At 53.7% G+C, this 56607-nt stretch carries 55 protein-coding genes, 1 tRNA gene and 2 riboswitches (2 of these 58 running past the window's edge); of the genes, 28 read left to right on the top strand and 28 right to left on the bottom strand.

Annotation, left to right across the window (positions count from 1 at the left end):
• The 3 genes in view from galE to V8I28_RS04285 are tightly spaced (at most 21 nt apart) and all read left to right on the top strand, a layout consistent with a single transcriptional unit that may run on beyond the window.
• A protein-coding gene (galE, locus tag V8I28_RS04275) for a UDP-glucose 4-epimerase GalE (RefSeq protein ID WP_341778884.1) crosses the window boundary here: on the top strand, positions 1 to 654 show its 3' portion. It extends 354 nt beyond the left edge of the window; only the last 654 of its 1008 coding nucleotides appear in the window; its start codon lies beyond the left edge, outside the window; its stop codon occupies positions 652 to 654.
• Entirely contained in the window at positions 654 to 2114 is a 1461-nt protein-coding gene (locus V8I28_RS04280; RefSeq protein WP_341778885.1) for a UDP-glucose--hexose-1-phosphate uridylyltransferase, read from the top strand. The genes galE and V8I28_RS04280 overlap by 1 nt, the downstream gene beginning before the upstream one ends.
• 21 nt (positions 2115 to 2135) lie before the next feature.
• Positions 2136 to 3143, top strand: a complete 1008-nt coding sequence (locus tag V8I28_RS04285) for a LacI family DNA-binding transcriptional regulator (RefSeq protein WP_341779011.1) — start codon at positions 2136 to 2138, stop codon at positions 3141 to 3143.
• Positions 3144 to 3469: 326 nt separating this feature from the next.
• Here V8I28_RS04285 and V8I28_RS04290 read toward each other — a convergent pair whose 3' ends face one another.
• From V8I28_RS04290 to V8I28_RS04300, 3 genes are all read right to left on the bottom strand, one after another.
• Positions 3470 to 5419 carry a M13 family metallopeptidase gene (locus V8I28_RS04290; RefSeq protein ID WP_341778886.1) on the bottom strand — a complete coding sequence of 650 codons (1950 nt, stop codon included), beginning with the start codon at positions 5417 to 5419 and terminating at the stop codon, positions 3470 to 3472.
• A 193-nt stretch (positions 5420 to 5612) separates the two neighbouring features.
• Positions 5613 to 6107 carry a MarR family transcriptional regulator gene (locus V8I28_RS04295; RefSeq protein ID WP_341778887.1) on the bottom strand — a complete coding sequence of 165 codons (495 nt, stop codon included), beginning with the start codon at positions 6105 to 6107 and terminating at the stop codon, positions 5613 to 5615.
• A gap of 418 nt (positions 6108 to 6525) precedes the next feature.
• Entirely contained in the window at positions 6526 to 7413 is an 888-nt protein-coding gene (locus V8I28_RS04300) for a hypothetical protein (RefSeq protein WP_341778888.1), read from the bottom strand.
• A 217-nt stretch (positions 7414 to 7630) separates the two neighbouring features.
• On the opposite strand from V8I28_RS04300, the gene V8I28_RS04305 reads away from it, so the two are divergent.
• From V8I28_RS04305 to V8I28_RS04315, 3 genes are all read left to right on the top strand, one after another.
• Positions 7631 to 8056: a universal stress protein gene (locus tag V8I28_RS04305; RefSeq protein ID WP_168900818.1), complete on the top strand. Its 426-nt coding sequence runs from the start codon at positions 7631 to 7633 to the stop codon at positions 8054 to 8056.
• 440 nt (positions 8057 to 8496) lie between these two features.
• Positions 8497 to 9612, top strand: a complete 1116-nt coding sequence (locus V8I28_RS04310; protein WP_341778889.1) for a YibE/F family protein — start codon at positions 8497 to 8499, stop codon at positions 9610 to 9612.
• Positions 9609 to 10397 (top strand): YibE/F family protein, encoded by a 789-nt coding sequence (locus V8I28_RS04315; protein WP_341778890.1) that lies wholly within the window; start codon positions 9609 to 9611, stop codon positions 10395 to 10397. Before V8I28_RS04310 ends, V8I28_RS04315 begins: the two co-directional genes overlap by 4 nt.
• 655 nt (positions 10398 to 11052) lie before the next feature.
• Here V8I28_RS04315 and V8I28_RS04320 read toward each other — a convergent pair.
• From V8I28_RS04320 to V8I28_RS04330, 3 genes are all read right to left on the bottom strand, one after another.
• The gene (locus V8I28_RS04320; protein ID WP_341778891.1) at positions 11053 to 12354 is read right to left on the bottom strand and encodes an SH3-like domain-containing protein; all 1302 of its coding nucleotides are present in this window, start codon (positions 12352 to 12354) and stop codon (positions 11053 to 11055) included.
• A 192-nt stretch (positions 12355 to 12546) separates the two neighbouring features.
• Positions 12547 to 13614: a peptidoglycan recognition protein family protein gene (locus tag V8I28_RS04325; RefSeq protein WP_341778892.1), complete on the bottom strand. Its 1068-nt coding sequence runs from the start codon at positions 13612 to 13614 to the stop codon at positions 12547 to 12549.
• Positions 13615 to 13842: 228 nt separating this feature from the next.
• On the bottom strand, positions 13843 to 14346 hold the full coding sequence (locus V8I28_RS04330) for a Fur family transcriptional regulator (protein ID WP_341778893.1): 504 nt from the start codon (positions 14344 to 14346) through the stop codon (positions 13843 to 13845).
• A gap of 444 nt (positions 14347 to 14790) precedes the next feature.
• Here V8I28_RS04330 and V8I28_RS04335 point away from each other — a divergent pair, with 444 nt between their 5' ends.
• From V8I28_RS04335 to V8I28_RS04345, 3 genes are all read left to right on the top strand, one after another.
• Positions 14791 to 15477 (top strand): VIT1/CCC1 transporter family protein, encoded by a 687-nt coding sequence (locus tag V8I28_RS04335; RefSeq protein WP_341778894.1) that lies wholly within the window; start codon positions 14791 to 14793, stop codon positions 15475 to 15477.
• Positions 15478 to 15492: 15 nt separating this feature from the next.
• On the top strand, positions 15493 to 16200 hold the full coding sequence (locus tag V8I28_RS04340) for a VIT1/CCC1 transporter family protein (protein WP_341778895.1): 708 nt from the start codon (positions 15493 to 15495) through the stop codon (positions 16198 to 16200).
• 96 nt (positions 16201 to 16296) lie between these two features.
• The gene (locus V8I28_RS04345; RefSeq protein ID WP_341778896.1) at positions 16297 to 17877 is read left to right on the top strand and encodes an APC family permease; all 1581 of its coding nucleotides are present in this window, start codon (positions 16297 to 16299) and stop codon (positions 17875 to 17877) included.
• A 127-nt stretch (positions 17878 to 18004) separates the two neighbouring features.
• Here V8I28_RS04345 and V8I28_RS04350 read toward each other — a convergent pair whose 3' ends face one another.
• On the bottom strand, positions 18005 to 18460 hold the full coding sequence (locus V8I28_RS04350; protein WP_341778897.1) for a GNAT family N-acetyltransferase: 456 nt from the start codon (positions 18458 to 18460) through the stop codon (positions 18005 to 18007).
• A gap of 141 nt (positions 18461 to 18601) precedes the next feature.
• On the opposite strand from V8I28_RS04350, the gene V8I28_RS04355 reads away from it, so the two are divergent.
• Positions 18602 to 19645: a lactonase family protein gene (locus tag V8I28_RS04355; RefSeq protein ID WP_341778898.1), complete on the top strand. Its 1044-nt coding sequence runs from the start codon at positions 18602 to 18604 to the stop codon at positions 19643 to 19645.
• Between the two features lie 470 nt (positions 19646 to 20115).
• Here V8I28_RS04355 and V8I28_RS04360 read toward each other — a convergent pair whose 3' ends face one another.
• Genes V8I28_RS04360 through V8I28_RS04370 form a run of 3 tightly spaced genes read right to left on the bottom strand, consistent with a single transcriptional unit; the run spans position 20116 to position 24088 of the window.
• Positions 20116 to 21039, bottom strand: a complete 924-nt coding sequence (locus V8I28_RS04360) for a sce7725 family protein (protein WP_341778899.1) — start codon at positions 21037 to 21039, stop codon at positions 20116 to 20118.
• A complete protein-coding gene (locus V8I28_RS04365; RefSeq protein ID WP_341778900.1) occupies positions 21036 to 21725 on the bottom strand; it encodes a hypothetical protein in 690 nt (229 codons plus the stop codon). Before V8I28_RS04365 ends, V8I28_RS04360 begins: the two co-directional genes overlap by 4 nt.
• Positions 21722 to 24088, bottom strand: coding sequence for an ATP-dependent DNA helicase (locus V8I28_RS04370; protein ID WP_341778901.1), 2367 nt, complete (start codon positions 24086 to 24088; stop codon positions 21722 to 21724). The genes V8I28_RS04365 and V8I28_RS04370 overlap by 4 nt, the downstream gene beginning before the upstream one ends.
• 153 nt (positions 24089 to 24241) lie before the next feature.
• Here V8I28_RS04370 and V8I28_RS04375 point away from each other — a divergent pair, with 153 nt between their 5' ends.
• Both V8I28_RS04375 and V8I28_RS04380 read left to right on the top strand, forming a co-directional pair.
• Positions 24242 to 24505, top strand: a complete 264-nt coding sequence (locus V8I28_RS04375; protein WP_341778902.1) for a PTS sugar transporter — start codon at positions 24242 to 24244, stop codon at positions 24503 to 24505.
• 65 nt (positions 24506 to 24570) lie between these two features.
• Complete coding sequence (locus V8I28_RS04380; protein ID WP_341778903.1) at positions 24571 to 24774, top strand: hypothetical protein; 204 nt, start codon at positions 24571 to 24573, stop codon at positions 24772 to 24774.
• A 371-nt stretch (positions 24775 to 25145) separates the two neighbouring features.
• Here the strand turns inward: V8I28_RS04380 and V8I28_RS04385 are convergent, their stop codons facing one another.
• Positions 25146 to 25496, bottom strand: a complete 351-nt coding sequence (locus tag V8I28_RS04385) for a hypothetical protein (protein ID WP_341778904.1) — start codon at positions 25494 to 25496, stop codon at positions 25146 to 25148.
• 280 nt (positions 25497 to 25776) lie between these two features.
• Here V8I28_RS04385 and V8I28_RS04390 point away from each other — a divergent pair, with 280 nt between their 5' ends.
• The 4 genes from V8I28_RS04390 to pstB all read left to right on the top strand — a co-directional run bounded on the left by V8I28_RS04390 (position 25777) and on the right by pstB (position 29394).
• A complete protein-coding gene (locus V8I28_RS04390) occupies positions 25777 to 26667 on the top strand; it encodes a phosphate ABC transporter substrate-binding protein PstS family protein (RefSeq protein WP_341778905.1) in 891 nt (296 codons plus the stop codon).
• A gap of 81 nt (positions 26668 to 26748) precedes the next feature.
• Positions 26749 to 27702 carry a phosphate ABC transporter permease subunit PstC gene (gene pstC, locus V8I28_RS04395; protein WP_341778906.1) on the top strand — a complete coding sequence of 318 codons (954 nt, stop codon included), beginning with the start codon at positions 26749 to 26751 and terminating at the stop codon, positions 27700 to 27702.
• Entirely contained in the window at positions 27692 to 28579 is an 888-nt protein-coding gene (pstA, locus tag V8I28_RS04400; RefSeq protein ID WP_341778907.1) for a phosphate ABC transporter permease PstA, read from the top strand. Before pstC ends, pstA begins: the two co-directional genes overlap by 11 nt.
• A gap of 11 nt (positions 28580 to 28590) precedes the next feature.
• Complete coding sequence (gene pstB, locus V8I28_RS04405; protein ID WP_341778908.1) at positions 28591 to 29394, top strand: phosphate ABC transporter ATP-binding protein PstB; 804 nt, start codon at positions 28591 to 28593, stop codon at positions 29392 to 29394.
• 493 nt (positions 29395 to 29887) lie between these two features.
• Here the strand turns inward: pstB and V8I28_RS04410 are convergent, their stop codons facing one another.
• From V8I28_RS04410 to V8I28_RS04435, 6 genes are all read right to left on the bottom strand, one after another.
• Entirely contained in the window at positions 29888 to 30958 is a 1071-nt protein-coding gene (locus V8I28_RS04410; protein ID WP_341778909.1) for an ABC transporter substrate-binding protein, read from the bottom strand.
• Entirely contained in the window at positions 30955 to 31758 is an 804-nt protein-coding gene (locus V8I28_RS04415; RefSeq protein ID WP_341778910.1) for an ABC transporter permease, read from the bottom strand. Before V8I28_RS04415 ends, V8I28_RS04410 begins: the two co-directional genes overlap by 4 nt.
• Positions 31755 to 32579, bottom strand: coding sequence for an ABC transporter permease (locus tag V8I28_RS04420; RefSeq protein WP_341778911.1), 825 nt, complete (start codon positions 32577 to 32579; stop codon positions 31755 to 31757). The genes V8I28_RS04415 and V8I28_RS04420 overlap by 4 nt, the downstream gene beginning before the upstream one ends.
• On the bottom strand, positions 32563 to 33669 hold the full coding sequence (locus V8I28_RS04425) for an ABC transporter ATP-binding protein (protein ID WP_341778912.1): 1107 nt from the start codon (positions 33667 to 33669) through the stop codon (positions 32563 to 32565). The genes V8I28_RS04420 and V8I28_RS04425 overlap by 17 nt, the downstream gene beginning before the upstream one ends.
• A gap of 232 nt (positions 33670 to 33901) precedes the next feature.
• Positions 33902 to 35302, bottom strand: a complete 1401-nt coding sequence (locus V8I28_RS04430) for a glutamate decarboxylase (protein ID WP_341779012.1) — start codon at positions 35300 to 35302, stop codon at positions 33902 to 33904.
• 165 nt (positions 35303 to 35467) lie between these two features.
• Positions 35468 to 35863, bottom strand: a complete 396-nt coding sequence (locus V8I28_RS04435; protein WP_341778913.1) for a hypothetical protein — start codon at positions 35861 to 35863, stop codon at positions 35468 to 35470.
• A gap of 461 nt (positions 35864 to 36324) precedes the next feature.
• On the opposite strand from V8I28_RS04435, the gene V8I28_RS04440 reads away from it, so the two are divergent.
• Together V8I28_RS04440 and V8I28_RS04445 are read left to right on the top strand one after the other, a co-directional pair.
• The gene (locus tag V8I28_RS04440; RefSeq protein ID WP_341778914.1) at positions 36325 to 36957 is read left to right on the top strand and encodes a hypothetical protein; all 633 of its coding nucleotides are present in this window, start codon (positions 36325 to 36327) and stop codon (positions 36955 to 36957) included.
• Between the two features lie 165 nt (positions 36958 to 37122).
• Positions 37123 to 37917: a hypothetical protein gene (locus tag V8I28_RS04445; RefSeq protein WP_341778915.1), complete on the top strand. Its 795-nt coding sequence runs from the start codon at positions 37123 to 37125 to the stop codon at positions 37915 to 37917.
• A gap of 275 nt (positions 37918 to 38192) precedes the next feature.
• On the opposite strand, the gene V8I28_RS04450 is transcribed toward V8I28_RS04445, so the two are convergent.
• The 5 genes from V8I28_RS04450 to V8I28_RS04470 form a co-directional block, all read right to left on the bottom strand.
• Positions 38193 to 38265, bottom strand: a tRNA-Ala gene (locus V8I28_RS04450).
• Between the two features lie 82 nt (positions 38266 to 38347).
• Positions 38348 to 39571, bottom strand: coding sequence for an ABC transporter permease (locus tag V8I28_RS04455; protein WP_341779013.1), 1224 nt, complete (start codon positions 39569 to 39571; stop codon positions 38348 to 38350).
• Positions 39564 to 40460: an ABC transporter ATP-binding protein gene (locus V8I28_RS04460; protein ID WP_341778916.1), complete on the bottom strand. Its 897-nt coding sequence runs from the start codon at positions 40458 to 40460 to the stop codon at positions 39564 to 39566. Before V8I28_RS04460 ends, V8I28_RS04455 begins: the two co-directional genes overlap by 8 nt.
• A 317-nt stretch (positions 40461 to 40777) precedes the next feature.
• The gene (locus tag V8I28_RS04465) at positions 40778 to 42091 is read right to left on the bottom strand and encodes a nucleobase:cation symporter-2 family protein (RefSeq protein ID WP_341779014.1); all 1314 of its coding nucleotides are present in this window, start codon (positions 42089 to 42091) and stop codon (positions 40778 to 40780) included.
• Positions 42092 to 42278: 187 nt separating this feature from the next.
• Positions 42279 to 42377: riboswitch (purine riboswitch) on the bottom strand.
• Positions 42378 to 42437: 60 nt separating this feature from the next.
• Complete coding sequence (locus V8I28_RS04470; protein ID WP_168900307.1) at positions 42438 to 42587, bottom strand: hypothetical protein; 150 nt, start codon at positions 42585 to 42587, stop codon at positions 42438 to 42440.
• Positions 42588 to 42680: 93 nt separating this feature from the next.
• Between V8I28_RS04470 and V8I28_RS04475 the strand changes: the two genes are divergently transcribed.
• The 5 genes from V8I28_RS04475 (at position 42681) to V8I28_RS04495 (ending at position 46135) form a co-directional block, all read left to right on the top strand.
• Positions 42681 to 43655 carry an asparaginase gene (locus V8I28_RS04475; protein WP_341778917.1) on the top strand — a complete coding sequence of 325 codons (975 nt, stop codon included), beginning with the start codon at positions 42681 to 42683 and terminating at the stop codon, positions 43653 to 43655.
• Between the two features lie 186 nt (positions 43656 to 43841).
• The gene (locus V8I28_RS04480) at positions 43842 to 45008 is read left to right on the top strand and encodes a hypothetical protein (protein ID WP_341778918.1); all 1167 of its coding nucleotides are present in this window, start codon (positions 43842 to 43844) and stop codon (positions 45006 to 45008) included.
• 12 nt (positions 45009 to 45020) lie between these two features.
• On the top strand, positions 45021 to 45347 hold the full coding sequence (locus V8I28_RS04485) for a hypothetical protein (protein WP_341778919.1): 327 nt from the start codon (positions 45021 to 45023) through the stop codon (positions 45345 to 45347).
• A gap of 12 nt (positions 45348 to 45359) precedes the next feature.
• The gene (locus V8I28_RS04490; protein WP_341778920.1) at positions 45360 to 45614 is read left to right on the top strand and encodes a zinc ribbon domain-containing protein; all 255 of its coding nucleotides are present in this window, start codon (positions 45360 to 45362) and stop codon (positions 45612 to 45614) included.
• Positions 45615 to 45619: 5 nt separating this feature from the next.
• On the top strand, positions 45620 to 46135 hold the full coding sequence (locus V8I28_RS04495) for an O-acetyl-ADP-ribose deacetylase (protein WP_341778921.1): 516 nt from the start codon (positions 45620 to 45622) through the stop codon (positions 46133 to 46135).
• Positions 46136 to 46223: 88 nt separating this feature from the next.
• Here V8I28_RS04495 and V8I28_RS04500 read toward each other — a convergent pair whose 3' ends face one another.
• Positions 46224 to 46418 (bottom strand): LBP_cg2779 family protein, encoded by a 195-nt coding sequence (locus V8I28_RS04500; protein ID WP_168898831.1) that lies wholly within the window; start codon positions 46416 to 46418, stop codon positions 46224 to 46226.
• A 263-nt stretch (positions 46419 to 46681) separates the two neighbouring features.
• On the opposite strand from V8I28_RS04500, the gene V8I28_RS04505 reads away from it, so the two are divergent.
• On the top strand, positions 46682 to 46852 hold the full coding sequence (locus V8I28_RS04505; protein ID WP_341778922.1) for a hypothetical protein: 171 nt from the start codon (positions 46682 to 46684) through the stop codon (positions 46850 to 46852).
• Between the two features lie 558 nt (positions 46853 to 47410).
• Here V8I28_RS04505 and V8I28_RS04510 read toward each other — a convergent pair.
• The 5 genes from V8I28_RS04510 to V8I28_RS04530 all read right to left on the bottom strand — a co-directional run bounded on the left by V8I28_RS04510 (position 47411) and on the right by V8I28_RS04530 (position 51331).
• Positions 47411 to 47773: a hypothetical protein gene (locus V8I28_RS04510; protein WP_341778923.1), complete on the bottom strand. Its 363-nt coding sequence runs from the start codon at positions 47771 to 47773 to the stop codon at positions 47411 to 47413.
• A gap of 45 nt (positions 47774 to 47818) precedes the next feature.
• Positions 47819 to 48508, bottom strand: coding sequence for a thiaminase II (tenA, locus tag V8I28_RS04515; protein ID WP_341778924.1), 690 nt, complete (start codon positions 48506 to 48508; stop codon positions 47819 to 47821).
• A gap of 26 nt (positions 48509 to 48534) precedes the next feature.
• Complete coding sequence (locus V8I28_RS04520) at positions 48535 to 49188, bottom strand: energy-coupling factor transporter transmembrane component T family protein (protein ID WP_341778925.1); 654 nt, start codon at positions 49186 to 49188, stop codon at positions 48535 to 48537.
• The gene (locus V8I28_RS04525) at positions 49185 to 50594 is read right to left on the bottom strand and encodes an ABC transporter ATP-binding protein (RefSeq protein ID WP_341778926.1); all 1410 of its coding nucleotides are present in this window, start codon (positions 50592 to 50594) and stop codon (positions 49185 to 49187) included. Before V8I28_RS04525 ends, V8I28_RS04520 begins: the two co-directional genes overlap by 4 nt.
• Before the next feature lie 182 nt (positions 50595 to 50776).
• Complete coding sequence (locus V8I28_RS04530) at positions 50777 to 51331, bottom strand: ECF transporter S component (protein WP_341778927.1); 555 nt, start codon at positions 51329 to 51331, stop codon at positions 50777 to 50779.
• Positions 51332 to 51418: 87 nt separating this feature from the next.
• Positions 51419 to 51510: riboswitch (TPP riboswitch) on the bottom strand.
• A 209-nt stretch (positions 51511 to 51719) separates the two neighbouring features.
• On the opposite strand from V8I28_RS04530, the gene V8I28_RS04535 reads away from it, so the two are divergent.
• From V8I28_RS04535 to V8I28_RS04550, 4 genes are all read left to right on the top strand, one after another.
• The gene (locus V8I28_RS04535) at positions 51720 to 52895 is read left to right on the top strand and encodes a D-alanyl-D-alanine carboxypeptidase family protein (RefSeq protein WP_445928177.1); all 1176 of its coding nucleotides are present in this window, start codon (positions 51720 to 51722) and stop codon (positions 52893 to 52895) included.
• 285 nt (positions 52896 to 53180) lie between these two features.
• Complete coding sequence (locus tag V8I28_RS04540) at positions 53181 to 54347, top strand: serine hydrolase (protein ID WP_341778928.1); 1167 nt, start codon at positions 53181 to 53183, stop codon at positions 54345 to 54347.
• A gap of 272 nt (positions 54348 to 54619) precedes the next feature.
• Entirely contained in the window at positions 54620 to 55435 is an 816-nt protein-coding gene (locus V8I28_RS04545) for an HAD-IIB family hydrolase (RefSeq protein ID WP_341778929.1), read from the top strand.
• An 83-nt stretch (positions 55436 to 55518) separates the two neighbouring features.
• Positions 55519 to 56607 carry the 5' portion of a PTS transporter subunit EIIC gene (locus tag V8I28_RS04550; protein WP_341778930.1) on the top strand. Its footprint extends 204 nt past the window's final position, so only the first 1089 of its 1293 coding nucleotides appear in the window; its start codon is at positions 55519 to 55521; its stop codon lies off the right edge, out of view.

Raw genomic sequence — 56607 nt, forward strand, 5'->3', positions numbered from 1 at the left:
GCCACTTACGGCGAACCCAAGCAGATTCCCATCAAGGAAACCGACCCGCAGATTCCCACGAACCCTTACGGCGAAAGCAAGTTGATGATGGAGAAGATCATGCGGTGGGCCGATGAAGCCTATGGGATTAAGTTCATTGCGCTGCGGTACTTCAACGTGGCCGGTGCCAAGGAAGACGGGAGTATCGGTGAGGACCACCATCCCGAAACCCACTTGATTCCAATCATCTTGCAGGTGGCTGCCGGCGAACGCAAGGAACTGTCCATCTTCGGCGGCGACTACCCAACGAAGGATGGCACCAACGTCCGCGACTACGTTCACGTGGTTGACTTGGTTGATGCCCACATCCTCGCGCTGGAATACCTGAAGGCCGGTCACGACAGCGATGCCTTTAATCTCGGGTCTTCCACCGGGTTCTCCAACAAGGAAATGCTGGAAGCCGCTCGGAAGGTGACGGGCAAAGAGATTCCAGCCAAGATGGCGCCACGCCGGGCCGGTGACCCGAGCACGTTGATTGCGGCGAGCGATAAGGCCCGGAAGGTCTTGAACTGGCAACCACAATTCGACAACGTTGAGGATATCATTCGGACGGCCTGGAACTGGAAGCAAAAGCACCCAGCTGGTTACGACGATCAAAACGAGGCGGTTAAGTAATGACGGATACTATTCAAACCTTTATTAACGCCGTCGTGGCTTCGCCGGCACCGTACACGGAGCTGGATCGGCAGTACGTGACTAATCGAATCTTCGCGTTGATTGGCGACGGGACGGCTCAGGAAGCAGTAAGTGCCGAACCGATTGACCTGGTCGCCGCCATGGTTGAGACGGCCGTGGCCAACGGTAAGATTGAAGACGCGCCGAGTCCCCGTGAGATCTTGGAATCTCAGTTGATGGATTTCATGACGCCGCTCCCATCGGCGGTTAACCGAGGCTTTTGGGATCGCTATCAGCAGAGTCCTAGCGCCGCGACCGACTGGTTTTACCAGTTAAGCAAGGCCAATAATTACATTAAAACGCGTAACATCGCCCGCAACGTGGTTTTTCCCGCCCAGACGCCGGCCGGTGAATTAGAAATCACGATTAACCTGTCCAAGCCGGAAAAGGACCCCAAAGCCATTGCCGCCGCCCAAACCCAAAAGCAGGTCAGCTATCCGTTGGACCAACTTTGTATGACCAACGAAGGGTACCTGGGCCGACTCGGCTATCCTGCCCGCAGCAATCATCGGATTATCCGCATGATGCTGGGAGGCGAGACCTGGGGCTTCCAGTATTCGCCCTACGCTTACTTTGCCGAGCACGCTATCTTCTTGGCCCAAGAACACCGGCCAATGGTGATTAACCAGCATACCTTTACCAATCTATTGGAAATCGTGCGGCAGTTCCCGACTTACTTTGTCGGGAGTAACGCCGATCTGCCGATTGTTGGTGGCTCGATGCTGACCCATGACCACTATCAGGGGGGCAAACACACCTTCCCCATGATGAAGGCGGCCATTGATCGGCCCGTCGACCTGGGTGTTGACGGCGTTTCCGCTGGTATCGTCCAGTGGCCAATGACCGATATTCGCCTGCGGGGTGCGCAACCGGAACCACTGATTACGGCGGCCACCAAGGTCCTGAATTCATGGATTGATTATTCCGATGAGAGCGTGGACGTGCGGGCCTATACGGACGGGACGCGCCACCATACGATTACGCCGATTGCTTACCGTGACGGCGATGACTACGTGTTGGACCTTGTTTTACGGGACAACCAGACGTCCAAGCAGTATCCGGACGGGATCTTTCATCCGCATCAGGACGTTCAGCACATCAAGCGTGAAAATATTGGCTTGATTGAAGTGATGGGGCGGGCCATTCTTCCGGCGCGATTGAAGCCCGAAATGGCTGAGGTCAGCAAGTACTTACTGGGCCAGCCCAATCAGATGGCCCCTATGCACCAAGCATGGGCCGATGAATTGAAGCGCGACCACGAGATTACGGCGGCCAACGTGACCGCTGTTGTCCACGCGGCGATTGGAAATACCTTTGCCCGCGTCCTGGCCGATGCCGGGGTCTTCAAGCGAGATGCCCGGGGCCAGGCCGCGCTGGATAAGTTTATCGCACAGCTCTAAAATTGTCGGGAGGTGATGGTGATCGCAGCCACCTTAAAAGATATTGCGACAACGGTGGGGGTCTCGCTAGCGACCGTATCACGAGTCTTAAACTACGACCGGACGTTGTCAGTCAGCGAATCCACCAGAAAACAAATATTCGAGGTCGCCGAGGACTTGAATTATACCAAATCCAAGCGGCGAGCCAACGCGCCGGTCAAGCAGTTGCGGGTTGCCATCGTCCAGTGGTATTCGAAGTCTAAGGAATTGGACGATCTGTACTACATGGCGATTCGGCTGGGATTGGAAAAGCGGTGTGAACAGCTCAATATGCTGGCCACGCGGACCTTTCAGAACAATCTGCAGGCCATTGACCCGGACGTGGATGCCGTGATTGCCATTGGAAAATTCAGTGACGAGCAGGTGACCACCTTGTCCCAGTTAACGGGGAATCTGGTCTTTGTCGACCAGGATCAGTTGGCTCACGGCTACGATAGCGTGGTCACGGACTTCGATGTGGCCGTCCAGCAGGTTGTGGACTACTTCTGGCAGCACGACCAGCCCGAGGTGGGACTAATCTGTGGGAGTGAGGCCACGACCGATGGCAAGCTCACGGTGATTGACCCGCGGTACACGGCTTACTGCCATGAGATGCAGTCGCGCGGGGCCTTCGATCCGAAGTTGGTCTTCACCGGCGACTACACCGCGGAGTCCGGTTACGAGCAGATGCAGGCCGCCATTACGCGGCTGGGCAAGCAGTTGCCCCGCGCCTTCTTCGTGACCAACGATCCGATGGCGGCAGGGGCGTTGAAAGCCTTGCGGGAGAATGAAATTGCGGTGCCGGAGCGGGTCAGCGTCTTTAGCTTTAACGACACCACGATTGCGAAGTATGTCTTCCCCGAACTCAGTAGCGTTCACGTGAATACGGAAATGCTGGGGGCAGAGGCCGCCGACCTGGTGGCCGATCGCATTCAGACCGGTCGCCAAACGCCACAGCGGGTGACGATTGGCACCGAATTAATTGAACGAGAAAGTACGTTGAAAGCTTAGACAATAAAAGAGTGGGCTGAAAGGTGGTTAGCTGAGGTTCTTTCTCAGCTTACAGCGTGGGGCGATTTGGAAGACTTGTGGGTTTTACAAGGCTTCCAAGCGAACCGGAAGCCCGTTTTCCAGGCTGGAGGTGTCCCCCATAGCAGGCGGAACCCCTGGCAGGCGTAGGATCTGATTTCACTAATTTTAGTGGACAGAACACCGTTGTTACGGAAAGTAGTGCGTTTATTCTACTTTCAACCTTTAGCTGATTAACCCAAAAAAATAGCTGTAAATTCTCACAAGCGGGAATTTACAGCTATTTTAATTTGAAATTAAAGTGGCGACTACCAGATCTTTACCCGATCCGCCGGGGCCAAGTACATGGCGTCGTCCGGCTGAACGTTGAAGGTGCTGTAGAAGTCCGGCAAGTTCTTGAGTTGAACGTTGGCCCGGAGCTTAGCTGGGGCGTGCACGTCAATCGACAGCAGGAGCTGCATGTATTCTGTGGTGGCCTTCATTCGCCAGATGTTCCCCCAGTTGATGAAGAAGGCCCGCAAGTCAACGTCAGCTTCCGATTTGGCGGCTTCCAAGGCACAGCTCAGGCCACCAGCATCGGCGATATTTTCCGAAACGGTGAGCTTCCCGTTGACCTTCTGGCCGGCAAACGGAATGCCATCGAACTCGGTAATCATGGCCTTGGCCAGGTCCTTGAAGTGGGCCAGATCGGCTTCCGTCCACCAGTTGTTCAGGTTCCCAAATTCATCGAACTGGGCCCCGTTGTTGTCAAAGGCGTGGGAAATTTCGTGGGCAATCACGGCCCCGATCCCTCCGTAGTTGGCGCTGCTGGACTGTTTCAGGCTGTAGAATGGCTTCTGCAGAATGGCAGCCGGAAAGACGATTTCGTTGTTGGTGGGGGAGTAGTAAGCGTTGACGGTGCTGGCGCTCATTTCCCACTTGTCGCGGTCCACGGGTTGGCCCCAGTGACCGTAGAAATCGGCCAGGGCAATCTCGCTGAAGCCTTGCAGGTTGTCGAATAAGGACTTAGTGGTGTCCACGTGGAACTTGGCGTAGAGTGGGTCGATCTTGTCGGGATAGCCGACCTTAATCGTTAATTTTTGCAGCTTAACGATGGCTTTTTCCCGAGTGGCCTTACTCAACCAATCGTTGGTCTTCAACCGGTTTTGGTAGACGTTGGCCATCTTGACGACCATGTCGTGGACGTCTTTTTTAGCCGTTTCGCCGAAATACTTGCGACCGTAGTAGTCACCGACGACTTGGGAGAAGTTGCCCATGGCCAGATAGTAAGCGGCCTTGGCCTGCGAGCGAGCTTCCTTCTTACCGGAAAGGGCCCGACTGTAGGTTCCCCCGACTTGCCGGTATTCTTCGGTCAGAAGGCCGGTCGCGTCAAAGGCGGTCTTGACCAGCATCCAGCTCTTGATGGCGTCGAAGTTAGCGGGCGTCAGGATGTCGTTTGCCGCGTCGAAGAACTTGGGTTGAGGTAAGATGACGGTTTCCGGCGTATCGTGAAGCAGGTCCGTAATGGCGCCGGTCAGGTTAAGGGCACTGACCTGGTCATCGACGGCGGCTAACTTCCGTGGATTGTAGATCTTCACGTAGTCGGCGGCCTCTTCGGAAGACTTCACGTGAGGGGCAATCTGCGCATCGAAAGCCTTCGCCTGTTCAACGATGGTGGCGGCCCGATCGGCGTCGTAACCGAGGAGCTCCAGCAGCTTCGTCGCCGTTTGGGTAAAGATTGGCATGAGTTGCTTGGCTGCCGGGTTATCCTTGCTGTAATAGGTCTTATCGGGCAGGAAGAGGGACGGTGCGTCCACGTAGAGTGCGTACTGGCTGGTGTCCTTCATGTCGGGTTCAACACCGACCTCGATGGGTGCCGGCAAGCCTTGGCGATACCAGTCGGCCAAGTGCTGGCTGAGGTCGTCGAAGTCTTTGAGCGCTTCAATCTTAGCCAACCATGGCTTGAGTGGGGCGGTCCCGGTCTTTTCGCGTTGGTCGAAGTCGCTGGTCATGGTGTAGAGTTTCTTGAACTCCGCCATTTCGGGATTAGCCGGTGCTAATTTACCCGCTAACAGGTCACTGAAGTCGTGCATCAGCGTATGTTCAATATTGTCGGCCAAATCCATGAAACCACCGGTGGAGGCGTGGTCGCCGGGGATGGTGGCTTGAGCGGCCCACTTGCCGTTGACGGCGTCGTAAAAGTCTTGGGTCAACTGGGAGTCGTCGACCGGAAAGTCGCCAGCGGATGGCGCATCGGAAGCAAAATGATTAATACGCATAGGAAATCCTCCTTAAAAAAGTTGTCATTAGTGACAGGTTACCGCTTTTAAAGGGAAAAGGGAATTTTTTTATCATAGGTTTCTCATAAACAAAAATTCAGGCAAGCATAACGGGAGCTGAACCTGTCGATTCAACTCCCGTTATTAAAATGGTCGATGCCATTATTGGTTAACTGTATCATCGGTACTTAAGCTAATCGACCCGGCGCTTGGCGTTGAGAACTGGCCGTTGGAACTTTGGCCGTGTCCGATCCCAGACCGCAATGTTCTGTTGATATTGCGTAAAGAAATCGGTAATGTCTGCCGGCGTTAAACTGGTTGGAATCTGATTCCAAGTCTCGGCACTTTGCAAAAAGGCTTGATGAATATCGTGTTCCACGGTGGTCCCCTTGTCGGTCAGGCGTAAGTACTTTACCCGCCGATCATCCATCTTGGCTTCCTGTTCAACGAATCCGTCCAGCAACAGTGCCCGCAGCTTCCGGGCCGCCGCTGAACGCGTGGTCCGCGTGGAATCTGCTAATTCACTCAACGTAATGTTACGTTGCTCGTGAATCTGTTTCAACAGTAGATACTGTTCGAAGCTAACCGAGTACTGGCCGGTGATCTGTTCTGCCGCATTGATCAACACCCGAAAAATTTCGCGATACTGCCGTAGGAAATTCTCAAATACTCTTTCTTCGTTTTGCATAATAACTCCCCCTTGAAAACGAATCTAGCCGGTCCAGCCAATATTTCCGCGGTGAATAAACGGCTAATATTCACTATCTCAGCATACCGTTATTATGCGGCCTGATTGCTGGGGATAAAAATGATTACCCTTAGAGCGGGTGGGTTAGGGCAATTCAGTTTGTTATCTGGTTTAGGGTATACGCTAACCAGCCCCTTGAAAATCTGAGAGTGAAGCTGTCTGACCGCGACGGCTGCCTGGCAGATGCGACTGCCATCCAAGCTTTTTTGTGGCGGGCGCCGGCTTCTCGGGTGACGGGTCACGTGGTAGCGGCAAGGCGAGTTGGCCAAGCAAAAAGGCCCAGCGGCAAGTGCTGGGCCTTCGGGAAAATATTAGGTTGATTCCGTGCAAGGTGATCCGTTATCACCAATCCTAGCCGTTAGCCCTGCGTCATGTAGATGTAGAGGTGGTCGGTGGAGAAGCCGGTGTTGAAGCGAATGCCGTTCGACGTGATCGTCTTGGTGGTCGTCGACGAACTATTCTTCTTGGCGTCCTTCAAGACCTTCTCGAACTTGTTGATCACGTATTTCGGCTTAGCCTTCAGCGTGGTCCCCAGCAAGGCGAAGGTGGTCCCGAACTTCTTTTGGCCGGTCTTTGTCTTCATTTGTTTCGTGGGCGTGATCATGGCCACGCCCATCAGCTTGCCGTCCTGAACGTTGGCCCGAACGGTCGTGTATTTCGTGGTGGACAAATTCTTAAGGCCGTCCTTGGTTGTGGTGGGCAGGAGCTCGTCTTTGGCCTTGCGCTTGGCCGTGTTCATCTCGGCCTGTAGTTGCTCGGCTGCGACTTGTTGCTGCTGAGCAGCGGCGGCAGCGGCCGTGGGGTTGGTCTTGGCTAGTGCGGCCAGTTTCTTCTTGGTTGCGGCCTGGTTCTTCTGGGCCGATTGCAATTGCTTTTGAACCTTCTTCGGTAGGTACGTGGCCGTGACCATCTGGTTGTATTTAGCGGCCAATGTCTTGTAGGTGCCTAGGGCCTTGACCTTCTTGACGGTGATGGTCTTCTTGGCACTTCCGGCCGTGATCTTTACGGTCTGGTCCTTGGTTGCGGCGGGAACTTGGAAGAAGTAACTGCCACCGTTGACCTTAACGGATTGCTTGGGGCCATTATCAATTTGATAGCTAACGCGTTTGGCACCAGCCGTGCCTTTGACCACCGCCGTGAGGGCCGTGGGGCGGTAACTAGATTTCTTCGTGGTGAGCTGATTATTCGAGCAGCCGGCTAGGGTTAAGGCAAGTAATCCCAGGGCGCCCAGCAAAAACTTTTTCATGATTGTGGGAACCATCCTTCTAATTCAGTTATTTGGTTAATCTTACCACAAACCGGGGAGAAAGCGAGAATGAGAATCGGCTAAACATTTACCCAGAACCCTAAAAATCTCGTGAAAATTTGGGCATTAGACTTCCAACACGCGGGGTTTATTGCTATGATAAAGGTGTTGAAAACGATACCACATTGATGGTTTAATATGGAAAGGACGGGATATGATGTATGAACGGATCTTAGTACCAATGGATGGGAGCAAGAACGCCCACAAAGCTCTGGTGGAGGCAACCAAATTGGCCCAAAAACTGGGATCAAAGCTGTTCATCGTTTCCGTCGCTAGTGATCAGACCTATGCCCACTACGGCGCGGAATTTGGCAGTGAAATTGTCACGCACTTCAAAGAAGCGGCTTCGAAATTCTTGGATACCGCCGTTGAAGAGGTTAAGGAAGCCGGCGTTCCCGTGGAAACTCGGTTCAAGACGGGCTTGCCGAAGCCAACCATTGCCGTGACCTTGCCAGAGGAACTCAACACCAATCTGACGGTGATTGGGCGCTCCGGGGCACACGGCCTGGGCAGAGCCATCATGGGGTCCACCACGAGTTACGTGGTCCACAACTCCAAGACGAGTGTATTAGTTGTTGATTAAACGTTAGGGACTTGGCGCGAGCCGGGTCCTTTTATTTTGGCCAAAATAAAACGCACTGGCAATTAACTTGTCAGTGCGTTTCATGGTATAGGCGTCAGATTTACTTCTTGTTCTTTAACCAACGTTGTAAATCTGAAATTTCGTCGCGCCGCTTCCGGTCCTTTTTACGGTTAACCTTCCGACGGCCTTGAACGCCATTTGGATGTGCTTTTCTCATTGTAAAAACCCTCGCTTAATTAAAATAACAATCGGCTACCATTCTATCGTTTATCCAGCCAAATTGCAAGGCCCCCCGGGTATTCTCCGGTAATTAACCCCCTGACAGGGTTGCTAGAGCGGCGATTGCTGTGATTTCGTTAAAATTTTCAAACCGACGATGGGCCCACCACGGAAAGTGGTATATTGAATGCAACGCGTCAAAGTTAGAAGGGATCGGAAATATGCAAGGTTTATTGAAGAAAAGACGGGTCACGCTGGGCATGTGGCTACTGGTCCTCGTGGTCGGGGGCCTATTGGTCTGGGGGACGCAACATAATGCCGGCCTCTACCGGGACCCCATCATGCAGGTGACCAGCGTCCAGACGGGGGCGACCACCCATGAGGAGGATGACTTTCACAACGCGGATCGGCAAACCAAGCAGGTCTTGCACGGGCACATCCTTAACGGTCAATATCGGGGGCAAAGACTGACCGTCACCAATACTTATTCGCTGTCGGGTGCCATGGATCAGCACTATCGGCGGGGCAGTCAACTCTTCGTGGTGGTCCACCAGCACGCCCACGGCCTGACTGCCACGGCCAAGGACGCCAAGCGCGATACGCCCCTGGTCTTCATGCTGTGGCTGGTCATTGGCTTATTGCTGTTAATCATGCAATTCAGTGGGTTCATGGCGTTTCTCAGCGTGGCGGTCAACGGACTGCTATTTCTGATAGCCATTATGCTAAACGGCTCGACGCAGGGCGCCCGGGTGCTCTGGATCTTCGGTAGCCTGGCGGTAGTCTTTGCGGCGTTAACGCTGTGGCTGGTGTTGGGCGCCAACCGGCAGATGCTGATTACGCTGGGCACGACGCTGGGGGGGACGGCGCTATCGCTTCTCGTAGCCCTGATCGTCTTTCATTTTACCCACGAGAAGGGGATGTACTACGAATCCATGCAGTACGTCACCCAACTCCCGCGGCCACTATTCTTGGCGGAGACGTTGCTGGGGTCGCTGGGGGCGGTCATGGATGAGTCGACCGATATCATTTCCTCACTTTTTGCGTTGAAACGCGAACGGCCGGAGCTGTCGGCGGGGCAAATCTTCAAGTCCGGTCGGCAGATTGGCAGTACCATCATGGGTCCGCTGATTAACGTGCTCTTCTTCATCTTCGTGGCGGACACCTTCCCCATGGCGATGCTGTACTTAAAGAACGGCAACAGTTGGGGCTACACCTTCTCGATGAATATGTCGATGGGCGTCGTCCAAAGTTTGATTAGTGGGATTGGCATCGTGTTGGCCGTGCCGTTAGCCAGCTATCTGGCCAGTCGCTTCATGGAAAAGAAGGTGCACGCATGAGTACAATTAACGTTTTAGGCCTGGTCTTACTGGTCCTGATGGTCCTGGTTGGTGGCAAGGCGGGGCTCCAGTCCTTTCTCGCCTTACTCCTGAACTTTGGCCTCCTGTTCTTGGCGATCGTCCTGGTGGCCTTTCACTTTCCACCGTTGCCCGTAACGCTGGTCGTGGGCCTGCTGGTACTGGCGCTGACCATCTTCATGAGTAGCGGGGACGATCTGTCCAGTACGGTGGCCTTTCTGGCGTCCGCGGCGGTCTTGGTGCTTCTGGTTTTACTGATTGTGCCGGTGGAACACTGGGCACTGGTCCAGGGCTTCGGGCCCGAGGATAGCGAGGACCTCGAGGGCTTGTCGGTACTGGTCGGCATCAGTTTCGTCCAGGTGACCACGGCCACGGCCATTCTGAGCACGCTGGGGGCTATTGCGGAGGCCGCTATGGCCATTTCGGCCGGTCTCAGTGAAATCCTCGAGCAACACCCTCAAGTGACCACTAAGGCCCTCCTAGGGGACGGTATCACCGTGGGCAAGCAGATTATCGGAACGACCTTTAACACGCTGTTCTTCGGCTTCTTCGGGGGTTTCTTGGCGTTGTTCATCTGGTTTACCGGGGTCCACTACTCCTTTGGTGAAATTTTAAATGACAAAATCTTCGTCTCGGAAATTCTGATGATTCTCTTCGCCATGGTCAGCGTGATTCTGACCGTGCCCATCACGGCCTGGGTCATGACGCGGGCGATCGCCGGTCAGCGGCGCCGCGTGGCCAAGGCCCAGAACGATCACGAAAACTGACAGTAGTGGTATGGCGCGGTTTGGCGAAACGTCGTTGCTTTCGGCAACCTAGTGTGGACTGGTCGCCTTACCGTTCGCCCAAGATGAGCTGGAACGCTGTGGGCAGGACGGAGAAAGCCTGAGAAGCGGTCTTTCTCCTCGCTTGGAACCGCCAAGAATCGGCGTTTCCAAGTCGCCATTATCTAACCGGCTAACGCCGCTCAGATAATCCCACGGCTGAGCTCATCTTGGACTTCACTCACGGCTACGGGGGAGGTATTACGCGACGATTGCTTAAACGCCCGTTGCCAATCACCAACGGGTTAACACGAATCTTTCGTGATAGCCGTTGCCCCGCCGGAGATCGCCAGGAGTGGAGCCAGCCGTGTCGACTCAGTTAGCTGGCGTTGTTTGCCAGGTTACTGAGTGGGACGACTTGGGAGACACGCGATCTTTGCGAGGCTTCCAAGCGAGCCGGAAGCCCGTTTCTTGGCTGCAGGCGTTCCCCACAGCAGGCGGAACTCCTGGCAGGCGCAGGCAACTGGTGAGTCTAACTTCATGGTAAAAAGCAGATGTTGAACGAACACTTAGTAGGATAGGCAGTTGGACAAGCAAAGCAGCCCTTCCAGTTAACCCGTGGCGGTTAGCGTGGAAGGGCTGCTTTTTGGTTGGGGGGTCATTCTAGTGAGGCCATCCCCGAGCTCCACATCAGAGCGGTGCCTCGGCGACCGACGTAGATGGTGCCATAGGTGTCCTCGGGGTCCGGGTCGCCATCTTGAATGCTGAAGAGGTAGCGTTTAGATTTGTGTCGCTGATTGAAGGTCACGACCCGGGCGGTATCGTTCTCCCAGTCCAGGCTGTGGGCCTTGGGATGGGTTTGGGCCGTTTTCGTCAGGCCGTGGGGGTTGCTGACTTGTTGAATGCACTGGTCGTGGTGATTGTAGAATTTAACGGCGGTCACCTTGCCCCGGTCGATCTCGAAGACGGTAGGGTAGTGCAGATAGCTCATGGTCAAGCTACGAATCCAACGGTGGTGCCGGTAGAGATTGTACACGCGCTGGGCGTAGTGGTAACCGTGCTGGTTCTTGACCGGCTGTGTCTGCAGGCGCACCGTATCCGTGGCGCGGGCGTGGAGCAGGCGCTTGGCCGGTTGGACGAATTTTCCTTGCGTGAGTTGAAAACTCTTCCGGACCCAACCGACTGGACCGGCGGCGTTATGGAGATAGAGGTAGGTGCGCCCCTGATTATTGGTGGCTTCTTGCGTGGCGTAGAGCTGTTGGTACATCAGGTGGCTGACGTCGCCGCCGGTCACGTTGGGTTTGGTCCCCGGGATGGCGTTCCAGACCCGCATGGTGGTCATCTTATAATTGTCGGGCATGTGGCGCCCGTCGAAGCGGTTGAGGTAGTAGGGCACGTGGTTCAGTGTCCTTCGCGAGCGAATCGGATTGACGAGACGAAGGTCCTGCAGCCGCACGTAACCGGTGATGGCGGAGTCGTCGAAGTCAGCCGTCGAGACTTGGTAAAAATGCGGCGCCCGCCACGGTTTGAAAGTGTCGTAGAGGTCGTAAATCCGAACGGCCACCAGCGTTTGCTTACTGCCGTAATAGGTGCGGACGGCCATGAAATTGTAGCGTTCGTTGTGGCTATCATAAGGAACGTAGGCGGCGTTGTTCAGGCGCCCCATCCGTTCGTGATCGAGAAGTTCGTCGTAAATCCGGGTTCGTTTGGTGAGACGATAGGCCACGTGCCGGTCGTTGGGGACGATGCGTTGAAGCGTGCCCAATTTAGCCTGTAGATTTTGTAGCTGGCGGTACGTGCGGGCCTGCACCCGTTGGCGTTTAACCAACCGCGGTGAAATCGTCTGGGTCGCCGCGGTAGCGGGCAGGGGGGATGGCCGCCGGTGGTGTTGCCAGCCGAAGCCGCCTAGTAGGCCAATCATCATCAGTGTTACGCCGATACCCCATCCCCGTTTGTTCATCTTAAATCCTCCCCATCCGCTAAATGTTTATTCCTATTATAGCGTAATTGTCGGTGGTTCTTCGCCAAACGGACGGAAAAGTCTGGCGGCACACGTTACAAATCCTGAGGGCAGACTTTAACTAGCCGAAGCGGGTGCCCAAAAAACACGACCGGAGAAAAACTCGCAGTCGTGTCGTTTGAAATCATTTAATTAGTTGCTACTAGAAGCGCTTGAGGTTGCGGTGTCACTAGCAGATGAAGCGGAAGATGAACTGACCGTGGCACTAGCACTCGTGGCCGTTGCCGTTTCAACGTCCTTGATGCTGGTCAGGTTACCGGAGTAGACCCAGTAACGCGTCTTGCTGGTCGTGTTCTTCGATGGCTTGATCCGGTACCACATGGAACCGTTACTCTTCTTAGCCGTCATATCAATGTAGTAGGTCTTGCCAACCTTAGGGGAAATCTTTGACCAACTCTGCCGCTTGGCATTCTTGTTGGCACCCTTAACGTGGTTGTACAGGTAGTACTTGGTGTACTTGCTACTTAACTTGGCTTGCTTGTTGACCGACTTGTAAGTGGCGCTAACCAACTTGGTGTGCTTAACGTTCATGGCGTTGTAGTACTTCTTAACCATCTGGTAGAAGGCGGCCATCGTGTATTTCTGACCGAAGTACTTCTTACCCGTGGTAGAGTAGTAGCCAACCGGGTCGGTATGGGACGAGCCACCCAGGTGAGAAGCGACGGAACCGTGAGACCAAACCGTTCCCTTACCGTCGTAAGCGGCATCGTTAGGCTTCAGGTTGTATTCGTTCAAGAGGTAAGCCGTGTACCATGCCGCGTTGGCGATTTCGTGGGCAAAGGCGGACTTACTGTGAACTTCGACCTGTTCAAATTGAACGAAGCGCGCGTTCCCCGGGAAACCAACCCCCCAAGCCAAGTAGTCGGTATTAGCGATGTTGATGATCCGCGAGCCATCGACGAAACTGTGGACGAAGGCGTTGTTGTAGTTACGCTTCATATAAGCAATTTCGTTATAGATGGTCGAAGATGGATTGGCCGTTTCGTGAACGACGACACCTTCTGGCTTAGCCTTACCGTGACGGTACTTGTTCTTTGGAAAACCACTCCAAATGGACTTGGTAATCTTAGCCGGCTTAATATTTTTACTATTGATGTAATTGTTCACTTTGGAACTCGCGTTAGCCGTAGTCGTGTTGGTGACACCAAGAATGCCAACAACGCCTAAGGCGGCCAGTGCGGTCAATACTACTTTATGCATCTTCACCCTGATCATCCCTCAAATCTTTTTATTCATGCACGACCCTTCCAGGTCGCTCAGTCGATATTCTTCGTTATCAACTATATACATTATCCGGGGTCCCGACAACCGTCAGCTCGGGCTAGACTTGTAATATTACGAGACTAATATTAATGCTGACGGGATTTATTCAGGGTGTTTGCAAATACATTAAAAGTTAACGACACCTGTAATGTGGCTGTAATATTGCTATGACAACGGTTTCTGGCCGTTTGACGTCCAATTTTGCCGCTTGGGATCGATGTGTAATTTCTGCTGGCATTCGGGGCAGAGCCCGTAAACCTCGACGTGATTGCTGGTGATGAGGTAGCCGGTCTGGTCGGCGGCCTCCTGGTTGAGTTGCCGTTCGATCTGGGGGAAGTCGGGGGCGAAAACGTCCGTAATCTTTCCGCAGTTCTCGCAAATAACGTGGTAATGGGGCCGACCGTAGAAGTCGTACCGCAATCCGCCGTTATCGTTGGGTAATTCAATCACCACACCCAGGTCGACTAAAAGATTCAACGTGTTGTAGACCGTGGCCATGCTGAGGTTGGGTAGCTGCGTTGCCAGGGCGTTGAAGATGGTGTCGACCGAGGGATGGTTGTGGTGGGTCACCAAATAGGTCAAGATAATTTGGCGTTGTGGGGTGACCCGGACGTGGTGGTCCTTCAAGGTCTGTAGGGCCTGTTTTAAGAGTTGTTGCTGATTTGCCAAGGTGAACCCTCCTTACTGATGCTGATGGTTAAGTGGCCGGTGAAACCGGATGGGTCGCGACCAACTAATTTATAATCAATCTAGTTTGCCTCTATTAAACCACATTTTGACAATACTTCCAGTTTATTGCCTCGCTAACCGGCAGCCGTCAAATAAATTAAAAACACGGGCTTTTTAGAGTTTACTTTTGACCGCAATCTGAGTACAATGGATTCGTTAGCAGTTAATAACCGTTCTAAACTAGAAGAAATGATGGGGCTAATCCGCGCAGTGGCGTTCAATCTAAAATCATACCACATTTTACGGTTGCGGACGGCAACCAAGTGATTTTGAATCGATGATAAGGCGTTAGTTGGAATGGTTTCATAATTTAGTTTGTGTCACCTAACTTTTATTTATAAGAGTGTTAAGATGGAAGACGGACATAATCGGGGGTAGATAGCTATGAGAAAAGAGAAGAAAAAGGCAACGTTGGCGCAACGGATTAACGTGCTGCGGGCCAGCGTCATGGGAGCTAACGACGGGATTCTTTCCGTTGCCGGCATCGTTGTCGGGGTGGCGGGAGCGGCCACCAGTAGTTTTGCCATCTTTATTTCGGGGATTGCGGGCATGATTGCCGGAACGGTCTCCATGGCGATGGGCGAATACGTCTCGGTCAACGCCGAGAAGGATGCCCAGCGCAAGGCGATTGAGACGCAGACCGTGGCCCTGGACAACGACTACGAGGGGGAGTTTGCGTTTGTCCGTGATAAATACTTAGCCAGTGGGATTCGTCCGGAATTGGCCAATCAAGCGGCAAAGGAAATGATGACCAAAGACCCCCTCAAAACGACCGTCCGTGAACGGTTCGGGTTCAACGTGGGGGAGTACACGAATCCTTACTCCGCGGCGATTGCCTCGATGATTTCATTTCCAACCGGGTCAATCCTACCGTTAGTCTCCATCTCACTGTTGCCGGCACAGTGGCGGATTGCGGGAACCTTTATCGCCGTCATCATCGCGCTGTCGATTACCGGGTATATCGCGGCCGTCTTGGGCAATGCCAACCGGCGTAACGGGACCACTAGAAACGTAATCGCCGGGATCTTAACGATGCTGGTCACGTACGGAATCGGGAGTTTATTCGCTTAGAGGGGGGCCACAGCAATGGCAGCAAATGAAGAAGTACGCGTTAAGAAGCAAAAAAAGCAACAGACCATGAGTGAAAAATTAAATACCTTACGGGCCGGCGTTCTGGGGTCTAACGATGGGATTCTAACCGTTGTCGGGGTGCTGTTCAGTGTCGCCGCGGCCACGAACAATCAATTTACCATCTTTATCGCGGGTCTCTCGGACCTGTTGGCCTGCGCCTTCTCGATGGCGTCGGGCGAGTACGCCTCCGTCAGCACGCAGAAGGATACGGAACAGGCGGCCGTTAGCCAGGAGGCCGCCTTGCTCAAGACCAACTATCAAGACCAGGAGGCCGCCGTTCAACGGTTCTACGAGGAACGGGGCGTGTCCGCCGAGACCTCACTGGCGATTGCCCAAGATCTCATGCACAAGGATGCCTTGAAGACGGTGGTGAACGTGAAGGAAGATATCCAACTGGGGCACTACATGAATCCGTGGAATGCCGCATTCTCCTCACTGATTGCCGCTTCGCTGGGGGGCGCCTTTCCGCTGATTGCCATGAGTCTCTTTTCCACGGCTTGGCAGTGGCCAGCAACCATCATCGCCGTGTTACTGTCCGTCACGCTGACGGGATTTCTGAGTGCTAAATTAGGCCATGGGTTAGTCCGCACCGCGATTATCAGAAACGTGATTGTTGGGATTATCACCATGTTAATTCACTACTACGTCGGGCAACTCTTCTAAGGGAAATATTGCTACTTTCTTAGCGCATTGCCAGATTCCAGGTGTACAATGGGCCAATATCTTTTTTGAAAGTGAGGAATTTGGTTGAAGCGCAAGATGAGTTTATTTTCATTAGTCATGCTAACGCTGAGTGCCATCATCGGTTCGGGTTGGTTGTTTGGGGCAGGAATGGCTGCCCAGATCGCCGGTCCGGCCGCTATCCTATCTTGGATTTTAGGGGCCGTGGTTATCGGCCTGATTGCATTGAATTACATTGAACTTGGGACGATGTTCCCGACCAGCGGGGGGATGAGCCAGTACGCGGCCTTCTCCCACGGGCCCTTGTTAGGCTTCGTGGCTGGTTGGTCGAACTGGCTATCGCTACTGACAATTATTCCGATCGAAGCGGTCGCCGCCGTCCAATACATGAGTTCGTGGCCCTGGGCCTGGGCGAACTGGACCAGGGGCTTCTTGAAGGATGGAAACATTACCAATCAAGGATTAATGATTGTCTTTCTGTTTATTTTGGCCTTTACTTTATTGAATTTTTGGTCAGTGAAATTGCTGACGCGGTTCACCAGCTTTATCGCCGTTTTCAAGTTGGTGATTCCGACCTTAACGATTATCGTGTTGCTAGCGACCGGATTTGATGCCGGTAACTTTGGACATGCGGCGGGCTTTATGCCCGGTGGGAGCGCGGCCATCTTCTCGGCTACTACGGCCGCGGGGATTATCTTCTCCTACAATGCCTTTCAGACGACCATCAACATGGGCAATGAAATCGACCACCCGGAACGCAACATTCTCTGGGGGATCGTGATTGCCTTTGGGATTAGTACCGTGATTTACACGTTGCTTCAGGTGGCCTTCGTCGGGGCCGTGCCCTCGGCGGCGCTGGCGCACGGTTGGCAAGGCGTCAACTTCCAGTCGCCGTTCGCGGATATTGCGATTCTGCTGAACTTGGGCTGGCTATCGACTCTACTGTATTTGGACGCCTTCGTCTCGCCGTTTGGGACCGGAGTCTCGTTTGTGGCGACGACCAGTCGAGCCCTAGCGGCGATGACCGGGACCAAGCACGTGCCGACCAAGCTGGGAGAAATCAACCGGAAGTACCAGACACCGCGGCGCGCCATGGTGGTGGATATGCTCCTGGGCGTTCTGCTCGTAGCTGGTTTTCGGAATTGGAGTGCGTTATCCAATGTGATTTCCACCTCCACGCTGATTGCTTACCTCACGGGTCCCGTGACGGTCAGAGCACTTCGGCGTCAGGGCCACGACTTTATCCGGCCGTTTCGACTACACGGTGTTAATCTTTGGGCGCCGCTAGCCTACGTATTGGCGAGTCTGGCCATCTACTGGGCCAAGTGGCCGACTACGGTCGAGGTCTTCGGCGTGATTGCCTTAGGTCTCCTGTGCTACATTTATTACGAAATTCGACAACCAGCGGGGTGGCGAGCCTTACGGGCAAGCCTCAAGGGAAGCCGGTGGTTGTTAGCCGAAATGATTTGGCTAACCGTGATGTCGTATGCGGGGAGTTCGCAGTTCGGCGGGATTGGGCAGATTGCCTATCCTTGGGACTTCTTAGTGGTTGCACTGGGGAGCCTAGCTTGCTATTACCTCGGGGTTCATGATGCTTATCGGAGTGAATCTTTTGATATCGCCCGCGAATTAAATCAGCGGGTGACGGAGAAGGATTAAGGGAGATTGGACTGCTGGTGTGTGCAGGGGAGACTGTGCCGTCCAGCAAGTTTATGACAATGAAAAGGCCTTGGTGCGGGTTGAACCGCATCAAGGCCTTTTGGTCGCTTCAAGTGATAGTCTGTGATTAATGGTGTCGCCGCCAGGTCCAGTCCTGACCGGTGTCGTCGGCGGTGAATCCTGCGGCCGCGAGCACCGCTTCGTCCAGTCGCGCGGACGGGGTCAGCTTTAATTCGGTGAGCTGAAGTTCGTCGCGCCCAAAGCTGACGAGCCGGTCGACAATCTCCTGTTGTTCGCTGGCGGGCAGGCGTTTGCCGGCCAATCCGGCGTGACCGGTGTGGGCGGGCAGGTCCAATTCTAAGAAGCCGCCCCAGCCCACGAGCTTGTGGGTCTGCCGCCGTTCGATGCCCCAGGTCAGGGTCGAACGTTTCATGGTGGAACGCATGGTATTGTTGATCCACTCGGCGGTTTCGGCGAGATCGCGATTGGTGAGGTCGGCAACATTTTTTAATTTAAAACGGGTAAGCCAGTCGAACCGAAATTTCGGTGTGAGTAACGGGTGGTAACCCTCAAAGCTTGACATGAACGGTGATTCCTTTCTTAAAAACGATTTAACCCTATTGTACAGATAAATCCGCGCCGTTACCAGTGACTTCACAAGTGTTGTTGACTGAGCTGTGCTATACTTGAATTAGATATTGGTAAGTTGAAAGGGGTAGCACATATGACGGAAGATTTTTATATTGGGACTTACACCAAGCGGATTAGTCGCGGTATTTACCGGGTAAGCCTGGACACCAAGACACCACAGCTAACGAATTGCGAATGGTTAGCTTCTGCAGGGAGTCCAACTTACATTGCCAAGGCCGCTGCTGAGCGCCTGTACGTCATCAATAAGAAGGAAACCGATGGTCAGACCCAGGGGGGCTTGATTATCTACGATGTTTCTGAAGAAAAGCCACGGGCCATCCAACAAGTGTTGGAGCACGGTTCTTCACCGGCTTACGTTGCGGTTGATGAAGCCCGGCAACTGGTCTACACGGCCAACTATCACAAGGGCCTGGTCGATGTCTATGCTATCGCGGACGATGGAACCTTGAAGGAAACGGATGAAATTCACGATGACGATCCCGTGGGGCCAGCACCTGAACAGGCCGATGGCGCACACCCCCATTTTGCCAACTTGACGCCGGACAACCGGTTAGTTGTTTGCGACTTGGGAACGGATAAAGTTTACATCTATGACGTGTCAGCGGCTGGTAAATTAACGGCCGTCAGCCACGTCGATCTGCCAGCGGGCTATGGTCCCCGGCACATTGTCTTTGACGAGAAGAAGGGTGTCGCCTACCTGGTCGGTGAATTGAGCAGTAACGTGGCCACGTTGGACTACGACGCGGCGGCTGGCAAGCTGACGGTTAAGCAGATTAGCCACACGATTCCCGATGACTGGACGGCCCACAATGGTTCCGCCGCTATTCGCTTGAGTCGCGATGGGCGTTTCGTCTACGTCTCCAACCGGGGCCACAACTCCATCACGGTCTTTGCGGCCGATGATGAGGGTCAGTTGACCACGGTCCAACGGATTTCTACGGAAGGCGACTTCCCACGGGATTTCAACTGGAACGCGGATGAAAGCTTAGTCATCGTCGTCAACCAGAATTCTGACAACGCCACGTTATACCAACGTGATGCGGCCAGCGGTAAATTGACGATGGTCCAAAAGGACTTCATGGTACCAGAGGGCGTTTGCGTGGTGCCAGTTAAATAGTAAAAGAGTGCGGAGCAAGGCGTTTAGATCCTGATCATTAGCGTCATTAAGGTTAAAATCCTGGGCTTGGATTTTTGCCTTAATGGGGCTAAGCGCAGGGATCTGCCTTGCTCCGCACGTTTCGTCTATAGGAAATTAGAGCCGATTCCCCTTAAGAAAACTAAAGGTTGAAAGATAGAAATCGACTAAAACTAGTGTCATCGCGTTAAGTTTAGTCGTTTACAGTTTCGTAGTGGAAAGTGGTCGCCTTACCGTTCACCAAGGCTTCCAAGCGAACCGGAAGCCCGCCTCTCAGGCTGAAGGTGTCCCTCATAGCAGGCGGAACCCCTGGCAGGCGCAGGCTCTTGGCCTCACTAATTTTTGTTGACAGAATGCTGCCGTTCCGGGAATCAGCGCGTTTATTCTGCTTTCAACCTTCAGTTAAGGAAAATCAAATCACGAAGAAATGAGCAAGGGCCAACACGCCTAGCTTATTTTTTTATAGGAAAATTTGCCTTAAAGTACGCCGCCATCACCTGCAGATGGTGCTCCAGACTCAAGCGTTTCACCACGCCCAACCCGGGGAAATGTTGCTGGTCGTGGTAGGCCGCGAGTTGCTTGGCGGCCGGTGTCTGGGTGGCTATCGGCTGTTGCGGGAGCCATTCGGCCAACTGCGATACGGCCTGGAAAAACTTTTCCTTGGGATGTTTGAAGTCTTCGCGGTCCGTGGAAACGAAGCGGTGAATCCGCAATTGGTTGCCGTTAAAGTAGGTGAGGTGGAGCGTGACCGCCCGAGCGGGATAGCCATGTTCGCTGTAATGACCACCGCCAATAGTATAGTCGCTAAAACCCAGGTCGCCGTATAGGTTAGCGAGGGCCCAGTCGTCACTGAAGAAGCCATCGGTGATGTCGGCGTAGCTCCGGTCGTGCTCCGGAAACCAGGCGTGATCGAAGAGCCGAACGGTTGGCCGGTGAATGAGTCGACGAATCCGGGCCTCCGGTGGTACCAGGAGATAGTCGGGGGCCGTCAGCCAGCCCGCCTGACTCGCGGCTTGGAGCTCATCGTATTGCCGGGCGACCAGCAGCGTCCGGTGACCGGCTGGGGCCGTTAACGTTTCCGGAATCAACGTGGGCGTCAGGACATGCCCCACAATCAAGTTAGGGTTGTCGCGATAGGCCTGCCAGTCGTACAGTTTTTGCTGGGTCAGAGCGTAGTCGCTGACGGTGGGGTTGGCGATGACCACCACGGGTTGGTTGTGGTCCACGAAGGCCGCGATGGTTTGGGGCAGGCCGCGAATGTCCCGGACGGGTTCGACGATGGGGATGATGTTAGCGGGCAGAATCCGCTGCTGGGCGATGGCCTTTAGGGCTTGCAGGTCGTATTGTCGCCCGCGAAAGTAAGGGAAATAAATCATAGTTGCTCCTTTAGCCGCTGCTGTAGCTGGTAAACCTCCAGATTTAAGGCGTCGACTTCCGACTGGAGGGCCGTTACGGCGGTGGATTGTGTGTCGTCGATAAACTGATCGTAGAAGTTACTGTCCGGATCGTAAACGTCGTAGTGTTGATGCCGCTTCTTGAGTTCCTGATAGAGTCGATCGGTGCTGTACTGCTTGAGTCCGGTCGCCATCTGCTTGGCCTTATTGACCTCACGCCCCTGTGAAGCGATGAAGCGTGCCGTCAACTGAGATTCAGGCACCTGGAGCTCCTGACGACGGGGTGGTCGCGCCACGGTGAGGTAGCCCGGCGCCACGGGCGTTTCGGTCGCCGTCGCCAGCATGGCTTTGTCGAACGGCCGGTAAATCAGGACGCCGATCCCCGCCGGAATCTCGTCGGCCACGGCCTGGTAAAGCTTGAGTGGCAGCACGAAATAATTGTAGTGCCCGACAAAGGAGAGCTTGGCCTTGGAGTGAAAATCCGACTTGGTCACCTTGAGTTCGTAGCACCGCCATTCGATGGAAAAATCAGGGAGCTCTTGGTAGCTTAAGGTATCAACAATCCCGGCGTCGTCGAGCATGGTGACCTCTTCCACCGGCGTGGCGCCGTTTTCACGACAGTAATAATACAATGCTTTTTCTAAAGCGAGGGTTAACTTGGTTTTCATGTCGAAGACACCTCCCGATGCCAGAAGTTGGCGACCGCCGCGGTCAGTTGTTCGGGGCGGTAGAGTCGCTGGAAATGTTGCCAGTGCTGCGGATACAGATTGGTGTAGCGGGGGCTGGCGAACCGCTGATCCATCAGTAAGATGATGCCGACGTCCTTGGACCCGCGGATGAGACGACCGGCTGCCTGGAAGACGTTGTTGAGGCCCGGTAGCTGGTAGGCAAACGCGAAGCCCTGGTGGGACTGCGCATCGAAGTAGTCGCGAATCAGGTCGGTCTCAGGATTGATGCCGGGCAGCCCCACGCTGACCACGCCGACTCCAATCAGCCGGTCCGCCTTGAGGTCGATCCCTTCGGCGAAGATGCCGCCGAGCAGGGCAAAGCCCACGAGCGTGGTGGTCGGATTGGGCCGGAAGTTGGCCAGAAAGGCCGTCCGATCGGCCTCGGCCATTTGTGCCTGCTGGATTACCGTCTTCACGTGGGGGTAGGCCAGCGCGAAGGCCTGGGTGACGTCGAGCAGGTAGCTGTAGGACGGCAGGAAGATGAGATAGTTGCCGACTTTACCGTCGATGAGGGTCTTGATGGCTAGCAAGATGTTGGCGAGGTTGGCGTTGCGTTGTTTATACGTAGTTTGAATGTAGTTGGTCACGAAGATGGCCTGATGGTCGGGCTTAAATGGTGATGCCAACCGGTAGGCCAGACTGTCGTCGTCACCGCCCAGCACCGTCTGGTAGTAGCTCATCGGCGAGAGGGTAGCGGAGAACAGCACGGCACCGTGGCCCAGCGCCAGACTATCGGCCAGAAAGGCGCTGGGGTCCAGGCAGAGTTGCTTAAGGGTGATGTTGCCGTCATCGATGGTTAGCCGCATGCGGTAGGTGTCGTCGTAGTAGTCACCGATTCGCTGGTAGCTGATGGCCGCAAAATAGTAGTCTAGAATGCTCTGGGTAAACGGCGTCTGGGGTTGGTCGACCAGCCAATCGTGAATCGCCTCGACCAGCCGGCCCAGGTCGTGGTTGAAGTCCTCGGGCGGCGTCAGGAAGGTACTGTCGGTTTTACCGTCCGCTAGTAGCGGTGCGACGATGTCGTCAAAAGTGGCCCGCAAGTCCTGGAGGCGTCGGCGGAGTTTGGGCGTGGTCTGACCGAGGTCGCGACTCTGCTCAATCAACCGGTCCAGCGGCCGACTGGTGAGTGCTGCCGAGTACATTTCCCGAGAACGGCTGACCAAGTTGTGGGCCTCGTCAATCAAAAAGAAGTTGTCGGGGTCCTCGGCGGTAAAGAAGCGTTGCAGGTGGACTTGGGGGTCGAAGAGGTAGTTGTAGTCGCCCACGATGACATCACAAAAGAGACTCGCGTCCAGTTGAAATTCAAACGGATCGAGGGTGTGTTTGCGCGCATACTGTTCAATCACCGGTCGGGTCAGTTGGTCGTTGTGCTGAATCAGGTCGAGGAGCGCCGGTTTCAAGCGATCGTAGTAGCCTAACATGTAGGGATTCTCTTCCGGTTGGAGGTCAGCCTCCTCGGGAAATTGAATCTTGTCCTTCGCCGTCAGCGTGATGCTCTTGAGTTTCAGCCCCTGGCTGGCCATGAGCGTGATGGCTTCCTCGGCCACGGTCCGGGTACTCTGCTTGGCGGTCAGGTAAAAGATGCGTTGAATCAGGTCCTCGCCGATGGCTTTGATTGTGGGAAAGAGCGTCGAGATGGTCTTCCCGGTGCCGGTCGGGGCCTCGGCGAAGAGCCGCTTGCTGGTCAGGATGGTCTTGTAGACGACCACGGCGAGTTCATGTTGCCCGGGCCGGTAGTGGTCGAAGGGAAAGGTGAGCGCCTGAATGGTGGGGTCGCGGCGGTCGCGCAAGTCGGACCGGAACTTCAGCCAGGTGACGTACTCGGCGATGACTTGGTCGAAGAAGGCCTTGGCCGCCTCACGGGTGATGACCTGATCCGTCTGGGTCGTGGTCTCCGTGTTGGTTTGAAAATACGTGAGGGTCAGGGTGACTTTGTCGAGGTCGGTTTCCTTTTCCATTAGGAGGTAGGCGTAGAGCTTAACCTGTCCCCAGTACAGCGTCAGCGTGTTAGCGCTCAGCTGGTCAAAGACGGTTTCCGAGGTTTTGATTTCCTCGATGCTGGCGGCGTCTTCGGTGAGGGTGACGCCATCGGCCCGGCCATGTAAGAGGTAGTCGTCGCCGTTTAAGGTCAGCTTTTTATCGAGGTAGTATTCCTTTTGATAGTTTTCTCCGCGCTGTTTTTGCAGGCGACGGTGGATGCGTGCACCCAGTAGTGCCGTGTTCTGGCTATTACTCGTGCTTCCCAAATCACCGGTTCGCAAGGTGAATTCAATTAATTCACGGACGCCTAATTTGATTGGCAAACCCGCATCGCCTCCATTTCTGGCAATAAGCATAACATACTTTGGCCTGAGTTTGAACGCGTGTTCGGAAGAAATGAAAGCCTTGTGAAATAATTATAAAAGTCTTGGCTTTCCATATGTAATCGCTTACAATATAAGTAAGAGGTGATCACGATGAAGACAATTGGATTCTCATTATTCAAGGAACTGCCAACCGTTGACGAAGCCGCTGCATTTGAAAAGATTTGTCGCAAGCACACGGGTAAGGTGACCATCAAGGTACGGGACATCGAAATTGATCCGAGCCGACACGAGGAGGTCGCGGTACTCACGGACTACGCGGGCCACTACGTTCGGGTCGTGGCCGAGGGGCCGGATGAGGCCTTGCTCGCTGGAGCCATCCACCAGCAATTGGCCGCCGATAAATGTTGCTACTAGTGGCTTGACGCTCCGCCGCGGATTCGCTAAGCTCGAGGTAAGTAAATTTTCGAGGAGACTTAGCGGTGAGTGAAGAACAAGTAGCGAGACTATGTGAAATTGCGCCCAAGTACGGGCTGCATCTGGAACATTCAGGATTGATCATTACCCGGGTCAACGATCAGGCGACCCAGTTGGATACGACCAAGTACATGCCGGACCAGTTTATTGATTTACTAACCCAGATTATTGGGACGAACATGAAGGCTGATTTATGGGACTGGAAATAAGTACGTCGGTTGGTCGTCGATGTGAAGCAAATAAAGTTATGGAAGGTCGGGGGTAGATACCCGGTCTTTTTTAGTTAGTTGGTGATTTATATAGAAGTAAGTTTGAGGTTCGTATACTGGATGGGTGGCTAAAGAATAGATGTTTGTTTACTCAATGACGAGATTGTCTTACGCGGCATACGCTGTCATAACGGGCATCGCATTTAGTCAACGAGGATGAAGACAGCCACCGGAGCCGGGGGCGAACGGCAAGGCGGCCAGCCCCGTCAAAGTTGCCAGAAACATCTAAAGCGTAAAGATAATGCGAATGCCAGAAAAAATACCGTTAGCCTGGTGACTTGAGTAAGTCACCGCGCTAACGGTATTGGTGTTTAAGCTTCTTCCCAACGGTTAAATTCTTGGGGATGGCTACCGAGATAGGCGATAGCTTCCTTGGCCAGCGTCTGTGTTGCGGCCGCGAAGTCCGTTGATGCGGCATCGCCATCGGCATCCGCTTCGTCTCTTAGGAAACCGGAGGCGAGGTCGAGATACTTCGTTCGCCGGCCAATCCCATTGTCCTTGAACAGGTCGTCTAAGCCAGTCAGATCGTTCTTCCCGGCGGTTGCCACTTGTTGGGCTAAGTCTGCTTTAGCGCCTAACTTGGTGGCGGCGTAATCCATCAGAAAGTCGTTCATATCAACGATCATGGCTTGTCGTGCTTTTCTTTCACTTTTATTTGCCACTTCTGGTCACCTCTTACTTCTAATTCTAGCCATTTTCGCCAACAGACGCAATTAACGTCACTAGATTAAGTCATTAATCGTGTTTGACCCTTAACTACCGCAATATAAATGAATTTATAGCGACTTTGGCAACATTTACCGAAAATTTACACGATTGCTACGAATAATATATATTCATCGCTTAGAATCAGGGTTGTAAGTTATGGGGAGGCATTTTGAGAAATCCACTGCGGATTACTCGAGATGGTTCTACTATCTTTAAAGACATGGAGTGACAGAGATGAATAAGGGATCAAAGTTAGCAATGGGGATTGCAGCACTGAGTATTCTATTAGTTGGTTGTGGAAAGGCCACAAGTTCGACTAGTAGAAAAGGCAGTAGCGAACCACTTTCTGGTAAGGTAACTGCCGTGGGGTCCACCGCGTTACAACCACTGGCTGCGAAAGCGGGTGCCAACTTTACGAGCAAGAATAGCAAGGTTAATTTAACCGTCCAAGGTGGCGGGTCCGGGACTGGGTTAAGCCAGGTTCAAGCCGGCGCCGTTTCCATCGGGGATTCTGATATCTTTGCTGAAGAAAAGGCCGGCATCAAGGCCGACAAGTTGACGGACCACAAGGTGGCTGTCGTGGGGATGGCCCCAGTGGTTAACAAAGATACCGGCGTCAAGAACTTGAAGATGGCCCAACTGAAGAAGATCTTCACGGGTAAGATTACCAACTGGAAAGAAGTCGGTGGTAAGGACCAGAAGATCGTCATCATCAACCGGGCACAAGGTAGTGGGACTCGGGCAACGTTTGAAAACGCCGTGCTCAAGGGTGCTACCGCTGTGAAATCACAAGAACAAGACTCTAACGGTGCCGTTCAAAAGATTGTTTCCTCAACACCAGGGGCCATCAGTTACTTGGCCTTCTCCTACTTCACGAACAAGTTGCAAGCCGTTTCTATCGATAACGTCACACCTACCGATAACAACGTGCAAACCAACAAGTGGAAGATCTGGTCTTACGAACACATGTACACCAAGGGCACGCCTGACAAGGCAACTGCTGCATTCCTGAAGTACATGGATTCCAAGGACGTTCAAAACAGTTTAGTTAAAGACATGGGTTACATTAGTATCCATGATATGAAAGTTACCAAGGACGCTAAGGGTGTCGTTACGCAAAACTAAGCGAGCGACTGTCTGTCAGTAGTCAATACGGGTGGAGGTGCGTTCGCAGCACCTTCACTTTTTTTAAGGGGGAGTCATCTAATGGAGCAAACTAATTTGCAATTAAAAAAACAAGACGCCCAAACCCATGAGTGGGATACGCGATTGCATCATGCAACCAAGGCCACGCGTGAGGATTGGGTCGGTCGCGGCGTCAGTTACTTCTGTATCGGCATCATCATTTTGGTGGTCGCATCCATGTTATGGTTTATCACCTCGAAGGGGATTGCCACGTTCACCCAAAATCACGTGAACCTGTGGAAATTCCTTTCGGGAACGAGTTGGGCACCCGATCAAGGTCAGATCGGGGCACTGCCTATGATCGTGGGGTCCTTTGCGGTGACCTTCGCCGCCGCAATCGTGGCCACGCCGTTTGCGGTCGGCACCGCGATCTTCATGACCGAAATCTCACCGAACAAGGGGCGGAAATTCCTACAACCCGTGATTGAATTGCTGGTGGGGATTCCTTCCGTAGTTTACGGGTTCATCGGCCTGGCCGTCATTGTGCCCTTCATGCGGCATCTGGTTGGCGGCTCCGGGTTCGGGATTATTTCCGCGACCTTCGTGTTGTTCGTCATGGTTCTGCCTACGATTACGTCCATGACGGTGGACAGCCTGCGGGCGGTTCCCCGTTTCTACAAAGAAGCCTCACTGGCCTTAGGGGCCACGCGTTGGCAAACCGTCTCGCGGGTAATCCTGCGGTCGGCGACTTCCGGTATCCTGACGGCGATTATCTTCGGGATGGCCCGGGCCTTTGGTGAAGCCTTAGCCGTTCAAATGGTGATTGGAAACGCCGCCATCATGCCCAAAAACCTGATTTCACCGGCATCTACGCTGACCAGTCAATTAACCACGGGGATTGGGGACACCATCGACGGTACGCTACCGAACAATGCTCTGTGGTCACTGGCTTTGATTCTGTTGCTGATGTCACTGTTCTTCAACGCCTTAGTGCGGATCATTGCTAAGAGGGGGCAACTCAAACATGAATGCTAAACGTACGGACCTGATCGCCACGATCGTTATTGATTTGATTGTCGCCTCCGTGGTGGGCATCCTGTTTTTCCTACTGGCCTACATTTTAACCGCCGGCTTGCCACACGTCAGCTGGTCGTTTCTGACCGGGGCCACGGATGCCTTCAGTGGCGCCGGGGGTATCGGCGTCCAGTTGTTCAATTCTTTCTACCTGTTAGTGCTGACCATGTTGATTTCCGTACCAATTTCTCTGGGTGCTGGGATTTATTTGGCGGAATATGCCAAGGATAACTGGCGGACCAGTCTGATTCGTTCGGCCATCGAAGTTCTGAGTTCATTGCCTTCCGTGGTCGTTGGGTTATTCGGTTTCTTACTCTTCGTGGTTAAGTTCAAGATTGGCTTTTCCGTTATTTCCGGGGCCATTGCACTGACCTTCTTCAACCTGCCATTATTAACGCGGAATATCGAAGAATCACTCAGCGCCGTTTCTCGGAGTCAACGTGAGGCCGGGCTGTCGTTGGGCCTTTCCAAGTGGAAGACCGAGATTGGCATTATCCTGCCGGTTGCCTTACCCGGGATTGTGACCGGGATCGTGCTGAGTGCCGGCCGGGTCTTCGGGGAAGCCGCTGCCTTGATTTACACGGCGGGGCAGAGTGCTCCCGTCACCAACTTTGCTGACTGGAATCCGATGGATGCGGCCAGTCCGCTGAATCCATTCCGACCGGCCGAAACGTTAGCCGTGCACATCTGGAAGGTGAACACGGAAGGCCTGGCCAGCAATGCGGCGACCTTGTCCGCGGCGGCATCGGCCGTCCTCATCATTGCGGTGCTCCTGTTCAACCTGGGCGCACGGCTGTTGGGATCGTATCTGTATCGCCGTGTCACGGCTAGCAAGTAGGGGGTGTCAGGATGTTAAAACAATATTCATTTGAAGATACGGCCGTTCAGACCTTTGACGACAAAACATCACTGGCGATGAAGACCGAAAACATGCAGGTGTTCTACGGGGACAACCACGCCATGTTTGACGCGAACCTAGCCTTTCCGAAGAATCAGATCACAGCGTTAATCGGGGCTTCGGGTTCCGGTAAATCCACGTATCTGCGGTCACTCAACCGAATGAACGATGGGATTGCTACGGTCACCGGAAAAATCTGGTACCACGGCGTCAACATCAACGAGCCCGGTGTGAACATTTATGAAATTCGGCGGCATATCGGGATGGTCTTTCAACGTCCGAATCCCTTTGCCAAATCTATTCGCGAAAATATCGTCTACGCCCTGCGTGCCAACGGCATTAAGAAGAAGTCCGTCCTCGAAGAACGGATTGAACAGAGCCTGAAGGGCGCCGCGCTGTGGGACGAGGTCAAGGATAACTTGGATAAGAGTGCCTTGTCGCTTTCCGGTGGACAGCAGCAACGGTTGTGCATCGCGCGGTCCATTGCCATGGCACCGGACGTGCTGTTACTGGATGAACCTTGTAGCGCCTTGGACCCGATTTCCACGGTCAAGGTGGAAGAGACGCTACTGGAATTGCAGAAGAAGTACACCATTATTATCGTGACGCACAACATGCAACAGGCGTCGCGAATTAGCAGTCAGTGTGCTTTCTTCCACTTGGGGCATATCATGGAATATGCCCCAACAAGCACCATGTTCAACAATCCCCAAATCCCGGTCACTCAGGATTATATTGCCGGTAGTTTTGGTTAAAATCGAAACGCGGCAGACAAAAGCCCCGCAACGCGAGAGTCGTTGCGGGGCTTTGTTAACCAGTCATGGCTGGATGGTTGGAGTCCGAGCGGCTTGGGAGCTTCGCCAGAACTGAGGATATCCTAGATGGCTCCACGTGGTCAGCTGGCAAGATCCACCGGCTAGCTGTGTTGATGCGATTGACGCTACTCCTAATAGTTTTCAGCAGGAGATTAGCTTTGGGTGATTGGTTACGGGAACAGCTGAGGCCACGTGTTAGATAAGCGTTCTGGAGAGAATACCATTGTAGCCGTGAGTGAAGCGGAATCTAGGCTTAGCCGGGGGATTTTGTGGCGGTTTTTGCTACGAAATCGGTGACTTTGAGACGGTGAGCTTCCGGCTCAAAGCAAGGACCGAGACCGCTCTTTGGCTCGGCCCGTCCTTCCCCAGCGATCCAGCCTAGATTCCGCGAACGGTAAGGCGGCCAGTATTCACCATGTAACCGTCGCCGCAATCAGTGGTGCATCTTGAACTCCAAGTAGAGGTCGTTGTACAACCCCACCTGCGCCGGCGACAGGTCGCGGTAGACCTCCAGGTGCCGCAGGGTGGCGGCGTCTGGGTAGAATTGACGGTCGTCGCGAATCTTACGCGGCAATAACGCCTTAGCCGCGCGATTGGGCGTGGCGTAACCCACGTATTCCGCGTTCTGCGCGGCGTTATCCGGTCGCGACATGAAGTTGAGGAAGGCATAAATGGCCTTGGTGTGCTGGGCCGTCTTGGGAATGACGAGGCTGTCAATCCACAGGTTACTACCCTCACGCGGCACCACGTAATGGAGATGGGGATTGTTGGCCAGCATTTCCGCCGCTTCCCCCGACCAGTCCACGGCTAGCGGCGCTTCGTTTTGGGTCATGTACATCTTAATCTCATCGGCCACGGTCGCCTTGACGTTGGGCGCCAAGCGGTTAAGCTTTCGTTCGGCCGCCCGCAATGTGGTGGGATTGGTCGTGTTCATGGACTTGCCCTGAGAGACCAGCGCCATGCCCATGATATCCCTAGCGGAGTCGATCAGCATGATCTTATCGCGATACTTGACCGACCAGAGATCGTTCCAGTGCCGAATCGTTCCGGGACGTATGAACTTGTCATTGTAAATGATACCCAGTGTGCCCCAGAAGTAGGGGAGCGAGTAGTGGTTGCCCCGGTCAAACGACTGGTTCAAGAACTGCGGGTCGGTGTTCGTCAGGCCGGTTAGCCGGCTTTTGTCGAGCGGCTTTAGCAGGTGGGCGCGTTTCATCTTCGCCACCATGTACTCGCTGGGAATGGCCAGATCGTAGTGGGTGCCGCCCTGATTAATCTTGGTATACATGGCTTCGTTGCTGTCGAAGGTTTCCACGTTGACGTGGTAGCCCGTTTCCCGTTGAAATTTCATCAGGAGTTGCGGGTCGATATAGTCGCCCCAGTTGTACAGGTTCAAGACCTTACTGCCGGTACTACCGCTAGAGGCCTGTAGCTGATGGGCCGCGTAGCCGAGCAGGCCACAGATGGCCAGTAAGCCGACAATTAAACTCACGAGACGTTTCATGAGGCCACCTCCCGCTTGCGTTGGCGGCGCTTGTGTCCGGCCTGCTGAATCCAGTAGTAACCACCCACGAGTAGTAGTGAGAAGAGAAACATGACGCCGGACAGCGCATTGATTTCCAGGTTAATGCCTTGCCGGGCGCGCGAGTAAATCTCCACGGAGAGCGTGGAAAAGCCGTTCCCGGTCACGAAAAAAGTGACGGCGAAGTCATCTAACGAGTAGGTCAGGGCCATGAAGAAGCCGGCAAAGATGCCGGGCGAAATGAACGGGATGATGACCCGCGTCAGTAGCTGGCGGGTGGTCGCTCCGAGGTCCTGGGCGGCATCGAGCAGTGAGGTGGACATTTCCCGCAGACGGGGGAGAACCATCAGTACCACGATGGGAATCTCGAAGGCCACGTGACTCATCAGCACGGTGCCGAAACCCAGGGGGATCTTTAACAGGGTAAAGAAAATCAGAAAGCTCGCGCCGATAATCACGTCCGGTGAGACCATGAGCACGTTGTTTAACGTGAGCAAAGAGTCGCGGGTTACCCGCCGCGTGGTGCGCGTGATGCTTAAAGCGCCCAGCGTGCCAATGAACGTGGCAATCAGGGCTGACAACAGGGCAATGAGCAACGTGTTGGCCACAATCGCCAGCATGCGGGCGTCGCTGAAGAGTGTTTGGTAGTGGCGCCAGGTGAATCCGTGAAAGTTGGTCATGGTTTCGCCTTGGCTAAACGAGTAGGCAATCAAGAAGATGATGGGCGCGTAGAGGATCAGGAAGACCAGTGCCAGGTAAAAGTGGGCTAGTTTAGACTTCATCGTGGCGTCCCTCCTTTGACTTTCTGATCACCGGTCAACAACATGACCACAATCATCGCGACGATGAGGACCACGCCAATCGTGGACCCCATGCCCCAGTTCATGGTCGTCAGGAAGTGTTCCTCAATCGCCGTTCCCAGGGTAATCACCTTATTACCGCCAATCAGCCGGGTCAGCATGAAGAGCGATAGTGAGGGAATGAAGACGGCTTGAATGCCCGCCTTGACCCCGGGGAGCGTCAGTGGAAAGATGACGTGGCGGAAGGTCTGCCAACTACTAGCGCCCAGGTCCCGACTGGCGTTGATGAAGGCCGGGTTGAGGTCGTCCAGGGCGTTGTAGATGGGTAGAATCATGAAGGGAATCTGGATATAGGTGGCCACGAAGATGAAGCTGGCGTTGGTGAAGAGAATCTGTTGCGGCCCGATGCCGATGAACGTGAGAAATTGGTTGGCGAGGCCAGCCTGACTGAAGATGCCGATAAAGGCGTAGGCCTTCAGGAGAATATTAATCCACGTCGGCAGGATCACCAGCAAGAGCCAGAATTGGCGGTGTTTGAGCTGGTGAATGAAGTAGGCCGTGGGATAGCTGATGAGCCCGGTGAACAGGGTAATCAGGAAGGCATACCACACGGAGTTGGCCGTCATCTTGAGGTAGGTGGCGGATTGAAAATAGGTTTGGTAGTTGCTCAGCGTCACGTGATGGCCGAGATCAAAGAAAGATTGATAAATAATGAGGGCAACGGGGGCAATCACGAAGAGCGCTAGCCAGAGGCCGTAGGGGATGAAGTACGCCCAGGTTCTGCGTTTAGTCAACGTTCTCATCCTCCAATTCCTCGTAGGTTTCGAGCCGGGCATCGAACTCGGCTTCCTTCTCGCCGAAGCGCATGACGTGGAGGTCCTGGGGACGGAAGGTCAGGCCGACCGCTTCGCCATCCTCAGCGGGGTTGACGGAGTGAATCAGCCAGTCGTTGCCGAGAGTGTCGGTCGCCGCGATTTCGTAATAGTCCCCGCGAAAAAGTTGCGTGTCGATGGTGACCGTTAATTTGGCCTGTTCCGGGGTCGTGAGGGTCAGGTCTTCTGGACGAATGACAACCTCGACCGGTTCGTTGTCGGGAATCCCGGCGTCGGCGCATTCGAATTGGTGGCCACCAAAAGCCACCTGGAAGTCGGCAATCATTTTGGCCGGTAAGATGTTGCTTTCGCCGATAAAGTCGGCAACGAAATGATTAATCGGTTCATCGTAAATGTCGACCGGCGACCCACTCTGGAGGACTTCGCCCTGGTTCATCACGAAGATCTCATCGCTCATGGCGAGGGCCTCTTCCTGGTCGTGGGTCACGAAGAGAAAGGTAATCCCTAAACGTTGCTGCAGGTCGCGCAGTTCGTATTGCATTTGCCGGCGGAGCTTGGCGTCTAATGCGGAGAGGGGTTCATCAAGGAGCAGGACCTTGGGTTCCATCACGATGGCCCGTGCGATGGCGATGCGTTGGCGTTGCCCGCCGGAGAGCTCGCTGATGGCACGGTCACCGTAGTCGGCAAGCTGAACCAGCTTGAGGGCCTTGGCCACGCGTTCGACAATTTCTGGCTTGGCGACCTTCTTTAGGGTGAGACCAAAGGCGACGTTTTCGGCCACGGTCATGTGGGGGAAGAGGGCGTAGTCTTGGAAGACCGTGTTGACATTGCGTTTATTGGCGGGAACCTCGTTAATTCGCTGGCCGGCGAAGAGCACATCGCCCTCGGAGACCTGCATGAAGCCGGCAATTGCCCGCAGAATGGTGGTTTTACCGCAGCCGGACGGTCCGAGCAAGGTATAGAATTTTCCGGACTCCAGCGTCAGATTAATATTTTTTAGAATGGTATGGGAATCGTAGCGTTTGGTGACGTGACGTAGCGTAATGATGGGCTCTGTCATCGGGCGACCTCCTCTGTTAAGTGAATAATGAATTGAATTTTCGAATAACTTTACTGATTATAGCGGGTTTAGTCGCAAAAGAAAACGAAAAAAGATGGTGATTGGGTCAGATTATTCAGGACGGTAATGAACGGGTAACGTGCGTTCGGAAATGATAGAAAAGTTTCACCCGAAAAAGCGCGCTAACACCGGTAGACTTCCGGCAGTAGCGCGCCTAGTTGTGGTCTGCTTTTTAGTGAGTGAAGCCATATTTCTTGGGGGTGTCATCGGCGTGGAAAACGATGTGGGCCTGGTTGAGTTCGGCGATGGCTTGGGTCAGATCATCGATGAAGTCGTGGGCCATGTTCATTCCAAAATCGGCCCGGACGACGATCCGTTGAATGACCTGTTCCTGTAGATTCTGTGGTAGGGGGTAGGTCGGCACCTGCCAGCCGTGCATGAGAAGGCGATCGGAGAGGTCGTAGAGGGTCCACTCCCGGTCGGGTCGGTCGGTTAGCCGATAGCACAGTAGTGGGAGTTGCCGGCCATCATTGATGAGGGTGAACTCGCCAATCTTGGCCAGTGCTTTAGCCAGGTAGTGGGCCACATCATGGGTCTTCTGCTGAATCTCACGGTAGCCGTCCACACCGAAGCGAATGAAGTTGTAGTATTGGCCGATGAGTTGCGAGGCGCTATGAGAAAAATTAATAGCCATAGTCGGCAACTCGCCGCCTAGGTAGCTTACCTTAAAGACCAGTTCTTCGGGAAGATATTGCTGGTCGCGCCAGATGACCCATCCCACGCCGGGATAAACTAGGCCGTACTTGTGACCGGAAGCGTTGATGGAGATGACGTTTTTGAGACGAAAATCCCAGATCAGCTGGGGATCGATAAATGGCGTGTAAAAGCCGCCGGACGCCGCATCAACGTGAATGTAGACGGGATAGGTGGTCCGTCGATTGTAGGCCTCAACGACCGCGTCCAAGCGGGCAAGGTCATCGTACTGACCCGTGTAGGTGATACCCAAGATGCCCACGATGCCGATGGTGTAATCGTCCACGTAGTCTAAGACGTGGTCCACGTCTAGCGACATATGCTGGGGGTCCATGGGAACCACGTGCATGTCGATATCCCAATAGACACAGAACTTCTCCCAGCAGACCTGATAGCCGGCAGAGATGACTAGGTTGGGTCGGTGAGCGTTGAGGTCGAGGCCGTTGGCTTGGGCCCGTTTTCGCCAGGCAAATTTCATGGCGAGACCGCCTAACATGCAGGCTTCGGAGGAACCAATCGTTGAGGTGCCGGTAAATTTCTCCGTGTCCGCGGCGTGCCAGAGGTTGGCGATGATGTTGACACAGCGATTCTCAATCTCGGCCGTGCGGGGGTATTCGGACTTATCGATGGCGTTTTTTTCTAAGGTATCCTTCATCAACTCAACGGCTTCAGGTTCCATGTAGGTCTGGCAGAAGGTCGCGAGATTAAGTCGGGAATTGCCTTCATCTAATAGCTCGTCGCGTACCAATCGATCGGCCTCGCGCGGCGCCAGTGAGTGCTGAGCCAAACGGTACTTAGGCAGGTCGTGACGTTCCGCCGAGGCGCCGAAGATGGGGGACAGGTACTCGTCTTTTTCATGCGTGTGTTTCCCATAAAGCATTGCCATACAACCGCATCCTTTCGTTTGGACCGATTATATCATGGGTGATTAAGGGGGTAAATAAAGATGCTTTGAAAAAGATTCACTTAAAAAACGCCTTCCCACGAGTAGGAAAGGCGTTAGGCTGAGTGCGATTAAATTAAATTCCCCCGGTTACTGAAATAATTAGGCTTCGGCCATGCGTTGCCAGTCCTCCGCGGCGATGAAGTCTTGCGGCCTAAGCGAAGCGGCTTTGGCGTCGGTTAAATAGTTGAGCTCCTGCGCGAACTTGGCGGCCTGGCGCTTGGTGAAGTCCGGACGCGTGGCGTTGAAGTAAACCTTGTATTTTGTCGGATTGCTGAGCGGATGCCAGGTGCCGTGCCAGAAACTCAGAAAGGCAATCAACTGTTCATCGGTGTTCTTGGTAAAGAAGATGATGGATTTCGGCCGACACTGCCGATACGGCGACTCATTGAAGGCGGCAACTAAGTCCACGGAAAACAGCTCAAACCCATACTTTTCGGCAATCTGTTTCATCGAATACGCCAGAAATTTAGTGTCCTCAAGCTTTTTAGTTCTCATTTTCGACGTGCGGACGCTAACGAGGCTGACGCCCGCACTCCCCCCTTTGTTTAGAAAAAAGTTAACTCAGCCTTTTCCTAAGCTTACTGTAATTCAAGAGTGGGTGATAATGTTTAGGTTATGTTTGTATTGGTAATTAACGTAAGGGATCGAAGTGAGTTGACTTGGTTGGCGGGGATGTGGCCAAGGACGGAATTTAAAGGGTTGCTGCGAAGGTTTAGTGCGCTGATAGCGAGGTGGATAGAGGGGGAGTAGAGAATGGCCGTTTATTAAGGGTTTTATCTAATAATTCGCAGTCAAGTGAGTTTGTTTCACGAAAAGTCGATAGCAGCTGTTCAAACCGGGCAACACGCGGTATAGTTATCATGTTGCTAAATCAACTAGCAACATGAGTCACCGTAAAAATAATCTTGTATTGATATCTTTATGATGACACAACACAGTGGTGGAGGAGTTTGAATATGAAAAACAATCAGTTGAAGTCAACCGTCATGTTAATGACCGCAGTTATGGGGTTAAGCGTTGCAGTCCCAACCTTTACGAGCGTTGGCAGTGATGTTACTGCCCAAGCGATGACTTATAAGGTTTTGACTGACAAGGAATCTAAAGAGTACGCTCAAAAGCAATGGGATTCGATGAGTGCGTCAGCAAAGAAGGAAGAATATCATGATTTAAAAGTTGCCCAGGACCCTGCTGTTACAGATAAGAATGCACCGGCTTATAAATATGGCCAGGCGTTAAAGAAAGCCTACGCCTACAAAGTATCAAAGTTAACCGCCAAGAAGACCAAGTCTAACCAATATGTTAAGGTTAGCGGGACCATCAAGGTGAACAACAAGACCAATGCGAAGAAGCATAAAGCAACCTGGGCACGGATCACGACCTACAAGGGGTATAAGTATGTTCGTTTGAGCAAGAAGGGAACGTTTACAAAGACCATCAAGGCGCCCAAGGCTAAGTCGACTTGGGCCAAGGCCGGGTACTACGCTAAGAAAGTTAAGAAAGGTAAGACCGTTAAGAAGAATGGTAAGATCGTCTACACTTTCCACTTGCTTTCTGATTCCAAGAAAGCCAAGGTTCAGGCCTACAAGTAATTCTAACTAAAGTTATAGAACATGGAGGGGCTCATGTGATGAGTCCTTTTTTGTCGGCAACTATTTTTTAGAAAAATGGCGCAGGTTTCGGGTATAATCTAAAGCAATCGACTAAATGAAGATGGTGGCGTCACCAGGAAAGTGTCTAGTTTAATGAAAAAGAAAATGATAATGGGTTTAATCATCTTGGCGTCCCTAGCCCTAGGCGCCTGTGGTCACCGGTCCGCCAGTGGTCGGAAGACGGCGAATAGCGGGGATGTGGCGTTTGGGCAGGCTACGCAAAGTTCTCGGGCGCACGCCTGGTATGTCGCGACTAGCCGGACAACGCCTAAAGCTAGCACCCCCTTGACGGCCATCGTGATGACGCAAAATGGCCGGGCGACGGCCTTTCGGGTACCCGCCACCGTTACGCTGGGGGCGGCCGTTAAGCTGTCTACCGACCAGTTGGCGCGAAAGGGGAAAGTATGGGCCGAACAAGCCTTTGTTGAAAGGCGACGCGCCCTGATTGCCACGACTCGCGCAGAACTAGCCGAAGAGCAGAAGAATCTGAAACGTAATCAGAACGCCACGGTCGTTAGCTTTGCGACTATTAAAATGGATAAGCGGATAATTTCAACCGATCGACGCCAACTGGCGCGGTTGCAGGCGACTAAATTTAAGCAACCCCGACCGCTGCCGGTTTCGGTGACGGTGAAGAAGCATCGGTGGGGAACCAGCGAAGTAATTAAGGTCGATTCCTATGATTTCGTAAAAGCAGTGGTGGCCACCAACAATCGAGAATTCAGGTATCAAAAAATACGGCGGCAGATTTCCCCGAACCCGTACACACAGACGTCTGAACAGGCGGTGCGGGTGGGTCAGGCCACCTTGGGCTATTACCAAACCGCGCATGATGGTGCTAGGGAATTCGCGTTGACGAAGTTGGACAAGCCGCGTTCGAATGTGAAGTTTGATTCGTAACCTGTGGTGTTATCCGGAAGAGAAATGTCTCACCAAGAGTTGACCAGGTATTAATGGCCAGTCTTGGTGAGACGTTTTGCCCTTCCCATTAAAATAGCCACTAAAAAACTGCTAGCCGTTAAGCTAACAGTTCTGGGTTACCTCTGCCAAGGTGTGCTTGAGTCAATGGTTACCAAAACGATTACCATTGGTTGTGATTTCGAACGAATTCGTGGCTAAGTCATCAATTAGAACGCCGGTATATCAGCACTTTAATTGGTTGATCTTCGCCCAAATGGACCCTACCGGGATTGAACCGACGACCTCCTGCATGCGAAGCAGGCGCTCTCCCAGCTGAGCTAAGGGCCCGAAACTTACCCATTAATTATAGCACGCTGGCTAAAAATGTTAATGGGTAATGTGACTAATTTTACATTATTGCGAATGGGGGCTAGTCCTGGTGACGCCAACCGTGAAGCAGGTGTTGCCAGAAGCTCCGGTTGTCCGTTTGGAGCATCAGCCGCTGGTACTGACTGCCGATGTAGCCCGCAAACAGGGCAATTGCCGCCAGCAGAATCAGCAGGGAAATCAGCTGTTCCCAGCCGTTGACCGTCCCGTTAATAATTCGCATGGGCATAAAGTACGATGAGAAGAAGGGCACGTACGACAGGATTTTAACGAAGAGCGCGTCCAAATTATTCTGGAAGGGGAAGGTTGCGAAAAAGCCAAACATCCCCAGCATAATGACCGGTTGGGCCGCCTTGGAGGCATCCTCGGCCTTCGCGACCACGGCGCCACTGTAGGCCGCCAGAATCGTATAGATGATGACACCGAGGAAGAGGTAGACCAGGTTTAGATTCAACAGGTTGTGAAGAACCGCGTCAATCAAGCTTTGGTTCTCCGCAATTAGTGGCTTGACGGCGGTACTGTTCAGTGCAATCTGGTAACCGGCCCAGCCGCCGACTAGGTAGATGATAATCTGGGTGAGAATCACCAGCAGAATGCCGCCAATCTTCCCCACGAAGTAGCTCGTGGCGGTCGTGCTGGAGAAGATAATTTCCATAATCTTGGTGCCCTTATCCGAGGCAATCTCCTGCGCGGCAATCGAGGCGTAGGTGATCAGGATGATGTAAATCATGGTAACCAGAATCCAAAATGAAATGGTCTTGGCCAGATTAGCCGTTCCGGCTTTCTTGGCGATGTGTTGCTGGAGAACCGGCGTGCGGGCTAAGAGTCGCTGTTGTTTAGCCGTCAGCTTAGCCTGCTGGTAGTTACGGGCCTGCTGATACTGCTGCAAGAAGTTCTGCGTCTGGGCCTTTAGACCACTTGCCATGCGACTGCTACCGTGGTAGTCGGCGCGAATCTGTTGGTGGGACTCACTCAGTTGCAGGTAACCGGCTAAATGGTTCTTCTTGACCGCCGCCTCGGCTGCCGAGACCGTGGTAATCCGCGTATTGAGGTTATCCGTTTGTTGGCGCAGGTAGGCCCGGCGTAGCGGCTTCGAGGTGCTGATGACCGCGACTTCCTTACTACTGGAGGCACTGTTGGCACTGATATAACTGATACCCACGGTTAGACCAATCATCAGAAACGGTCCGATGACCATGAACAGGAAGCTCCAGGATTTGATTTGCCGGAGATAGGTTTCTAGTGTGACTATCCAGGTCTTATGCATGGTCTTCACTCACTTTCATCCGGAAAATCTCATCGAGGGTCGGCGGTTGCTGGCTGAACTCCTCAATGTAGTGGCCCTGCGTCAGCTCCGCAAAGATGGTGGGTCCGGCGGCCGGGTCGGTCAAATGCAGGAGGTATTGGCCCGGTTGCCGCAGGTCCACGCGCCCGACCCCGGGTAGGGTGGCCAGGCGGTCGGCCGACCAATCGGTGGTCACGTAGAGTTCCGTCTTGCCAAATTGGTTACGCACCTCGGCCAGCGTGCCGTGCAGGACCATATCACCCTTTCGCAGCATGACCAGCTGATCGCACAATGCCGAGACGTTTTCCATATCATGACTGGAGAAAATAATGGCCGCACCGTCATCTCTGGCCCTTAGAATGGCCTGCTTGAGCAAATCGGCGTTGACCGGGTCCAGGCCACTGAAGGGTTCGTCTAGGATTAACAACTTCGGGTGGTGAATCAACGTGCAGATGAGTTGAACCTTCTGCTGATTTCCCTTGGACAGGTCGTTGATCCGGCTTTTACGCGTGCCCTTAACGGCGAAACGGCCCAGCCAATCGTCAATGCGCGGCCGAATGTCCTTAGCCGACTGATCCTTTAGCCGGGCGAGGTACACGATCTGCTGCTCGATGGTCAGCTTGGTCATCAGGCTACGCTCCTCGGGTAGGTAGCCGATGGTGTCGAAGTCGGCCGGTGACAGTGGTTTTCCCTGCCAGCGGATGGTGCCGTCGTATTGAATAAAATTCAGAATGCTGTGAAATGTCGTGGACTTGCCCGCACCGTTCTGGCCAATCAAGCCCAGAATCTGGCCGTTGGGGACCTCGAAGCTAACATCGTTCAGGGCCTTCACGGGGCCAAATTGCTTGCTGATATGCTGAATACTTAGCATGCTTGCGCTCCTCTTCAAAGTTAATACTCACATTATACGCGAACCACCGCGGAATCCCAAAGGAAAGCGGGGGGTAAAGTGGCTATTCTAGGGGGCCATTTTCTGAAATAAAGAATTTAATTTTAAGGCCATGACGGCTAGGGGATGGTCGCCATTAAATGCGTCCTCACGGGTTGCTTGCGTCTGTCGAAGATTCCGGACGGCTGACAGTTGGGCCCAATTTAGCGAACGGCAAGACGGCCGGCAGAGACAAAAATAGTCGACAACCTGGGCAAAGGACCCGGTCATCGGCTAGAGCGACAGACAACAATGAAACTTTACTTATCTTGCGGTTGCGCGGCGGTATTTACCCGCGCTTGGGCAGTTACGGTTGCCCGGTGTGGCCGCATGTTAAACACAATATTTAAGATGACCGCGGAGAAACTCCCGATGACCACGCCGTTGTTCAGCACGATCTGTAGGGATTGCGGCATGGCCTGGAAGATCTGTGGGTACACGGTCACACCGAGTCCCAGGCCAATCGAGATGGCGGAAACCAACAGATTGTTGTTATCCTTGAAGTCGACTTGTTGGAGCATCCGAATGCCCTGAACGCCGACCATGCCAAACATCACGATCATGGCGCCACCCAAAACGGCATCGGGAATCACCGTGGCGAGGGCCCCAATCTTGGGGAGTAGGCCGAGGATCATGAGAAATAACGCGGAGAAGTAGAGTGGTTTACGGGTCTTAACCCCCGACAATTGGACCACACCGACGTTTTCGGAGAATGTGGAGTAGGGGAAGGTGTTGAAGAGCCCACCTAAAATCACGGCAATTCCCTCGGCCCGGTAGCCGCGCTTGAGGTCCTTTTCGCCAATCTGCCGGCCAGTAATCTCACCCAAGGCGAAGAAGACGCCGGTCGATTCGACCATGGTCGTCAGTGAGACTAGAATCATGGTCAGAATGGACGACCACTCGAACTTGGGCGCGCCAAAGTAGAAGAATTGCGGGAGGTGGAACCAGCTAGCCTGACCGACCGCCTTGAGCGAAACCAGGCCCATGGCCCCGGCGATGAAGGTGCCAACTAGGATTCCGGCCAGAATCGCCAGGGACTTCAGGAACCCCTTTGCAAAGACGTTGAGCCCCAGGATAATGGCCATGGTGAGAAAGCCCACCAAAAGCATCTTGGGATCGCCGAAGTTCTTGGCCGTGGCGTCCCCGCCGCCTAGATCCTGAAAGCCCACGGGAATCAGGGTGAAGCCGATAATCGTGATGAGCGACCCGGTCACGACCGGCGGGAAGAAGTGCTTGATCTTGGAGAACCACCCGGCGCTGAGGAAGACGAAGATCCCTGCACTAATGATGGCTCCGTACATGACGCCGACCCCGTACTGATTGCCGATGGCGCTCAGGGGGGTGACGGCCTGCACCGCACAACCGAGGACCACGGGCAAGCCAATCCCCGTGAGCGGCGTGCGTTTCAGCTGGAGAAGGGTTGCAACCCCACACATAAAGATATCCGCACTGATTAAGTAAGCCATCTGCATGGCATTGAAATGAAGCGCGCCCCCGATTAGCAAGGGAACGATGACGTCACCGGAATACATGGCTAATAAGTGCTGGAAGCCTAAGATGGCCGCCCGCCACATGGGCAGGGTCTGATCGGTATCTGATGACGAAGTGGTAGTTGCGGACTTAGTGGACTGCAAGAAAAGTTCCTCCTTCTCGTGATGTCCATACGCCGCCAAGGGATTGAATGAAAACAAAAAAGCTCCCTTTGCAAAAGGGGGCTTCCTGAAAACTCGGCCGACGAACTCTTTTCATCGGCAAAAAGAGTTTCGTCCTCAATTTGCTTATAGTCCAGAGTTTACGGCTCTGGGTAGAAACTCGCCAACCTTATCTTGGCATTATATAGGCAATCACTTTAATTTTTTGAATTGAATGTTGATAACTTTACCACGGGAAAATGAAAAAAACAACACCCCGTGCCGAATTCTAATGCCGATGCCATAGTTTCTTGAAAATGCTGCTGAACCAGGCCAGCAGCGGTCCCCAGTCGGCAACGCCGCCGGAATTGCTATACTTTTTAGGGTGGACGACCACACCAGGACGGTAGGGTTTAGCGCTTTCATCTTTTTTTGCCATTTTTCCGAACATCCTTTCCTAATTCTAACTAAATTCTACAGCAAATAGGGTACAATGTGGACAAGAAATCTTTTGTGAAAGAAGTTGACGGTGATGAAAAAAATTCTGGCAATTCATACTGGTGGCACAATCTCCATGTCTCAAAATGAAAAGGGCGAGGTCGTGCCCAACGCGGAGAACCCGATTGCTCAGCAGGAAACGATTATGGAAGGCCGCGTCGAGCTGATTACCGATGAGCTCTTCAACCTGCCGTCGCCCCACGTCACGCCGGTCGAGATGCTCAAGATTAAGCAATGTATCAACCAGGGGGAACGCGAAGGCATCGACGGCGTGGTCATCACCCACGGAACCGATACGCTGGAGGAAACGGCGTACTTTCTTGATCTGACCCTGCCCAGCACGATTCCGGTGATCGTGACGGGGGCTATGCGCTCGTCTAACGAGGTTGGTTCCGATGGCCTATATAACTTTCAGACCGCCATCGAAGTGGCTGCAGACGACGCGTCACGGGGCAATGGCGTCATGGTGGTCATGAACGACGAGATTCACACGGCGCGCTACGTTACCAAGACTCATACGACCAACGTGGCCACGTTTAGAACGCCCACCTTTGGCCCCATCGGCTTGGTCGCCAAGGGCCATCCCATCTACTTCCAACAGCTGATTCGCGAGGATATCTGTGATATTGACCACGTGGTCGACCACGTTTATTTGCTGAAAGCTTACGCGGGGATGGACGCCAGCCTGTTTGACGCGCTGAACAGCGACCAGACGGCCGGCATTGTCATCGAAGGCCTGGGGGCGGGAAATTTACCGCCAGTTACCTTACCGGCCATTCAGCGGCTCTTGGACCGCAACATTCCGCTGGTTTTGGTTTCGCGGTGTTATAATGGCGTTGCCGAGGACATTTATGACTATCAGGGTGGTGGCATCGAACTCCGGAAGATGGGATTAATGCTCTGCCAAGGGTTGAACGGTCAAAAGGCGCGGATTAAATTGCTAGTGGGCCTCAGCGCAGGCTTACGCGGAGACCGGTTAGCGGAGTATCTCAGCACGGCGGTTTCTTAGTCAAATTTGGATGGCGGTTCACGAGCTATTTTAAGCCAGATATGATAAGATTTTCAGAACAGTAGAAATAAGTTAGGCGAACGGTCCGTGGGTTCAATTGACGGGCGGGCGCCTGACGATTGAAAACGGACACGGCTGGATTTGGGGAAACCATGAATCCAGAAGACAATTCAGAAGGGGGTCGTCATGTTGAATTCAATCATGAATGATTTAAACCGGGCGTTGGCACAGCACATTCTGGTCAATGTTTATCAGACCAATCAAGAAGTTGTGTATACCGGCTACGTGACGACGGTTAGCGATACCGGCATCATCCTCGCCACATTTGACGACTATGGGTTGCCGGACGGCGCCGTATTCCTCGCGGTCGACGTTATCGATGAAGTGGAATTTTCGAGTGATGATTTGGACAATATGGCTTTTCGCATTCAAACGGCCCAGGAAGAACAGTTTATTCAGGCCGGGGGACTCACCATGTCCTTCGACAGTCAACGCGATTTGCGGCGGCAGGTGTTGAGTCACGCGTGGGTCGATCACTTAGTCATTATGTTGGTGGTTAAGGGTGACGAACACTTCTATGAGGGGTTGGTCACCAGCGTGGCGGCCGACCAGGTCATGATTCAGCTGTTGAATAAATTTGACTACACGGACCAGACCACGTTTACGCTGAATCCCAGTGAACTGGAAGTCATCGAATTTCAAGGGAAAGAGCTGACCCTGCAAGGTATTGCAGCGCCACATCTGCGCAAGCTCACCCACGTGGCGACCAAGGAAGTCACGGACCCCCGGTTGATGCCGGACACGCTTCGCCTGTTGGCCGGTCGCGATCCGTTGGTGGCCTTGGTTCCGGAGCACGACCGCGACCTCTTCTTCGTGGGCCGCATCAATGCGGTCACCAAGAACGCGGTGATTATGAATTTGATCGATATGACCGGGCAGTTCGGTGGCTATACCGTAATGCGGCTGACCGAATTACACGCGGTGGTGATTGAATCGGATTACCTCCAGACCATGCGGCTCTTCTCGTTACTAAACAAGGCCCAACAGCATCAGATTCAGCCCGTCTTAAACGATGAGCGGCTGTTCGACCCGACCGTCGACCAGTTCAGCGCCCGGTTGACGCAGGCCGCCGCCTTTCGAACGATTGTGCGGTTGAAGCTACACGATGAGACGACCTTACTGGGATATCCCAGCCAGGTTGGCGGCGAGCGGTTCATCTTCCATGAAGTGGCGGACAACCAACTCGATCAGGTGGGCAAGGTCTACCGGATTAGCGATGTCGATGAGATTGCGTTTGGCTACCTGGACGCTTACTTGGTAGAGCGTCAGTTGCGCGTAGAAGGCGACCTGTAAGGAGTTTTGACCATGAAAGCCAAGAAGATGCCGCGCTGGTTGCGCGATACGTTGTCGGTGGTGGGAATCATGTCGGTGTTGTTGATTGCGTATAACTTGTTTGTGGCTAAACACGCCGACTGGTCGCTGGTGCCCGTTCAGATTGTCCTGGCCTTGCTGGCCGTGGGTGTCTGGAGCTTTCTGAGCTATCGGAGCCGCGAACGCCGACAAGTCGCCGCACAGAAGCAGGCGGCGGCCGCCAAACGTCGGGCCGAGGCACAGAAGCAAGCGGCGATTGAAGAAGTGGCGAATGCCCAGAAGCGCCGCCAACGTAATCAACACCACCAACAGTCGAAATAGGGGGAATGTCGTATGGCGGAAACGTTAAAATTCTGTCCGCGTTGTGGCGCGGCGGTCACGCCCCGAGATGACCGGTGCCCGCACTGTCAGACGGACTTGCGGCCATTTCGGACCGCACCGGCTAGCAAGTCGAACAGTCAAAAATTAAATTTATCGGCGCTCTATGCCAATCCCTATCGCGAAGGCATGAAGCGACTAAAAGCACGTGAGTCCCAGACACCGGCACCGGCGAAGCGTCGCTGGCGTTGGCCGTGGTCAAAGGAGTGAGTTTCATGGCAAAGTTTACGGTGATTCACGGTGACATCACCACGAGTCACGTGGATGCCATTGTTAATGCAGCAAATACCACGTTATTAGGCGGTGGTGGCGTCGATGGCGCCATCCATCGCGCGGCGGGGCCGGAGCTTTTCAAGGCGTGTGTGCCCTTCAACGGGTGCCCCACCGGCGAGGCCCGGATTACCCCCGGATTTAAATTGCCGGCGAAATGGGTGATTCACACGCCGGGGCCGGTCTGGCACGGCGGTGACCATCACGAGTCCGAGCTGTTGGCGGCCTGTTACCGCAACAGTCTGGCCTTGGCCGGCGAATACGGCTGCCAGAGTGTGGATTTTCCGTCGATTAGCACGGGGGTCTACGCCTATCCCTTAGAGGAGGCGGCCGCCATCGCCACGCAGACGATTGCGACGACGCTGGCCCATACCACCTCCGTCCAGTCGGTGCGCCTCGTGGCCTTCGATGAGACGACCGCGGCCGCTTACAGAACGGCGTGGGAAGAAATTCAACAATGAAAAAGTGCGCCAAACCAGTTAGCTGATTTGGCGCACTTGTCTTGTTCGATTAAGAAACAGAATTGGTAAACTTACCTGATGGAACGGCCTAGTTCGGCTTAGTGGCGATGAGGCTCTTCAGGGCACTCTGCTCGTCACTGGTTGGCGCTAATTCGCCAGACTTAATGGCGTGGTACTTTTCGACTGAAATGCGGGAGCCGAAAGCCATTTCGCCATCAGTTTTGTCGTATTTCTTTTGGTAGGCGATGATTGCTTCAGCAAGATCATTTAATTCTTGACTCATTAATATCCCTCCAAATGATAATCCAAATTACTGCTTACGTTTATTATACTAAAGTTTTGCAAAAGCGGTGAAATAACCCTCGATATCTGGAAGTTTTTTTGTATTCTACTTGATGAACGGGCCAAAATTGCGTAAACTTATACCCAATATAACAATTCCTGTCGATTAGTTAGGAAATTGTTAACGCAATTTGGTCAACCTGTCACAGCTTTGAGATATTCGTGCACTAAGCTAGGCGGTAAAAAGACACGCGAGGTGACAGGATGAATCTACGACGAATTATTTCGAGTTTGACCATGGCTGTGGTAGTGTTAGCCATTGTGAGTGGTCTATCGTGGTTCACGATGGGGAAGCGCACGGTGACGCAGGTGACGACGCATCCCGCGATCGTCAACGTTCCGCGCACGCACGCCACTCAGATTCACATGAAATAAGCGAGTATTAATCTCGCCACCGGGGCCGGATAACCGGCTGTTTCATCTTAAATTTCGGTAATCATATTGATTACATGACTACAGTCTCTTGTAGTTTATCAAGCAGGGAAACGGGCTAACTTCGGTTGGTCCGTTTCTTTTTGGGTTAAACGGGTAAAGGTTGAAAGATAGAGATCAACTAGAATTGTTGGTATCGTACAATCTATGGCGTTAGTATTAGTCGGTTACAGTTTCGCAGTGGAAAACGTTCGCCTTACCGTTCGCCAAATAGGGGTTGGATCGCGGTGGGCGGACGGGCCGAGCCACAGTATGGTCTCGACACCTCGCTTTGAGCCGAGGAATCACGTCTCAAAGACGCCAGTTTCCTAAGCGGCATGAACCGTGCCACTAAGGCAACGCCCACGGCTGAACCCCTAACAGGCGTAGGCCTCTGGTTTCACTAATTTTAGTGGACAGAACACCGTCATTACGGGAAGCAGTGTGTTAATTTTACTTTCAACCTTTAGGTGGATAAATAAAATCGCGCGTTCCCACTATACGGAACGCGCGATGCTTTGTTTAGAAGTGAAACCACTCACTCTGGTTGCGGCGAACCTCGCCGCGTAAGCCGAAGAAGTAGATCATGAACGCCGCCACGAGGACGGCCAAGACAATGGTCCAGAACCAAGCTTGCGTGTAAATAAAGGTGAAATACGCAAACCCCAGCGTACTCAGGGCAATCAGCGTCAGGTTGACGGGTAAATTCTTGCTGTGAATGAAGGCCGTGGCCAGGGCCAAAACGACCGCGCCACCAAACATATCGTCACCGGACAGGCGACTGCCCGGGCCATTGAATAACGCATAAATTTCGATCAACACGCCTAGCACCAGGGCTAGGTAGCCAAAAGACTGTAAGAATGTTAATTGTCGTAGTCTTTTCATTGCCGACACCTACTTTCTCTCGTACGGTGCCCTAATTATACCGCATTACTTTTCGGCTGAAAAATCTGACGGCTCCGCCACATCCGGTAGGGCCCACGTTTCGTGGTCGAGGGCCATTTGCCAGAAGTGTAATTCGTACCAGCTACTGCGTTTAAAGATGGTCAGAAGCTCCGCTTGGTTGGCTGGTGTTGCCACGTGGTTGGCCAGCGCTAACTGGTCGGCCATCATCCCCGTGTAATCGTCGGCGTCATAGGTGTTCAACCAATCCTGATAAATAGGGACCGGGGAACCCGCCTGCGCCAGCTCCTGGCCGATTTCGGCGTAGAGCCAGTAACAGGGGAGAAGGCCGGCCACGGCACCCGCTGGCCCACTGGTGGCTAGGGCGCGGTACAGGTGGCTGGTGTAGGCATAGCCCGTGGGCGCAATGGGCGTTGCCGCCACCTCTTCGGATGTAATCTGGAGCCGATCGAAGAAGGTCTGGCGTACCGCGATTTCACCCTGGCGAAGATGCTCGGCCCCGGCGTGAAGCCGCTGGGCCACGTCGGCATCGTTGCTCTGGTCGGCGGCCAAATCGTGGAGTTTGCTGAACTCTTGCAGGTAGTAGTGGTCCTGGATCAGATAATACCGAAAAGTCGCCAGCGGTAAGGTTCCAGCACACAGCTGAGTAATGAAGGGATGGCGCTTGGAAGCCGTCCAGGAAGCCTCGGTTGCGGCGTGGGCTAAGTCAGTAAACATGTCAAAACTCCTTTAGTGAACAAAGATTAGGGAAGTCCGATGAACATTCCCAGTTGAACCAGTAGTAGGCTCCCGGCGAATAACCACCAGTCGCGCGCAATCAGGGGCACCGTTTGGGCGTGGGTCCGCGGCGCGCCTTCCACGAAGCCGTGAGAGGTCATGGCCGCGGCCAGTTGGTCCGACCAGTTCATGGCGGCCAGAATCACTTTAAAATACAACCGCGGCGACCACACGTGAAGAACCTCGCCACGCATTAATGCGGCGGCCCTGACGGTGGCCACTTCCGCTTTAATCTTGGGCATCAGGTTGAAAGCGGCGAGGAAGCCATACGCGAATTTACTCGGTAGTTTGGCGTTTTGTTCCAACGACCGGGTGAGCCAGAGGGGCTTGGTGGTTAGGGTGAACCAGCCGCCCATGTAGACGTATACGAACATCCGGGTAAAGAGGACCCACAGAAAGTGGTCGGACGCGTTTCCACGTAGCATCAGAGACCAGACCAGCGTGCTGGCAAAGAACAGCGGGACCAGTGTCAGCCAGAGCAGGCGCCGCCAAGAAATGTGGTGCCAGAGCATCAGGATAAGGCTGACCACGCACAGCGCCACGTTGACACTCCAGACCTGCGCGAAGGACACTTCCAGGGCGATCAGGACGATGAGGGCGAGTTTAAGCGAAGGATTCATGCGCTCACCCCCCGATACGTGAGATGCCGGTCGGCCAATTGTAAATGCAGGTCAACCAGGTCGTCTAAGCCACTGAGTTGGTGGCTAATCAGGATGAGCGTCAGGTTGAGGTCACGCTGCACGGTCGTCAGGATGTGGATGACGGCTTGAATGGACGCGTAGTCGAGGCCCTTGAGCGGTTCGTCCAGGAGCAAGACGTTTGGCGCCATGATCAGCATGCAGAGTAGTTGAATCTTTTTCTGCTGGCCGCTACTGAGTGAGTAGAGCACCTGGTCGTCGCGCCCGGCGAGGTTCAACTGTTCCAGGAGCCGTTGAATCCGGTCTGGCGTGAAGTAGGTCCGGTTCCCGTATTTCTGCGATAAGGCCAGCTCCTCGGCCACGGTGACGTTGAGAAACTGGGCGGAGGCCGCCTGGAACATCAGGCCGACTTGCCGGGCGTAGCGCCGCTTGTGAATCTTTTGAATATCGGTGTCGTGATAGGTGAGGTGCCCCTGATAGCGACCTAGTCGCACGAGCGCTTTAAACAGGGTGGACTTGCCACTACCGTTGGGACCGGTGATGAGCGTGGTGCGGTGCGCATACAGCCGCAGATCTTGAGGCGTCAGAAGTTGCCGGTCGCTGTGGGCCAGGCCGAGTTGGTCGCCATGTAGGCAAACGGTCAGTTGGTCGCTGGGGAGCTGGACGTGCGTTAACCGTAAGTGCTGCGGGGTAAAGGCGGCGAAACGGTCACGCGTTTCCGCGGCGGATAGCAGGTGAAGCTGGCCCCCCGCCAAGACGGCGAGGTGGTCGACCCACTGCTGATAACCGCTCAGATCGTGGTCGGCCAGGACAATGGTCTTGCCCCGCTCCGTACATAGTGCGACCAGCTTCTCGAGTAGGATTAGCCGGGTCGGCGGATCGATGCTGGCGAAGGGTTCGTCTAGCAGGATGACGTCGCTATTCATGGCGACGATGATGGCTAGTGCGACCTTCTGTTGCTCGCCCCCGGACAGCTGCATGAGCTTGCGGTGGGTGAGATCGCTGATACCGATGAAGGCCAGCGCGGCGGCACTCCGGTCGGCAATTTCGGCGGCCGGGACCTGTTGATTCTCTAAGGCAAAGCGCAGTTCGTTTTCCACGGTGTCCATGGTGAACTGCGTACTGGGTTCCTGAAACAGCATGGCGACCGTGCTGGCGCGCTTGCCCGGGGCAATGGCGCTGAGCGGTTGGCCGTCAAAGGTAATCGCGGACCCGCTGGTTGGCAGTAGACCAGCGATGAGCTTGAGCAAGGTGGATTTTCCGCCCCCGGAGACCCCAGTCAGCAGGGAAAATTTACCCGCCGGAAAGGTCCCGGACAGTTGGTCCAGCACGGGACGCGATTGCTTCGGATAGGTGTAAGTGAGTGATTGTACCGTGACGGTTGCCAAATGAATTCCCCCAATACTTGACTTTAGTTGTAACTATTATCGCCTGTGGTGGTTCGGTGATAGCTAAGCCACCGGTGACTGGTGTCGTCTCGGCGATGTGCGGCAATGTCTCGCCAACGTTACTGATGCCACGTCGGTGAATTTGTAGCAGCCGCAGGCGAACGACACACCAGAAACAAGGGCTAGTCCTTCAAGACGTGAGCGCGGACCAACAAGTTGTTGATGAGCTTGGTCAACACGCCGCCGAAGAGGAAGATGGACACAAACCGCACGCAGACCAGCAGTAACAACAGCGGCAGATGGTAAGCCGCGTAGCCATTTCGAATCAGGTCCCAGGCAAAAGTGACGATGGTCGTGGTCAATGCGCTCAGCACCAGCGTGAACCAGCCGTAACGCTTGTAACCGGTACAGATAAACCCGAGTTCGGACCCGAAGCCTTGCAGAACCCCAGAGATTAACGTGCTGGCACCCCACATGCCACCCAGAAACATTTCCACCACGGACCCCAGCAGTTCACCTAGCGTGGCCGCGCCAGGAATCCGAATGACGAAGCCGGCGAGCGGCCCGGCCATGACCCAGATACCGATAACCAGTTCATTAGCCAGCGGTGACAAGCCCACGGGCGCCAGTGCTGCCTGTAAAATCGTGTAGACTGGACCAATTGCCCAGAAGATAACCCCCATAAAAATTGCGATAATGGTCACCAAAATAATATCTCGAATATGCCAACGTTTCATAAACAGTCGCCTCCAATAAATTTAGACGCTGAGGGGCCACCAAGGCTAAAAAAATCCCCACTAAAAAAATCTAGTGGGGTTCATTGATAGCTATGGATTACGCGTTCCCTTCGCTGGTATTAACCAGAGCAGGTTCAATGGGTTTGATCTCAGCCGCGATGGCACCCCAGTCGTATTTGATTAATTTCTAGCTTAACGAGTTTAGCGGGGAAATGCAACCATCGCCAGCAAAAATCGTTTTCAGTCTATAAGCAGTTGAGGCGCGCAATGGTTTTACAAATGCGTTACATTGGGGCTGATTTTACCCGCGTGGCTAACGTTTGGCGGCCAACAGTGCTATCGTAACAGGTGGTTAACTTAATGATGACAGAACTAGGAGGAATTTAAAATGAAACAACCAGGACGTTTAAACCGCGTCCTCATCGCGTTTGCCGTGGTGATCATTCTCGGTGGCACGATCGGACCGGTAACGCCAGTGATGGCGGCCAGTCGCTACAAAACCGTCAGCACCCAGTCGATTAAGAAGACGGCCTATCACAAGAAGAGTCGTCGTGGGGCCATCTTCAATAAGGCCCACACGCGTAAGGTTATTAACCTTACTGCGCATCCGAACACCACGTGGTATGCGACCAAGCGGGCCACGCTGAAACACGGGAAAACCAAGGGCGTTTACCTCTACGTTAAGAATCATTCCGGGCATATTAAGGGGTGGATTTGGCATAACTATCTGAAGAAAGGCAAGGCGCCCTTCGTTTTGAGTAAGGCCAAGGCCGCCGTGGCGATGAATGCCAAGACGGGCAAGGTCGTGTGGTCCAAGCACGCCAACACGGCCCGGCCGATTGCCTCCGTTTCAAAGATTATGACGCTTTACCTGACGCTGAAGAAGATTAAGGGCAAATCCAGCAACTGGAATCATAAGATTAAGATTACCAGTCGGGGCTTGGTCTCGATGAGCCGGAGCGCGGCTTACGGGGGCTTTCACTTCAAGCTTAACCACAAGTACACGGTGCGGCAGCTCTACTACGCGGCCTTTCTCGATTCCTCCAACAATGCGGCCATTGCCCTGGGGAAATGGGTCGGCGGTAGCAACGCTAAGTTTATTGGCAAAATGAATGCGCAGGCGCAGGCTTGGCATCTCGGACACGCCCACTTCGTTTCGGCCTCCGGACTGGAAAACAGTGATCTTCGGCAATTCGGGTATCGCTACGGTAAGGCCAACGCCAACCAGGTCTCGGCCAAGGATGTGGCCCTGATAGCGCGGCACCTGATCACGGCCTATCCGCGGGTCTTAAAGGACGGTAAGATTGGTTCGATGAAGGTCAACGGCCAGACGTGTCATAATTACAATAACTTATTGAAAGGGCGGAAGTATTACCAGGCTTCGCTGAAGGTGGATGGCCTGAAGACCGGTTACACCCCACTGGCGGGGTACTGCTTCGTGGGAACCGGGCAGAAGTCCGGCAAGCACCGGGTCATCACGGTGGTCTTACACGATGAAAATGAATTCACCGAGACCCGCTCACTGATGAATCACGCGTATGGTTTGGCTAGCATGAGTGATTAGTCCGCTTTAAGAAGTCCCGGTTAATCGGGCTGAAAGCGATATTGTCACGGCGGTCCCTATCGTCATCTGGACCAAGCTTGGCGAACGGTAAGACAGCCAGAATCTGTGAGGCTGCTAATGGTGTAGCCGGTAAGTCATTCAGGTAGCACGTGGTGGATTACGGTAAAATTACGTCCCCAACAACTGGGTTACAAAATAGACTGGGCCCTTGTGGTTGAGCGGTTTCACATGGTAGGCTTAAATGTAATGAATCGGTAAATATAGGAAAAGGGGATTTACATACGCATGACAATTTCGAAGGTTAAGGGGGCGCTGCTGGCGCTACTCTTTACGGTGACTCTTGGGGCCGCTACGAGTGTGCAGGTTACCGCCGACGCCGCGACTTACACGACCGTGTCGAGTAAGAATGTGACCAAGACGGCGTACCACAAGAAGAGTACTAGTGGGGCCATTTACAATCAGGCCCACAACAAGCGCATCGCCACGATGAAGGGCTATCCGAATACCACCTGGTACGTGACGAAGCAGGCGACTTTGAAGCACAGCAATTCGAAGGGGATTTACTTCTACGTGTCCAACAAGAGTGGCTCGGTGAAGGGCTGGATCTGGCACGGCTACTTGAAGAAGGGCAAGGCACCGTTTGGCTTGAAGTACGCCAAGAATGCCGTCGCCTTGGATTACACCACGGGTAAGGCCGTTTGGTCCAAGAACGCGAACACCGCGCGGCCCATCGCTTCTGTTTCCAAGCTGATGACGCTCTACTTGGTCCTCGATAAGATCGATAATGGTTCTGGAAAATGGACGGATATTGTCAAGACCAGTAACAGTGGCTTAGTCGCCATGGGGAACAGTGCCAGCTGTGGGGGCTTCAAGTTCTACAGCAATCACAAGTACACGGTCAAGGAACTCTACGATGCCGCGTTGCTCGATTCTTCCAACAACGCAGCGATTGCCTTGGGCCAGTGGGTCTCCGGCAGCAATGCTAAATTCATCAAGAAGATGAACGCGCAGGCTAAGAGCTGGAACTTAGGTAAGGCCAGCTTTGTTTCCGCCTCGGGGTTGGAAAATAGCGACCTGAAGGCTTTTGGCTACAGCTATGGTAAGGCCAACGCCAACATGGTATCGGCCAAGGACGTGGCCTTGATTGCCCGGCACCTGATTAAGGATTATCCGCGGGTCTTAACGGATGGTTCCGTTGGGTCCAAGACGGTCAACGGCCAGCTGTGCTACAACTACAACAACATGTTGCCCGGTCGGAAATACTATCAGGCTAGTCTGAACGTGGACGGCCTGAAGACGGGGTACACGCCGCTTGCCGGGTACTGCTTCGTGGGAACGGGGCAGAAGGCCGGTAAGCACCGGGTCATCACGGTTGTCTTACACGATGAAAATGAATTTACCGAAACGCAATCCTTAATGAACCACGCCTACAGCTTGGGGATGGATGCGTAAGGTGAGCTAAATAATCTGGGAAATCACGCCGATTGTTGTTGGCGTGATTTTTTTTAAGTTAAAGCGTTGAAAATAGAATTAACGTGCGGCAACGATTTCTTTTGGCGACTAATTCGTCTAAAAATCATCGTCGAAGCGAGTCGTTTACGCTATCGGAAACGCTGTTAAACCGGCGTTTGTTTTATGATTAAATTTGTAAGTAAAAGGCGTTGTGCTGGGGAATTTTGTCGGGTATGCTGGGGATAGGTTAATCGAGAAAGGGTGGGCGTTGGATGCGACCAAAAGTAATTGCAACGGATTTAGACGGAACATTTTTAGATGAAGCTGGGCATTATGACGTGGCGCGTTTCGATGCCCAGCTGGCCGCACTCGGTCGCCGGGAAATTCGTTTCGTGGTGACTACGGGTGACCCCCTCGACCACGTTCAGCAGCTATTTGCGCCGCTGACACATCGCCAGAACCTGACCTATATCGTAGAGGATGGCGCGTTGACGGTGACCGGACACGGGGAACAGTTGCAGGTCCAGGCGCTGGCCGATCGGGATTGGCGGGACGCTGTGGCTTGGTTGAAGACCGCCCCGATAATGGCGGATTGCTTTGTCATCGCCTGTGGGCGCGACCGCGCGTACACCGAACTGGCGACCACGAGCCAGCGGTTTCACGAGTCACAGGCCTTCTATCCCAGTCTCACGCAGGTTACGGATTTAACGCAAGTGACGGCTGACATCCTCAAGCTGGATGTGACTTGGCTGAAAACCGAGGTTCGCGAGCAGGTCGCCGCATTTAATCGCCAATTTCAGAATCGGCTGGTGGGGACCAGTAGCGGTCTGGGGGGCATGAACGTCACCTTACCCTTGGTCAGTAAGGCCGCGGCTCTGCTGGCTTTGGGCCAAATTTGGGGCGTTTCGCCGGATCAGATGGCGGCCTTTGGGGATTCCGGCAACGATCACGCCATGCTCGAGATGGTGGGACAGGGATTCGCCGTGGCCAACGCTGATCCGGCCATCATCACCGGACCGGTCAAGCGGTTGGCGGCCACCAATCAGCAGGGGGCCGTTAGCCAGCAAATCGACCAGTGGTTAGTTTAGGTGACCGCCAGACTAACTGAGTGACTGGAATGTCCGGGACCACCCGATTGCCGTACAATTTACGGTATTGGGGGATGGTAACGATGGCTGAACAAGTGAGTGGCTTGGGCCGACACCTCGTTGACTGCGAAATCAAGTTTCGGCGTAACCGCCAGATGCGGGCGATCTATTGTGCGCTACGCTTGATTTTTCCGTTGATTCTCGTGGGTACCCTCGCCGATTTTATCAATCAGGCTTGGTTACAGCGCAGCGGCTACTATTACCAGACGTTACACGTGGCCAAATGGGTCTTTCAACTGAAACTATGTCGTCAATATTTAGGATTACTGAGTGCGGGCACCCTTGGGATGGCCGCGATTCTCGTGGCGTTTGCGGTGAGCTTTTATCTCGTCGCGCCGGCCACGCCCGTGATTGCCAATCGGTTGATGGCGGGAATTATCGCCATCATTGTGCTCAAGACACTTAACGTGAATCGTGCAACGGTATTGAATAATCACCCCGTTCAGTGGCTATCCAACAATCTCGGCCTCTCTGGTATCTTGGTCGGGGTCCTCGTGGGGCTGTTGGTCGGTAATGGCTATCGCTGGCTGATTAACCACCAGGACGCCGCACAACATCCGCTGGCTCAGTCGGTGGGGGGCATCAGTCTATGGCTTATCGTCCTGACCGGCTTGGGATTTCTCTGGCTGAAGACGCAAACGGTTGGCCTGACTGCCGCCTTACTGGCCTTGTCCCGCTGGCCGTTTCAATTGCCCCAGCATCTGGGCGCCTTGCTGGGATTCGGACTCTTAACGGGGCTTTGCCAGTGGTTGGGCATCTTGGGTCCCATTGCCAGTGTCGGTGGGCAGTCGGTTCAAGCCGCCCAGAATTTAACGGCGGTTCTCGATCACAGCGGTTGGCAGGTGCCGCATCCCGTCACGCTACACACCGTCTTTGATGTTTACGCGGCCAGTGGGGGACCGGGCATGGTCTTGGCACTCTTGCTCGCCATCTTTTTGGTGAATCATAACGTTCGTCAGCGGCAGATCGGTTGGTACTGCCTGATCCCGACATTGGGGAATTTCAACGCCCCGCTGTTAGTGGGCTTGCCCGTGCTGTTCAGTCCGCTTCTTCTGGTGCCCTTTCTCCTGGCACCATTAGTCTGCACGACGCTGAGCTGGGGGTGCCTGGTG

Source organism: Levilactobacillus sp. HBUAS70063 (assembly GCF_038374745.1).
Lineage (GTDB): Bacteria > Bacillota > Bacilli > Lactobacillales > Lactobacillaceae > Levilactobacillus.

Excerpts from the sequence above, each read along its gene's own strand:
- V8I28_RS04305 (WP_168900818.1), top strand. The coding sequence starts at position 7,631 with ATGTATGAACGGATCTTAGTACCAATGGATGGGAGCAAGAACGCCCAC.
- V8I28_RS04480 (WP_341778918.1), top strand. The coding sequence starts at position 43,842 with ATGTTGAATTCAATCATGAATGATTTAAACCGGGCGTTGGCACAGCAC.
- V8I28_RS04300 (WP_341778888.1), bottom strand. The coding sequence starts at position 7,413 with ATGAAAAAGTTTTTGCTGGGCGCCCTGGGATTACTTGCCTTAACCCTA.
- V8I28_RS04420 (WP_341778911.1), bottom strand. The coding sequence starts at position 32,579 with ATGAGAACGTTGACTAAACGCAGAACCTGGGCGTACTTCATCCCCTAC.
- V8I28_RS04335 (WP_341778894.1), top strand. The coding sequence starts at position 14,791 with ATGAGAAAAGAGAAGAAAAAGGCAACGTTGGCGCAACGGATTAACGTG.
- V8I28_RS04310 (WP_341778889.1), top strand. The coding sequence starts at position 8,497 with ATGCAAGGTTTATTGAAGAAAAGACGGGTCACGCTGGGCATGTGGCTA.
- V8I28_RS04485 (WP_341778919.1), top strand. The coding sequence starts at position 45,021 with ATGAAAGCCAAGAAGATGCCGCGCTGGTTGCGCGATACGTTGTCGGTG.
- V8I28_RS04280 (WP_341778885.1), top strand. The coding sequence starts at position 654 with ATGACGGATACTATTCAAACCTTTATTAACGCCGTCGTGGCTTCGCCG.
- V8I28_RS04455 (WP_341779013.1), bottom strand. The coding sequence starts at position 39,571 with ATGCATAAGACCTGGATAGTCACACTAGAAACCTATCTCCGGCAAATC.
- V8I28_RS04390 (WP_341778905.1), top strand. The coding sequence starts at position 25,777 with ATGAATAAGGGATCAAAGTTAGCAATGGGGATTGCAGCACTGAGTATT.
- V8I28_RS04290 (WP_341778886.1), bottom strand. The coding sequence starts at position 5,419 with ATGCGTATTAATCATTTTGCTTCCGATGCGCCATCCGCTGGCGACTTT.
- V8I28_RS04350 (WP_341778897.1), bottom strand. The coding sequence starts at position 18,460 with ATGTCAAGCTTTGAGGGTTACCACCCGTTACTCACACCGAAATTTCGG.
- V8I28_RS04345 (WP_341778896.1), top strand. The coding sequence starts at position 16,297 with ATGAGTTTATTTTCATTAGTCATGCTAACGCTGAGTGCCATCATCGGT.
- V8I28_RS04505 (WP_341778922.1), top strand. The coding sequence starts at position 46,682 with ATGAATCTACGACGAATTATTTCGAGTTTGACCATGGCTGTGGTAGTG.
- V8I28_RS04340 (WP_341778895.1), top strand. The coding sequence starts at position 15,493 with ATGGCAGCAAATGAAGAAGTACGCGTTAAGAAGCAAAAAAAGCAACAG.
- V8I28_RS04320 (WP_341778891.1), bottom strand. The coding sequence starts at position 12,354 with ATGAACAAACGGGGATGGGGTATCGGCGTAACACTGATGATGATTGGC.
- V8I28_RS04535 (WP_445928177.1), top strand. The coding sequence starts at position 51,720 with ATGAAACAACCAGGACGTTTAAACCGCGTCCTCATCGCGTTTGCCGTG.
- V8I28_RS04355 (WP_341778898.1), top strand. The coding sequence starts at position 18,602 with ATGACGGAAGATTTTTATATTGGGACTTACACCAAGCGGATTAGTCGC.
- V8I28_RS04465 (WP_341779014.1), bottom strand. The coding sequence starts at position 42,091 with ATGTGGCGGGCGGCCATCTTAGGCTTCCAGCACTTATTAGCCATGTAT.
- pstC (WP_341778906.1), top strand. The coding sequence starts at position 26,749 with ATGGAGCAAACTAATTTGCAATTAAAAAAACAAGACGCCCAAACCCAT.
- tenA (WP_341778924.1), bottom strand. The coding sequence starts at position 48,508 with ATGTTTACTGACTTAGCCCACGCCGCAACCGAGGCTTCCTGGACGGCT.
- V8I28_RS04440 (WP_341778914.1), top strand. The coding sequence starts at position 36,325 with ATGAAAAACAATCAGTTGAAGTCAACCGTCATGTTAATGACCGCAGTT.
- V8I28_RS04520 (WP_341778925.1), bottom strand. The coding sequence starts at position 49,188 with ATGAATCCTTCGCTTAAACTCGCCCTCATCGTCCTGATCGCCCTGGAA.
- V8I28_RS04545 (WP_341778929.1), top strand. The coding sequence starts at position 54,620 with ATGCGACCAAAAGTAATTGCAACGGATTTAGACGGAACATTTTTAGAT.
- V8I28_RS04495 (WP_341778921.1), top strand. The coding sequence starts at position 45,620 with ATGGCAAAGTTTACGGTGATTCACGGTGACATCACCACGAGTCACGTG.
- V8I28_RS04410 (WP_341778909.1), bottom strand. The coding sequence starts at position 30,958 with ATGAAACGTCTCGTGAGTTTAATTGTCGGCTTACTGGCCATCTGTGGC.
- V8I28_RS04510 (WP_341778923.1), bottom strand. The coding sequence starts at position 47,773 with ATGAAAAGACTACGACAATTAACATTCTTACAGTCTTTTGGCTACCTA.
- V8I28_RS04540 (WP_341778928.1), top strand. The coding sequence starts at position 53,181 with ATGACAATTTCGAAGGTTAAGGGGGCGCTGCTGGCGCTACTCTTTACG.
- V8I28_RS04375 (WP_341778902.1), top strand. The coding sequence starts at position 24,242 with ATGAAGACAATTGGATTCTCATTATTCAAGGAACTGCCAACCGTTGAC.
- V8I28_RS04430 (WP_341779012.1), bottom strand. The coding sequence starts at position 35,302 with ATGCTTTATGGGAAACACACGCATGAAAAAGACGAGTACCTGTCCCCC.
- V8I28_RS04315 (WP_341778890.1), top strand. The coding sequence starts at position 9,609 with ATGAGTACAATTAACGTTTTAGGCCTGGTCTTACTGGTCCTGATGGTC.
- V8I28_RS04325 (WP_341778892.1), bottom strand. The coding sequence starts at position 13,614 with ATGCATAAAGTAGTATTGACCGCACTGGCCGCCTTAGGCGTTGTTGGC.
- V8I28_RS04435 (WP_341778913.1), bottom strand. The coding sequence starts at position 35,863 with ATGAGAACTAAAAAGCTTGAGGACACTAAATTTCTGGCGTATTCGATG.
- pstB (WP_341778908.1), top strand. The coding sequence starts at position 28,591 with ATGTTAAAACAATATTCATTTGAAGATACGGCCGTTCAGACCTTTGAC.
- V8I28_RS04415 (WP_341778910.1), bottom strand. The coding sequence starts at position 31,758 with ATGAAGTCTAAACTAGCCCACTTTTACCTGGCACTGGTCTTCCTGATC.
- V8I28_RS04360 (WP_341778899.1), bottom strand. The coding sequence starts at position 21,039 with ATGATTTATTTCCCTTACTTTCGCGGGCGACAATACGACCTGCAAGCC.
- V8I28_RS04295 (WP_341778887.1), bottom strand. The coding sequence starts at position 6,107 with ATGCAAAACGAAGAAAGAGTATTTGAGAATTTCCTACGGCAGTATCGC.
- V8I28_RS04530 (WP_341778927.1), bottom strand. The coding sequence starts at position 51,331 with ATGAAACGTTGGCATATTCGAGATATTATTTTGGTGACCATTATCGCA.
- V8I28_RS04470 (WP_168900307.1), bottom strand. The coding sequence starts at position 42,587 with ATGGCAAAAAAAGATGAAAGCGCTAAACCCTACCGTCCTGGTGTGGTC.
- V8I28_RS04460 (WP_341778916.1), bottom strand. The coding sequence starts at position 40,460 with ATGCTAAGTATTCAGCATATCAGCAAGCAATTTGGCCCCGTGAAGGCC.
- V8I28_RS04445 (WP_341778915.1), top strand. The coding sequence starts at position 37,123 with ATGATAATGGGTTTAATCATCTTGGCGTCCCTAGCCCTAGGCGCCTGT.
- V8I28_RS04365 (WP_341778900.1), bottom strand. The coding sequence starts at position 21,725 with ATGAAAACCAAGTTAACCCTCGCTTTAGAAAAAGCATTGTATTATTAC.
- pstA (WP_341778907.1), top strand. The coding sequence starts at position 27,692 with ATGAATGCTAAACGTACGGACCTGATCGCCACGATCGTTATTGATTTG.
- V8I28_RS04500 (WP_168898831.1), bottom strand. The coding sequence starts at position 46,418 with ATGAGTCAAGAATTAAATGATCTTGCTGAAGCAATCATCGCCTACCAA.
- V8I28_RS04475 (WP_341778917.1), top strand. The coding sequence starts at position 42,681 with ATGAAAAAAATTCTGGCAATTCATACTGGTGGCACAATCTCCATGTCT.
- V8I28_RS04490 (WP_341778920.1), top strand. The coding sequence starts at position 45,360 with ATGGCGGAAACGTTAAAATTCTGTCCGCGTTGTGGCGCGGCGGTCACG.
- V8I28_RS04425 (WP_341778912.1), bottom strand. The coding sequence starts at position 33,669 with ATGACAGAGCCCATCATTACGCTACGTCACGTCACCAAACGCTACGAT.